We start from the raw sequence: 55715 nt of genomic DNA, 5'->3' as shown, positions 1-55715 counted from the left end.
CATCCGACGCTCATCAGCGCGGGCAGATCGCCGCGCGGCCTCGACTTTCAGTCGCGGTTCGCCGACGGCTCGTTCTTGACCGCCGACGACCTGCCCGGGCTTCGAGACAACAGCCAGCAGGTCAAAGAGCTCGCCGCGGCACAGGGCCGCTCAATCAAGACCTACTCGATGCTCACCGTCGTGATGGATGAGACGGATGCCCTGGCCGAAGCCAAGTTCGCTGAGTACGGCCGCGGGGTCGACACCGAAGCCATCGTCAACATGAAGCTCTCGTGGGGTCTGCCCCTCGACAAAGCACTGTCGATGACGGCCGACAGCTCGGGCTACGAGGCGTTTCAGACGGCGGTCGTGAAGGGCTCTCCCGACACGGTGCACGAACGTATCGACGAGCTGATGCAGACGACGGGCATCGACGGGCTCATGCTGATCTTCCCCGACTACCACGCCGATCTGCCGCCCTTCGGTGAGCAGGTGATGCCGAAGCTGCGCGAGCAGCCGCAGCCGCAGCCGCTGAGCCAGCAGTCACACCACAGCGCGTCGGCCAGTATGTCGGGGGTGACCGCGTGAGCGCCCTCGAGCGGCAACTCGACGCCCTCACCGCGGGCGGTCAGACGAGTGCGTTGCTGGTGGTGGATGTTCAGCGATCGTTCGCCGACCCCGCCTACCTGCCCTGGGTGGAGCCCGCCGCGCTCGACGTGGTGGCGAACACCGTGACCACCATTGCCACCCTCGTCGACGAGGCGAGAGTGGCGGGTGTGCCGGTGGTCTGGATCCAGCTCGGCCAGACGAAAGACAAGCCGTGGTCGTCGTCGCTGTGGCTGCGCGGAATCGACCCCGAGACACCCTGGCCCTCGCCCGACGAGCCGTGTGTGCTCGGAACCGCGGGTGCCGAGTGGTACGGCATGGCGCCGCACTACGGCGAACTGGTGATCACCAAACGCGGCTACAGCGGCTTCTTCGGCACTGACCTCGAACAGCAGCTGCATGAGCGCGGCATCGACTGGGTGACGGTCGTGGGCTTGACGGTCGACTGCTGTGTCGACGCGACCGCCCGCGACGCTTTTCAGGCTGGGCTGCCGGTTATCGTCGCTTCGGATGCGACCGCAGCGTACGAGGCCGACCTGCAGGTCAATTCCCTGGCCAACATCGCGCTCAACTCGGCCGTCATCCTCACCGCCGCAGAGGTTTCGGCACTCTGGAACAGACAGCAGGCGACCCTCTGATGACCGAACCGAAGCAGATGAACCTTGCGTTCGACCTCTCGTTCACCCACACCGAAGGAAAGTGGGCCAACCCCGGTTCGTGGGTGGGGCGTGACTACCCTGACGTGCGCATGTTCCAGGAGATCGCGGTGCTTGCCGAGCGCGGCGGTATCGACATGCTGTTCTTCGGTGACGGCACGAGTATCCCCGACACGTGGCAGGGCTCGATGGACGCGGCGGTGAAGTGGGGCATCCAGTGGCCGAGGCAAGACATGAGCCCGTACATCGCCGCGATGGCGCAGGTGACGACGCACATCGGGTTCGGGCTGACGTACTCGTCGACCTTCATGCACCCCTACTACGTGGCGCGCCTGCTCAACTCCCTCGATCATGTGACCGCCGGGCGCATCGCGTTCAACGTCGTGGCGTCGACGCGGGTTTCGGATGCCGCGAACTACGGTTTCGACGCTCTGCCGAGCCACGAGGCACGGTACGAGCGCATGGAGGAGTTCATGGCTGTCTGCCAGGCGCTCTGGGACTCGGTCGATGCATCGGCCATCGTCGCCGACCGCGAGACGGGGGTATTCGGCAACCCCGCTGGTGTTCACCGGGTCGATCACCGGGGCGTGAACTTCGCGGTGCGCGGCCCGCTGAATTCGATGCCGAGCCCTCAGGGCCGACCGGTCGTGGTACAGGCGGGTTCGTCGCCGCGGGGTGTCGCGGCATCGGCCCGTTTCGCCGACATCATCTTCGGCCTCGGCGGCCACCTCACGTCTCAACAGCGGCACCGCGCTTCGCTCGATGCGGCCCTCACCGAGGTCGGTCGTGACCCTGCCGGGGTGGGAATCCTCTGGGCGGTGCAGGTCATTCTGGGGCGCACGGCAGACGAAGCAGACGCCCGCAAGCAGGCCATGCTCGAGGTGTGGAGCCACGAGGCGGTCGGGGCATATCTTTCGTACAACTCAGGGTTCGACTTCTCGACTCTGCCAGCCTCGTTCGTTCTGAGCGAGGTGGCCGAGCGCATCAGAGAAGCCGAAGGTACCCAGGCTGGTTTCGTTCAGCTGGTGATCGACGAGTGCGGTGCCGACGCTCGACTGTCGCGCAACGAGTTCTTCGAGCGCGGCTGGCGTTACGCGACAGGCTACGACCAGACCTACTCTGGCACGGCCGAGACGGTTGCGGATGCCCTGCAGGAGAACTTCGAAGCGACCGGTTCGCGCGGGGGATTCATGATCGCCAACCCGTTGTCGACACCCTCGTCGCTGGCCGATGTCGTTGAGCTGTTGACGCCGGAGCTGCGCCGCCGCCACGCCGTGGCGCCGGCGTACCCCGGCACGACGCTGCGTGAGAATCTGCGACTCGGCGGGTGAGCAACGGCACCGATTCGGAGCCGATGACCTCGGCGGTGCGCTCAGACAGACTTCGGTGGGAGCAGATCATCATGGTCTGTGCGCTCGTCGGCACCTCGCAGATGACCTGGGGCGCGCTCATTCCCGCGCTGCCGCAGTACGCTCTGAAGTTCGGGGCGTCGGCTCTCCTCCTGGGGTTGATCGTCTCGTCGTTCGGAGTCGGCCGGTTGCTGGTGAACATTCCCGCCGGAATGCTGCTGCAGCGGGTACCCGCACGGGCGCTGCTGCTGACGGTGACCGGGCTTCTCGCCGCAGTGACCCTGGTCACCGGTTTTCTCGACAGCGTCGTGCTGCTGGTGGTGGCGCGCTTCGTGGCAGGTGTGCTCGGGGGCGCGGCGGTGACCATCGGGCTCGCCGTGCTGACGCAGCGAACCACCGCGGCCACGAGAGGGTCGATTCTCTCGACCGTGCAGGCGGTGCAACTCGCCGGTGCCGCGCTCGGCCCGGTACTGGGTGGTGTTGTGCTGACGGTCAGTACGCTTCCGTTCGTCTTCGTGGTCGCAGCCGTTCCACTGCTGCTCGTCATTGCCTGGGCACTCGTGCGCCCCGACGCACACTTCTGGTCAGACCAATACGGTCGCGACGTGCCGCCCGGCATCGGAGTTGCCACTGGTGCGGCTGACCAGAGCGCCGAATCCGATGAGCGCCAGAGGCTGTCGGCGCGACGTCTCGCGGCCGTCTGTGTACTCGCGTTCGGCATCTTCTTCGTGCGTTTCGGGGGTGACCAGTCGCTTATTCCACTTCTGGCATATGACCAGGGCAAGCTCACTCCGTTGACTCTGGGGCTGGCGTACGGGCTCACCACCGTCGTCTCTCTGCTGCTCTTGCCCTGGATCGGTCGCCGGTTGAACTCGGGTCACCGAGTGGGGTTGCTGGTCATCCCCACTGCGCTCGCGGCCGGCCTGATCTGCCTGTACCCGCTCGCCGACATGCCCTGGTTCTTCGGCGGTCTCATCGTGTCGACCGGCGTTCTCTCCGGCATCGGCAGCCTTGTTCCAGGTGTTCTGCTTGCCGACCAGACGCCCCGCTCTCGGGTGGGCACCGCGATGGGAGTCTTTCGCAGCGTCGGTGACGTCGGTGCCGTCGTGGGCCCGCTCGTGCTCGGCGCCGTTCTCGACGGTGGGGGCGCTGGGCCGGCCACCCTGTTGCTCGCCGCCGTGAGTCTCGCGGCTCTGGCCGGGTACTTCCTCCTCTCGCGGCAATCCGTCTGAGCGCCGCGACGCACTTCTCGGCGTCGACTCGATGGTGCATGTCTGTGAGCTGGCCGATGGAGGCGAGCGCGAAAGCGCGGCACGCGTCGACGATCAAGCGCGTGACCCCGCCATCGCAGCGGAGAGAAGACATGACCACTTCGTGCGTTGCCAACAGTACGTTTGACGCCGTATCGGTGAACAGCGCAGTAGATGAGCGAATCAGGCCGACGGGCCGCTCTCGGTCGGCAGCCCCGCCTGAACCCACCCGTTGGTTCCGCCGGCCACATTGGTTGCATCGAGGTCACGGCTGGCCAGGTAGTCGGTGGCCCGGGCGCTTCTGCCACCGGATGCACAAATCACGTACAGCGGCTCATCAGGCAGCTCGGCCTCCGTCAGCTGGCCGAGGGGAATATTGATGACCCCGGGCACGCGCACCGCTGCGTACTCGTCGGGCTCCCGCACATCGATGACGGTTGCGCCTGTGAGCGCCGCGAGTTCGGTGACAGTGATTTCTTTCATGCGGGGACTCCTCGAGGTTCGACGTTCACTACCTCTGAGTAACGATACGTCAGCACAAGGCCGTCGAGAGCCTTGCTTCTTTCGGGGGAGAAGACCCGCGCGAGCGTGCCCCGTTGCATAGAGTCGAAACTGCACAACTTGCGTCGCTGTGCAATTTGTCGACCCCCCTGTTCGGGTACCATTGCCGCAAGAGTCAGTGCCCATCGTCGGGCCGTCTGCGATTCGGCGACAGTGGGGAAACACGATGTTAGTACGTGATGTATTCGGGATCGCTCCCGTCATCCATGCCGATTCGTACGTTGACCGAGGCGGGCTCGACGGCCACGTTCGCAGACTTCTCGAACGACACATTCACCTCGCCATCACCGGTGAGTCCCGCTCGGGCAAGTCGTGGCTGCGCCAGAACACCATCATCGACGCGCTTGTCGTGCAGTGCCGCAGCGGCCACACGGTGCTCGATCTCTACACCCTGGCGCTGAACACTCTGGGGCTTCGGCTGAGCTTCGAGTCGGCTTCAGCTGGCTCGATGGAGGGGCGCCTGTACTCGGCAGGGTCGCGCGGCGAGAAACTGCTGCGCGAAGTACTGATGGCCGACCTCTGTGGTTTCGCAGAAGAGGTCTCGTCGACCGGAATCATGTTTCACGGCGCAGACCACCTCGCTCTCATCGCAGCCGTTTTTCAGGCCTCACACCGTCGACTCGTCATCGAAGACTTCCACTATCTCGCGTATGCCGAGCAGCGCCTCTTCGCCTCCGACCTCAAAGCATTCTGGGATCTCTCGACGTACGTCGTTGTGATCGGCGTGTGGAATGGCCCGAACCTGCTCGCCGAGCTGAACCCTGAGCTTCACGATCGTCAGAACGAGCTTGTCATCTCGTGGACAGACTTCGAGCTGCGCCGGGTCATCAGCCAGGGCTCGGCCATGCTGATGCTGCCGGTCGCCGAGGCCATCGTCGAGCGCATTCTGATGCTGAGCCTCGGCAACGTGGCCCGCCTTCAGCTGCTCACCCTGCAGACCCTCGAAGAGGCCGAAGACGCCACGGCCAGCTTGCCGCACCTGCTGTAGCCGGCTACAACCGCTGGGTGCGCGAGAGTACGGTCTGAATGATCACGACGATAGCCAGGAACGCACCCGACACGACCGCCTGCACCGACGAGTTCAGCGATCCCACCTGATTGATCAGGTTCTGAATCACACTCAGCAGCAGCACGCCGGCCACGGTGCCGACCAGGTTGCCGCGCCCGCCCACCAGTAGTGTTCCGCCGATGACCACGGCCGAGATGGCGTTCAGCTCGAGCCCGACCCCCACCGTGGGTACTCCCGATGACGAGTACGCCGCGTTCAGCGCACCGGCCAGCCCCGCGCAGAGCCCACTCACCACATACACGCTGAACTTCACCCGGGCGACGGGCAGCCCCATCAGGGTCGATGCGCTCTCTGACCCGCCCACAGCCAATACCGACTGACCGCCGCGGGTTCGTGCCAGCAGCACACTGCCGACGACCACCACAACGATCGCGATGAAGACGGGCCAGTGAATGCCGAACACCGCCCCTTGGCCGAGGTTCACCACCGCGGGGTCACTGATCAGCGGGGTTGTCGAACCCCCGTCTGTCGCAGCGAGCACCAGCCCGCGTACCCCCAGCAGACCGGCGAGCGTCACAATGAACGGTGCCATTCCGGCGTACGCGACCAGCAGGCCCTGCACTGCACCGATGGCGCCGCAGACGATCAGCGGAAACAGCAGCGCCCCCACGATGCCGTACGTCGAACCGAACGCCGCCAGCACGCCGCCGAGGGCGAAGACCGAACCCACCGAGAGGTCGATGCCGCCGGTGAGGATGACGAACGTCATTCCCGCACCAACAATGAGAAGGAATGACGACTGCGTCAGAACGTTGGCGAAGTTGCTGCCGGTGGCGAAGGTGGGAAATGCGATGCTGCCGAGCACGAGCAGAATGACGAGCACGATAGCGGCGCCATAGCTCTGCAGAAGGCTGGCGATGCGCTCGCGGGTGGCCTGGGCATCCGTTGTGGGCCCTGCCGCCGGTTCGAGGGTGGTGGTCATTTGACTCTGGCCTTTCCGCGCTGAATGTAGACCGCGAGCAGAATGATGATGGCCTGTGCTATCTGCGAGTACGCGTCGGGAACGTTGTGTTTGATGAGGGTGGCGCTGATGAACTGCAGCAGCAGGGCGCCGGCGAGGGTGCCGAGCACCTTCACCTGCCCGCCGCTCAGCGGGGTGCCGCCCACCACCACCGCGGTGATGGCTGAAAGTTCGATGAGGTTGCCGAGGGTGGAGGGCACGGATGCTCCCAATCGGGCCGTACCGATGACACCGGCCACCGCGGCCAGCGCCGCACAGAGTACGTAGACGAGAAGCAGTATGCGCTTGACCGGCAGCCCCGAGAGTTCCGCTGCCCGGCGGCTGCCGCCGATGGCGATCAGCTGCTTGCCGAACGTGGTGCGGTTCACCAGTATCGCCACACCACCCACAAGCACCGCAGCAATGATCACGCTGATCGGTACCCCGAGAACGGAGTCGCGCCCGAGCGAGAGCACGCCCGGGTCGGTGACCGACTTGAGTTGCTCGTTCGCAACGAGCAGCGCCAGCCCGCGGCCGGCGACCATCACCGAAAGTGTGGCCACGATCGGCTGCACCCCGATGAAGGCCACCATCGAGCCGTTCACGGCGCCGATCACGGCACCCACCAGAATGGCGATCAGCAGGGTGGGAACCAGCCCGTACCCCACATAGAGAGGAATGACGGCGGCGGCCAGGGCCATCACGGCACCCACCGAGAGGTCGATTCCCTCGGTGCCGATAACCAGGGCCATGCCGAGTGCCACGATGAGCACTGGCACCACCTGCACGAACTGGGTGCGGAAGTTGTCGACCGCGAAGAAGTTCGGCGTGAAGAAGAGGTTGTAGGCCAGCAGCAGAACAATGGCAATGTAGACGCCGTACTTCTGAAAGAGGCCGAGCACCGAGCCGCGGGTGGGCACGGAGACCGACACGGTTGCCTGGGTCATGCGTCTGCTTTCGTCGGGAATTCGTCAGGGTTCGCGGTAGTGGCGGCTCCGGGGTTGACCGCGCCGGCGGAAGAATCGCCCGCGAGAGCGGCGAGAAGCGACTGCTCGTCGACATCGTCGCCACGCAGCTCGGTCTCGATCGAGCCGTCGCGCAGCACGATGACCCGTGCCGAGCCTTCGACCACCTCTTCGACCTCGCTCGACACCAGAACGATGGCAAGACCTTCGTGCGCGAGCTCGTCGATGAGCGACTGCACCTCGGCCTTCGCCCCCACATCGATGCCCCGGGTGGGTTCGTCGAGCAGCAGCACCTTGGGGGTCATCGCCAGCCAGCGGGCGATCATCACCTTCTGCTGGTTGCCGCCCGAGAGCTCGGAGACGATCTGGTCGGGGCTCGACACCTTGATGTGCAGGCGCTTGATGAACACGTCGACCACGGCGTCTTGTTTGCGTTTCGAGGTGAACCCGGCGCGCGAGAGCTTCGGCAGCGCAGCGAGCACGATATTGTCGCGCACCGAGAGGTTCGGCACGATGCCCTCGCTCTTGCGGTCTTCTGGCAGCATCACGATTCCGGCGCGGATGGCCGCCGGCACCGATCCGCTGCGAACGGTCTTCCCGTCGATCGACACGCTGCCGCGATCGAGTTGCATCACTCCCGAGAGCCCCTTGAGGGTCTCTGAGCGGCCGGAGCCGAGCAGCCCGCCGAGCCCCACCACCTCGCCCGGGCGAATGACGAGGCTGATGCCGTCGATCTGGTGTTTGCGGCTGAGGTCGTCGGCGACGAGCACCGGGGGAGCGTCGCTCTCGTTCGCGGCGGTGAACTCGGTGACGCCGCCGCGGCGCACCTTCTCCACCGACCGGCCGAGCATCATCGAGACGAGCTCCACGCGTGGCAGGTCGTGCAGCGAACCGACGTGAACGACGTGGCCGTCGCGCAGCACGGTCACCGTCTCGCAGACGCGGTAGATCTCATCCATGCGGTGCGAGACGTAGATGATGGCGATGCCGCGTGCGCGCAGCAGACCGATCACCCGAAACAGCGTCTCCACCTCGCGGGCCTCGAGAGAGGAGGTGGGTTCGTCCATGATGACGACGCTGGCGTTGATGCTCACGGCGCGGGCGAGTGCCACCATCTGCTGAACACCGAGGGCAAGAGTTCGAAGTGGGCGGCGAACATCCACCTCGATGCCGTATTCGTTCAGCAGGGCGCGCGCATCGCTGTACATGCGCCGAAAGTCGATGAGGCCGAGGCGCGAACGCGGCTCACGGCCGAGGTAGATGTTCTGGGCCACCGACATCAGCGGCACCAGGTTCACCTCCTGGTAGATGGTGCTGACGCCCGACTTCTGGGCGTCGAGCGGCCGGGCGAACGAGGTGACCTCGCCGTGCAGAAAGAGTTCGCCGTCGTCGGGCTGGTAGACGCCGGTGAGCACCTTGATCAGGGTCGACTTGCCGGCGCCGTTCTCGCCCATCAGAGCGAGACTCTCGCCGGGCCGCACGCTGAAGGTCACGTCGCTCAGCGCAGTGACGCCGGCGAAACGTTTGGTCACACCGCGGGCTTCGAGCACGGGAACGTCAGTGTTCGCGGGGGAGGCGGCGGGAGCATCCATCGTCGCGGCCGTACCTTTCTTGTCGATGAAAAGAGAGTGTGCCGGCGACGCTGTTCGCATCGCCGGCACAGGGTTCGGCTAGAAGGCCGAGTCGACCTTCGCCGCAGCGTTCGACGAGTCGTACTGCGAGTCTTGAATCACGATGTCTTGCCCGACGGCGTCACCGGCGAGAAAGCTTTTGAGCGTGGCGAAGGCGAGCGGCCCGAAGCGCGGGTTCGACTCGATCACGCCGTTGTAGGCACCGGTCACGATCTGCGAGACGGCGTTCTTCGTACCGTCGATCGAGTAGATCTGAATGTCTTTGCCGGGGGTCTTGCCTGCCGCGATGATGGCGGCCTGAGCGCCGAGGCCCATTTCGTCGTTCTCGGCGTAGATGGCGGTGATGTCGGGGTTCGACTGCAGCAACTGCTCGGTCACCGACTGGCCCTTGTCGCGGGCGAAGTCACCCGTCTGCTGGGCGACGATCGTGATGCCGGGGCCCTTGGCTTTGATCTCGTCGACAAAACCCGAAGTGCGGTCGGTGGTCACGCCGTTGCCCGACGAGCCGAGCAGCACGGCGACCTTGGCGGTGCCCTTGGTGCCGGCGATGAGCTGGTCGGCCGCGCGCTGGCCCTGCTGCACGAAGTTGGAGCCGAGAAACGAGACATAGTCGCTGCACGCGGTGGCGTTCAGCTTGCGGTCGATGGTGATGACCGGAATGTTCTTGTCACGTGCGGCCTTCAGTGCCGGCTCGAGACCGTCGGAGTTCAGGGGAGCCACGATGAGCACCTGCGCGCCCTGAGAGATGAGGTCGTTGATGTCGGAGATCTGCTTCGAGAGGGTCGATTGCGCGTTGGTCTTGATGAACTTCTTCACGCCGATCTTCGCGGCCTCGTCGGTGATCGACTGGGTCTCGGCGATGCGGAACGGGTTGTCTTCCTTCTCCGACTGCGAGAAGCCGACAATGGCCTGGGTGAGGTCGATCTTGTCACCCTTGTAGTCGGCGAGTGAGCAGGTGGGCCCGCTCACGGCGGCGGCGGTCTGGGCCGCGTCGGTGGCTGAGCCGGTGCTGGCGCTGGAGGTGGTGCCGGTATTCGTGCAACCGGTCAGAACGAGTCCGACGGCTGCGACACACGCCGCTGCACTGAGCAGAGCGCGACCCTTTCGGTACGTTTTCATTGCTGTCAACTTCCTTGTTGGTGTGGGTGCAGAGCGTCTGGGTTTCCCGAGACGATCAAAACGTAGCAATTTCTCTCAGAAGAGAAAGTGCTAATGATGCATTGTTGCTAAATCGTGTCCAAAAGTCCAGTACCGGGTTTTGCGACATGCAGCGTGGTGCCGCTTCTGGCAAAAAGCCCGAGCTGGTCGACCGGGGCCTCGGCGTCGGTGACGAGGTGGGTGATCTGCTCTGTCGAGATGGTCTGGATCGCCGTGCGTACTCCGAACTTGGTGTGGTCGACGAGCGCAACGATCTCGTGGCCAGCCGCTGCCATGGCGCGGTCAGAGTCGGCAACCGTCATGTTCGGCGTCGACAGCCCGAAGTCGGCCACCAGCCCGTTGCCCGAGACGAACGTCTTGTCGGCGTGTATTCCGCGCAGAGTGCGGTTGGTCGCCTCGCCCACGAATGCCCGAATGGATGCCCGCAGTGTGCCGCCCGTCATGATCACCTCGTTCGCTGTCGCCTGCACAAAGGCCTCGGCGACCGGCAACGAATTGGTGATGACCGTCAGCCCGGTCTTCTGCAGCAGTGATTCGGCGAACGCTTCTGTCGTCGTGCCGGGCCCGATGATGATCACGTCGCCGTCGTGCACGAGGGTGGCGGCGAGTCGGCCAATCGCGTACTTCTCGTCGATGGCCTGCACGATCTTCTCGGCGTACGACGACTCACGAGACGGTGGCCCGGCCACGGCGCCGCCATGGGTGCGGGTGAGCATGCCGACCGAATCGAGGTACACGAGGTCACGGCGAATGGTGACCGCGGAGGTCTCCAGGCGCTCGGCAAGTGAGCTGATGGAGACGGCCCCATTGGCCCTCAGGGCCTCGAGAATCATATTGCGTCGCTGCGCTGCAATCACCCGGCCATACTACGAACAAAGTTCGGAGAATGACCAATTCTGATCGTTTTGCCCACGGTTGGTGTGCGCGGTGCGGGGTAAACGTCAGGCGTCGGCGATGTGCTTCGAGCCGAGATCGGGCAGGCTCGGCGTGCTGAACCGCAGAGTGATCGATGCGCGCGACTCGGCCCCGACCTCCTCGTCGTCGGGCTCGGCGTTCTGCTCCTCGAGCGCGCGGTAGACCGTCGCACGCGAGGTGCCGAGCTGCTGGGCGATCTCCCGCACAGAGGCGCCTTGGTCGCGCAGCATCGCCACGCGTTCGATGTTGGTCTGCGACAGCGCCCGCGGCCTGCCGCCAACACGCCCACGAGCCCGGGCGGCATACACGCCCACCATCGTGCGCTCACGAATCAGTGTCTTCTCGAGGTCGGTGAACGCGTGGATGAACCGCAGCAGCGCCACCGATTCGGGCCCGCCCGTGTCGAGCCCCTCCGTGATCGAACGCACTCCCACCCCGCGCCCGGCGAGCAGTTCGAGCAGCGACAGCACCTGCGCTGAGGTGCTCGCGAGCCGGTCGAGCCGCCACACTACGAGCGTGTCGTTCGGGGTGATCTCATCGAGCGCCGCCGTGAGCTGGGCTCGGGTGGGTGTGGCCGAATTGGCGCTGATGTCTTCGTAGAACTCGGTCACCCCGCGCTGCCGCAAGATGTCGCGCTGGTAGTCGGAGTTGTGCTCGAGCGGCCCAACCCAGATGTATCCGACATCTGTCATGCAGGGAGCGTATCACCGCAATCCCGGCGTTCTGGGGTGCGAATCGGGGCTCTCTGAAAAAGAGTCTGTACTTTCGTACAGGTTTTAGAGACACTGTCACAGCTGCTTATCAAAGACGAAAGGCAAATTTCATGACCCAACACCCCCCTCGGCGTGGTCGAGCCTCGGCCGGGCTCGCCCTGCTGGTGACGAGCGCTCTGGCCCTGGGCGGAGTGCTTGCACTCGCCTCGCCGGCTGCAGCGTCACCCGCTGGGCAACTGCTCGCCGCGCCCGCCCTGCCAAGTGTTCACGGCCTCAAAGGAGAATACTTCCTCTCGTCGGCTGCCGGAGCCGACGACCTCGCCGAGCTGAAGGCCACCCGCCTCGATTCGTCGATCAATTTTCCCGATCTGGTGAGCGCCTACCAAGACCTGACCGGCCGAAACACCGACACGGCGGCCCGCTGGACGGGCGAGATCGCACCGAAATTCAGCGAAGATTACACATTCTCGGCCATCGGCGACAACGGCTTTCGCGTCTGGATCAACGGCACGCTCGTCATCGACCACTGGCAGAAAGACTGGGACAACGAGCAGACCGCCCAGCCCATCACGCTCGTCGCCGGCACCCACTACGACGTGAAGGTCGAGCAGTTCCAGGAGACGGGAGGTGCGAACATGTTCCTCCGCTGGCAGAGTGCCAGCCAGGCCCGCGAGATCGTTCCCGCCGACGCGTTCTACGCACCCGCCGGCTACCCGGCCTTTGCTGCCGACGCGGCTGTTCCTACCGACGGCCAATCTGTCGCACTCACGTTCCCGAACCACGTCGAGGGGCTCGACAGCGCCATCACGAGCCACCTCGCGGTGACCGTCAGCGGCCAGACCTACCCTCTCGACAGCGTGACGGTGGCGGATGCCCGGCACCTCACCCTCGCCCTCGGAGCCCAGATCGACCGCAACGTCATTGTGCGCATTTCGTACGACGGACTCGGTACGGCCACCTCGAACGGCGCCCCCGTTCCGGCCTTCGATCTGCCGGTGATCAACGGCTCGACCTATGCGATGCAGACCGAGTTCTCGGCCACGATCGACAAGAGCGCTCCGCTGCCCGAGTATCCTCGCCCGCAACTGGTGCGAGATGCGTGGCAGAACCTCAACGGGCCGTGGCAGTTCAGTGGGGCATCCGAAACCGACGCCCCACCCGTGGGCCAGACCCTCGCCGAGACGGTCACCGTGCCGTACCCGATCGAGTCGTATCTGTCGGGCATCGAGCGCCACGAAGACCACATGTTCTACAAGCGCAGCATTTCGGTGCCGGCCGACTGGAAGGTGGCCGCTTCGGGTGGCAACCGCCTGCAGCTGAACTTCGGTGCGGTCGACTACCGGGCCACTGTGTGGTTGAACGGCGTCAAGGTGGGCGAGCACACCGGCGGCTACCTGCCGTTCACCGTCGACCTCACCGACGCACTGAAGTCGGGTGCTGACCAAGAGCTGATCGTCGGCGTCACCGACACCACCAGCACCGACCAGCCGGTTGGCAAGCAGCGCGCCAACCCGAGCGGTATCTTCTACACGCCGAGCTCTGGCATCTGGCAGACGGTGTGGATGGAGCCCGTGGCACCCGTGTCGATCGACTCGGTTGTGGCGACGCCCAACATTCACGCGAACACCGCAAGCGTGACCGTGGCCTCGGCTTCGGCCAACGCCGGAGACACCGTGACGGTCATCGCGCGCGATGCGAACGGCGCAGAGGTCGGCCGCACGTCTGGCTCGGCCAACAGTGCCCTCACGCTGCCGGTGCCGAACGCCCACCTGTGGAGCCCCGACGACCCGTACCTGTACGGGCTCGATGTGTCGATCACCGGCGGCGATTCGGCGACAAGCTACTTCGGCATGCGCTCCATCGCCATCAGCACGGTGAACGGTGTGCAGAAGATCACGCTGAATGACAAGCCGACCTTCTTGCTCTCGACGCTCGACCAGGGTTACTGGCCAGAGAGCCAGTACACGCAGCCGACGGATGCCGCACTCAAGTTCGACTTGCAGCAGACGAAGAACATGGCCTTCAACACCATTCGCAAGCACATCAAGGTCGAATCGGCACGGTTCTACTACTACGCCGACACGCTCGGGCTGATGGTGTGGCAAGACGCCGTTCCCGGTGGCACCGATGCACTCAACTCGACGGCAACGCAGAACAACCTGGTCGACGAGATGCACCAGACGGTCGATGCTCTGAAAGGGTTCACGTCGATCATCGGCTGGACCATCTTCAACGAGGGCTGGAGCGAGTGGAACACTACGGTGACCGGCCAGATCGCCGATTCGGTGAAGGCACAAGACCCGTCGCGGCTCGTGAACGCGCGAAGCGGCCTGAACTGCTGCAACCTGCCCGGCGACTCGGGCAAGGGTGACGTCATCGACTGGCACAGCTACCCGGGCCCCGGGCTCGCCAGCCCCGACCCCACTCGGGCCGCGGTCGACGGCGAGCACGGCGGATTCTCCTACAGCGTGGTCGGGCACACCTGGCCGGGTGCGTTCGCGCCCTACCAGGCCGTGAAGAACTCGGCCGAGCTCACAGCAGCCTATGTCGCCAACACGAAGACGCTCATCGAGCCGGCCCGCACGTTCTTGTCGGGCTCGGTCTACACGCAGATCAGCGACGTCGAAGGCGAAGTGAACGGCTTCTTCACCTACGACCGGCGCGTGGCCAAGATGGATCTGGCGCAGGTTCGGGCCGTCAACCTGCAGGTCGTCGCGGCCGGCGCCTCCGCGGGCAATGCCATTCCCACCGCCCCCGGGCTGGTGGGCGACGCCAGCTGGCCGTTCGACGAAGGCAGCGGCACCGCTGCAGCCGACGTGACGGGTAACGGTCACGACCTCACTCTGCAGGGCGGGGCTGGATGGTCGGAAGGGCACAGTGGCTCGGCCGTACAGCTCTCGGGCGCGGGGCAGTTCGCAAGTGCATCCGCACCCACCGTCGACACCGCGGCAAGCTACACGGTGTCGGCACGCGTCAAGCTCGACACAATGCCGGCGAACTGGGTGACCGCGCTGAGCCAGGAAGGAACAAGTGGGCAGAGCTCGTTCTTCTTGCAGTACGGGCACGGCGGGTTCGCGTTCAGCCTGCCGGGCGAGAAGCGGGCGGTGAGCACCACTGAGGTGGAGCTCGGTCGTTGGTACCAGCTCACCGGTGTGTGGGATTCGGCGAAGCAGGAGGCCCGGCTCTACGTCGACGGCGTTCTCGCCGGGTCGGTCGCAACCGGTGGTGTGGGATCAGCGGGCCGCACGCTCGTCGGTGCCGGGGAGTTCAACGGCGCGCTGGTCGACTTCTGGCCGGGCGCCATCGACGAGGTGCACGCGTATTCGCGGGTGCTGACCGAGGCCGAGATCGTTCGGGTTGTGAACAACGACCTCGTCGATGCGGCTGATCCGGGTACGCCGGTCGACCCCGGTACGGGTGGCGACCCCGGCACGGGCGCGGGTGGCCCGTCGACCGGCGGTACTGGCTCGGGGGCAACACCGCTGCCGGGTGCTGCCGGAAACGGATCGAACGGATCGAACGGATCGGGCAGTTCGGGCAGTGGTGGCCTCGCCAACACCGGGCTCGAGATCGGGGGCGGAGTGCTCGCTGCACTGCTGCTTCTCGCCCTCGGCGCCGGCGCCATCCTGGTGCGCCGCCGACACCGCGCTGGCTGAGCGCACGCACAGAGCAGGGCCGGTATTCGCTTCGGGCGGGTACCGGCCCTCTGTCTTTCGGCGCCCAAGCGCGACAATCGGGTTCTGGTCGCGCTGCGATCAGCTACCGTTGAAGTCGCGAACCTTGAATGGGAGACAGATCAAATGGCTAGTACGGCAACCAAATGCCCGGTATGTGGGCGGTCGATTGCTGTGGGGCTCGTCTCGAACTCCATGATTCAGCACGAGAACAAAAACGGTGAACGCTGCAAGGGTTCGGGGCAGATGCCCACTGTGTCGCAAGCGGCCGCTGCACGGGCATCCGGCACCCGCCCTTCGGCAGGCAGCGCGGTTCGCTCGAGCACCGCGAAGGCGGCAACACCGGCTCGCTCGACCGCGGCGCCCCGCAGCGGCGTGACCGTGCGTCGCGTGGAGGTCGACCAAGACCGCCTGCGCCAGCGCGAAGAGAAGATGGAGCAGCTGCGCCTCGAGCGCGAAGAACGGGCTCGCGCCCGCAACGAGTTCTACACCGTTCAGTTCGACGAGCCGTCTGCTGATGCCGCGGAGTCGTCGGCCGAGCCGGCCGAGTCTGCAGACGCCACCGACGCCACCGACACCACTGACGCCAGCGCCGTGACGCCAAAGTCGACGCCCGGCACCGAGGCGTAAACAGGCGCGGTCACCCCGCAGTGCGTGCTTCGCGGCCGGGCGCAACGTCACTGTTGCGTTCCGGGCGCGAATTCTGAGCAGTTATTCAGCTTTGACCCGTATGGTGATGGCTTCGCCCAAGCGGCCCACTGTGGCCCGGGGTGAAACGCGAGACGCCTTCGCTCTCGTTTTACGACACCGACAGTCAAATCCTCGTCGTGGGCCCGCCGCTTACCCCGGTCTCGCCCGCGTCTCAGCCCTTCGGCGTTCGCGTTCGCGCGTGCTGCCCCGGGCCGTGTGGATGCACGTGCCAGCGTTCGACGGCCCCGTGCGCGTCGGCCGACCATTGGAACACATGCGCCTGCCCAACTTCGTCACCCGACTCACCCGACTCACCCGCTCGGCCAGCCCCACCCGCTCGGCCAGCCCAGCCAGCCCGGCCAGCCCGGCCACCGTCGCTGCCCCCATCAGCTCCGCCGCTGCATCCCGAGCCACGCGCCGGGCCGCCTTTGCCGCGAGGCGCCACTCGTACCGCTCGAAGCTCGTCATCGCCACCGCCGTTGTGGCCGTCGGCCTCGTGGCCGGCACCGGTTTCGTGGTTCAGTCGGCCGTCGCCGACAGCCAGGCCACCGCCGCAGCCCACGCCGTTGCTCTCGCCCGCACGCAGGCCTCGCTCGACTCCACCACCGAGAAGTCACTCGCCGTCGCCAATGCGCAGACCGCCATCGCCGCCGCCGACCTGGTCGTGGCCGAAGCCCAGGCGAAGACCGACACCAGCGGGCTCACCTCGACCATTTCGACGCTCAGCAACTACACGTTGCTCGACCCGAAGACCGTCACCGGGCTCACCGCGCAGACCGCCGAGAAGACCACGGTGGTCGTCGCGGCCGCAGCCGAGGCCGACCGGGTCGCCGCCGTGGCCGCAGCCCAGGCCGCCGCAGACGCCGCTGCCGCCGCAGCTGCAGCCGAGGCGCTCGCCGAAGCCAACACTCCGTCGGGCGCGAAGGCTACCGCCGAGAACCTGGCCTCCAGTGAGTACGGCTGGGGCTCCGACCAGTTCTCGTGCCTCGTCTCGCTCTGGCAGAAGGAGTCCGGATGGTCGTACACGGCCTCGAACGGTTCAAGTGGTGCCGCGGGCATCCCACAGGCCCTGCCGGGCAGCAAAATGGCGTCGATCGCCAGCGACTGGCAGACCAACGCCGCCACGCAGGTCGCCTGGGGGCTGAAGTACATCGCCTCGTCGTACGGCAGCCCCTGCTCTGCGTGGTCGCATTCGCAGTCGGTGAACTGGTACTGATCGATCCGCTGGCAGCCTGACTAGTACTGACACCCCGGGGAGGGCCAGACGTAGAGTGAACTCATGGAACTCGGAATTCACTTCTCCAACTTCACCCTCCCCGGCGGTGCCGCAGCTCTCGCGCCCGCCCTCAGCAACACGGCCCGTGCGGCCGAAGACGGCGGTGTCTCACTCTTCACCCTGATGGACCACTGGTTTCAGATGGAGAGCCTCGCCACCTCGTACGACCCCATGCTCGAGGGTTACACCTCGCTCGGCTTTCTCGCCGGCCAGACCTCGCGCATGCGCCTCGGTCTGCTCGTCACCGGTGTGACCTACCGCCACCCGGGCCTGCTCGCCAAGATCGTGACCACGCTCGATGTGCTCTCCGAAGGCCGGGCCCTTCTCGGTATCGGCGCCGCCTGGTACGAGCGGGAGCACCTCGGCCTCGGGGTGCCCTACCCCGGCATCAGCGAGCGGTTCGAGCGCCTGGAGGAGACCATCCAGATCTGCCGGCAGATGTGGAGCACGAACGACGGCCCCTTCGAGGGCACGCACTACCAGCTCGCCGAGACCATCTGCCAGCCGCAGCCCATTCAGAACCCGGTGCCCATTCTCATCGGTGGCAGCGGCGAGAAGAAGACCCTGCGCCTGGTCGCCCAGTACGGCAGCGCCTGCAACCTCTTCGACTTCGGGCTCGAGGGCGTGCAGCACAAGCTCGAGGTGCTGAAGGGCCACTGCGACGACCTCGGCCGCGACTTCGATGCCATCGAGAAGACGCTCATCGTCAGCAACGAGAAGTTCGACAACCCCGATCAGCTGCTGGCCGACATGCAGCAGTACTCCGCGATGGGTATCTCACTCGTCACCACCAGCCCCGCCGCGCCCGACCCGGCCGGCTGGGTGTCGCGGGTCACCGAGACCGTGCTGCCGCGGTTGAAGCAGCTGTGATGGCGGCGAGCGTCATCTGTGCGTCTTCTGCGGGGGTGACCGCATGACCCGCGCCGCCGACATCCTCGTCGACGGTTTCACGCGCGTCAGCGAGTCGGTTCACCGGGTGCTGAACGGCCTCACCGACGACGAACTCACCGCCCGCGTCGACCCCGGCGCGAACACCATTGCGTGGCTGATCTGGCACCTCACCCGGGTTCAGGATGATCACCTCGCCGGTGTCGCCGGCACCGAGCAGCTCTACACGGCGTCGGGCTGGTATGAGCGCCTCGGCCTCGCGTCGAGCCCCCGCGCCACGGGGTACGGCATGTCGGCGGAGGAGGTCGGGGCCGTCTCGGGGTTCACCGCGGGGCAGATCGGAGCCTACTTCGACGCCGTGCACGAGCAGACCGTGGGGTGGGTGCGGTTATTGGAGGACGAGCAGCTCGACCGCGTGGTAGATGACGCGTACGACCCTCCGGTCACGCTGGCGGCGCGGTTGGTGAGCGTGATCAACGACGCCACGCAGCATGTGGGTCAGGCCGCGTTTGTGCGGGGGAGCATCCGGAGACAGAACGGCTGACGTACGGGCGGCATACAGCTCGCGATCGGGCTGCATTCGGCTTCGGGCCGACCGGTAAACCTCTGGAGGCGGGAATACCCCGCCGTCGACGTGGTTCACACCAAGGTGGCCCGCTTCATTCGGTCACAACATTCCTGAAAGGAACACGCTCATGAAGGTTTGGTTCATCACCGGAACATCGCGCGGATTCGGGCGCGAATGGGCCATCGCGGCCCTCGACCGTGGCGACAAGGTCGCTGCCACGGCTCGCAACATCGACAGCCTCAGCGATCTGGTCGAGAAGTACGGCGACAACATTCTTCCGATCGCGCTCGACGTGACCGACCACGACGCCGACTTCGCTGCCGTCGCCCAGGCGTTCGAGAAGTTCGGCCGCCTCGACGTTGTCGTCAACAACGCCGGCTACGGTCACTTCGGTTTCATCGAAGAGCTCACCGAAGACGAGGCTCGTGCCCAACTCGAGACCAACCTGTTCGGCGCGCTCTGGGTCACCCAGGCAGCACTTCCGTTTCTGCGCAGGCAGGGCAGCGGGCACATCATTCAGGTGTCGTCGATCGGCGGCATCTCGGCTTTTCCGCTCGTCGGCATCTACCACGCGTCGAAGTGGGCGCTCGAGGGCTTCAGCCAGTCGCTCGCTCAGGAGGTCGCCTCGTTCAACATCAAGGTGACGCTGATCGAGCCCGGCGGATTCTCCACCGACTGGAGCGGTTCGTCAGCCGCGACCTCTGAGCCGCTTGCCGACTACGCCGACCTGCACGACGCCGTCGAGAAGTCACGCCAGAGCCGCAACTCGACGCCCGGCGACCCGAACGCCTCGGCCGCTGCCGTGCTCAAGATCGTCGACTCAGACGAGCCGCCGCTGCGCATCTTCTTCGGCTCGGGCCCCCTCGGCATCGCAAAGGCCGACTACGCCAGCCGCATCGAGACGTGGGAGAAGTGGAACGACGTCTCGGTCGAGGCGCAAGGCTAACCCCTCGCATTCGATAGCCTGAGGGCATGGCGACCCCCGATTTTGTTCTGGCCCTGCGAGAGAAGATCGGGCATGACCCCCTCTGGCTGAGCGGTGTCACAGCCGTCGTTGTGCGCGGAGACGAACTGCTCATGGTTCGTCGAAGCGACAACGGCGCCTGGACCCCGGTCACCGGCATCATCGACCCCGGCGAAGAACCCGCGGTCGCCGCCGAGCGTGAAGTGCTCGAAGAGGCCGGCATCGTCGCGGTCTGCGAGCGGCTCGCGTGGGTGCACACCATTCCGCGCGTCACCTACGACAACGGCGACATGAGCGACTACCTCGATCTCGTGTTCGTGCTGCGCTACGTCTCGGGCGAGCCGCACCCGGCCGACGGCGAGAACACCGATGCCGGGTGGTTCACGCGCGACACCCTGCCGCCGCACTCGGCGAACATGGCGGCGCGGCTGGCGGCGGCTCTGGATGCCCCGACCGGCGTCACCCGCTTCGAGCGCGGCCCGCGCGGCTGACGCTCCGCGGCCACGTCGCTGGCGCACATCGCGCGGGGGCGCTCAGGAGGTGCGGGTGAGCTCCTCGAACAACCGCTCGACGCGCTCCCGAATGTCGTCACGAATCGCGCGCACCTCGTCGAGCTGCTTGCCGGCCGGGTCGGTCAGCTCCCAATCTTCGTAGCGTTTGCCAGGGAAGATAGGGCAGGCATCCCCGCAGCCCATCGTGATGACGACGTCTGAGACCCGAACATCCTCGGTCTCGAGGATGCCCGGCACCTCACCCGCGATATCAATGCCCTCCTCAGCCATCGCCGCCACCGCGACAGCGTTGATCGACGCCCCCGGCTCCGACCCGCCCGACAGCACCCGCACTCGATCGCCGCCGAGGTGCCGCAGATACCCGGCCGCCATCTGCGACCGCCCCGCATTGTGCACGCAGACGAACAGAACGGTCGGTATTTCGGTCATCGGGTTCCTTCAGTCGAGCGGTTCGGCGGGTCTCGTCGGCGTGCAATGCAGGCCGCGGGTGGCCGCGAAGTGGGCCACCGAGCAACCGGCTTCCACCGCAACGCGGGGGCGCTCCTCCGAGGGTACGCCAGCCCGGTGTCTCGCGGGTTCCGAGGCTACGCCAGCCCGAGCTCCCGCAGGCTCTCGGCCGTCTCGACGATGGTCTGCTCGGCCGGGCGCGGACGAAACCCGAGCTCCCGCTTCGCGCGCTCATTGTGGATGACCAGGGGAGTGGGCTCATCACCCGCAACCTCCTCGGTGGGCACCCGCTCGGCGAACGCCCCGAGGCGCTCGCGCAGCACCTGCGCCACCTCGAGAAACGTCATCGTCGGTCCGTCGGCCAATGCCAGGTACCGCTTTCCCGCAGCCTCCGGCGTATTCATCGCCGCAACATGCAGCGCCGCCACGTCGCGCACATCCGCGATGCCGAACCGCTGCCGAGGCACCTGCGTCATGGCCCCGCTCAGCATCGCCGTGAAGAACTGCAGCGACGACCGGGCGTCGACCGTGAGGGTGGGCCCTGCGATCCACGTCGGGTTCACGACCACGAGTTCGGTGTCGCCGCCCTCCCGCTCGACGAAGTCCCACGCCGCCCGCTCGGCGACGGCCTTCGACAGGGGGTAGGCTGGCAGCCCGGGGGTGTTCGGGTCGGTCCAGTCGTTTTCGTCGTAGTCGCGAACCGGCTTCGGCGAGTACCCGATGGCCGCGAACGACGACGTCAGAACGACGCGGGGCAGCCCAGCATCCCGAGCCGCCCCCAGCACCCGCAGAGCACCGTCGCGGGCAGGCACGACGATTTCGTCAACGTTCGCCGACTGAATCATCGGCGATGCCACGTGGTAGACCCCGTCGACCCCGGCGGCAGCGGATGCCCAGCCCTCATCTTCGGTCAGGCTCGCGTGCACGATCTCGAGCCCGCTGTCGTCGGCTTGGGCCCGGCGGAGCGCCGCGCGAAGGCCCGGCTCGCTCGCCGCACTGCGCACGGTCGTTCGCACCTCGGTTCCGCCCAGCAGCAGGTCGGCGATGAGCCGCGTTGCGAGGTATCCGTTGCCGCCCGTCACCAGCACCCGGCTCATGACAGCACCGCCTCGAGGTCGCCGAGCATCGCATTCACACGTTCACTCGCCACCGCCTCGGCGTTCGGATCGTCGCGGTCGCGGGCATCCCACAGCCCCGCCTTCGCCTCGAGATAGTTGAGGTGCACGTGCAGCGTGGCGATCTCACGTTCGATGCGCTTGGCGTGCCGCGTCAGCAGGTCCCGCTGTTCGGCCGCAGTCTCACGCCCGATCATCCGGTTCGCCTGGTAGGTGCGCATGTCTTCGATGCCGACACCCATCGCCCGCAGGCAGGCCAGCGCCTGCAGGTTGTCGACATCTTCTTCGCGGTAGCGCCGGTGCCCGCTGCGCTCGTCGCGCGCGATCGGGCCGATGAGCCCGACCTCTTCGTAGTAGCGAAGCGTCGGCTCGCTGAGTCGGCTGCGGTGCGACGCGTCTTGGATGGTCATCAAGGTCAGTGTGGTCATGAATGAATCGAAACACACCTCAAGCGCTTGAGGTCAAGCGCTCGGCAATCTCTTCACACTTCAGCGTCGTGTCGTTCGCGTCATAGGCCTCGGTCGGCTCGCCGCCAGCCCGCCCGCCCTCACCCGATCCGCTGCTTCGCCAGGGCAGCCAGCTCGGCCCGCGTCGACGCCCCCGCCTTTCGCAGCAGGTTCGACACATGAAACTTCACCGTATTCTCGCTGATCTGCAGCTGCTGAGCGATGGCCCGGTTGCGGGCGCCCGACGCGACGAGCCGCAGAACATCCCGTTCCCGCGCGCTCAACTGCACCGTATCTTCGAGCGCGTCGGGCTCGGGCGGTGGGTCGAGCGGGAGCGTTATCGACAGCGACGACCCCCACCCCGGCGTCGAAGTGACCTCCAGCTCACCCTCCAGCGCCGACACCTTCTCGGCGATGGGCCGCAGCACATCGTCGTGCCGGCTCAGCTCGCCGGGCCCGTCGTCGCGGATGCCGATCAACAGGTTCTGCCCGTCGCAGTCCCATTGGATGCGCACCCGTCGCGTGTCGGCCGCGTCGGCCAGAGCGAGCACAGAGTTTCGCACAATGGCCCGGGCCGCTTGCGCAACCTCGCCCGGCAGCGCGCGCCCGGTGCTCGGCGGCTCGATGAACTGCACATCGAGGTCGCCGAATCGAACCAGCGGCCGAAGGTCGTTCTTCAGCCTGGCGAATGCCGTCACCACCGGCTCGATCATGGTGCTCTGCTCGTTGTCTGACGCCGTTCGAAGGCTGACCAGCGAGGCCGCCGCAATGTCGATCGCCGTGGCACGCGCCGCCCGATCGTCGAGCCGACTCGACCGCAGAACCGCGAGCAGCGACTCGAGCTCCACCGCATGACGGTCGGCCTGCTCAGAGATCGCCCGCGCGTGGTCGCCCACGAGCGCGCGCATCTTCGGCGAAGGAATGTCTGCTGAACTCTGCATGCCGCCAACCTACCCCACGCGGCATCCCTACCCGTTCGGGTAGGTGTTCCTGCCCTCTCGGCGAGTGCGACGCCGCCCGCCGAAGCGCAGGCTGGAGTCATGTCGTCAGCCGAGCATCCCGTAGCCGAGCATCCCGTAGCCGAGTCTCTCGCCCTCGTCGGCCGCGAAGTCGCCGGCGTGCTCGAGCAGCTCGTTCAGGGCAATCAGCAGGCTCTGGATGCCCTGGCCGCCCTCCTGGCCGATGCCCCCCGCGTCTTCGTGCTCGGCGCCGGCCGCTCGGGCCTCGCCCTCAGCATGACCGCCATGCGCCTCATGCACTTAGGCCTCACCGTGCACGTCGTCGGCGAGGTCACAGCCCCGGCCATCGGCACAGGCGACCTGCTGCTCACGGCCAGCGGATCGGGAACAACCCACACCATCGTGCGCGCAGCCCAGCTCGCCACCGATGCGGGCGCCACGGTCGCGGCCATCAGCACCACTGCGTCATCGCCACTGGCCGACCTCGCCGAGTGCGTCGTGGTCGTCGCGGCCGCGGGCAAAACCGATCGCTCGCGCGAAGCATCCGAGCAGTACGCCGGCGGCCTCTTCGAGCAGGCTGTCGTGCTTCTCGGCGACGCACTCTTCCATGCGCTCTGGATGCGCTCAGGTGCCAGCGCAGACGACCTCTGGCCGCGACACGCGAACCTCGAGTAAACGTCTTTCCGATCATCCGAAACCCCACCACAGAAGGAACCCCATGAAACTGCAATTCGCAATGGACACCGTCACCACCGAAGCCGCCCTCGAACTCGCCGCCGCAGCCGCACCGCACGTCGACATTCTCGAGCTCGGTACCCCCCTCATCAAGGCCGCCGGCCTCTCAGCCGTCACCGCCATCAAGAAGGCGCACCCCGACAAGATCGTCTTCGCCGACCTCAAGACCATGGATGCCGGCGAGCTCGAGGCCGACATCGCCTTCTCGGCCGGCGCCGACCTCGTGACCGTGCTCGGCCTCGCCGGTGACAGCACCATCATCGGGGCCGTCAAGGCTGCCAAGAAGCACGGCAAGGGCATCGTCGCCGACCTCATCGGTGTGCCCGACAAGGTCAAGCGCGCCAAAGAGGTCGTCGCCCTCGGCGTGGACTTCGTCGAGATGCACGCCGGCCTCGACGAGCAGGCTGAAGACGGCTTCACCTTCAGCACCCTGCTCGACGACGGTGCGGCCTCGGGCGTCGCGTTCTCGGTAGCGGGCGGCATCAATATCTCGACCATCGCCTCGGTACAGAAGTCGGGCGCCGAAGTGGCTGTCGCCGGTAGCGCGATCTACAGCGCTCCTGACGTGGGCGCTGCGGCTGCTGAGCTGCGCGCTGCGATCGTCTGACCTGCGCGCTCTGCTGTGAGGGCTGCCCCCGCCGACTGGTCGGGGGCAGCCCTGTTTGATCTGGCGTGATCCAGCATCGCAACTTTTGAGTCGTATCAGCGTCACGGAGGCTTGTGGAGGCCCTGGCCTAACTGCACCCGCGACATCGCCCGGCTAGGCCAAAGCGCCACTCGGCAGTTGAGGCATACAGCGGGGTCACATTCGAGTCGGATCGGCGACAACAAAGCTCCGCATCTCCGAGGCCGTCCCAGGCAGCCCGCTCCGCTCGAGACTCTCGAGAACTTCCCTAGCCGTTCGTATGCCCTTCCACCCAGCCGCCACCTGACCTATGACCCGCGTCATTTCGTTTCGGTCATGTCTGCACATCTGAAAAAGAAAGTCATCGGGGCGCACGGCCTCGAGCTTCCACGCGACCAGACTCTCGGCCGGGAAATCGCGAAGGTTGAACGTCACAATCTGTCGGGCGCCAGCTCTAATAGCAGCAGCAACCACATGCCGATCATCGCGGTCGCACTCAAGCTGCACCAACGGTATGTATTTCTCATAACCCGTCACCATGGCATCTCGAACAACCCTGGTCATGAGCTCGCGGGTACGGTCAAGCTTCGCCGATTCAAGGTCAGGGAGGTTGGCTTTCAGATTGCGAAAGACCTCGTCGAGTATCTGGTCAGTCCATCTCGCTTGAACGAGGCCAGCGAGCGCCGCGCGTATAAGGACGTCTCGAAGCGTCGATGGATACAGCACGTTCGCGTCGTAAACGACAACGAAGGTCATCAATCAGCTGCCCATCTCCTGCCCCAGTCGAATGAGCTCGTCAGCATCGGCTTTCGCTCTCTCATCGTCTGCCGACTTGTAACGCATCAGCGAATCAGAGCGAACGCGTCGATGCGAACCCACCTTGCGATAGGCGATCTTACCCTCGTCGAGCAGTTTAATGAGAAATGGTCGAGACACATTCAGGATGCGCGCCGCTTCTTGAGTCGTCAGCTCGTCGTCAATCGAGATGACCCGCACGCCGTGCCCCGCAGCAATACTCCCGAGGGCGATCATCAGCGCATCGACCGCTTGGCGAGGAAGCGCGACCGCCTTTCGAGCGTGCTCGATCGTTAAGCTGATCGATGCGACGTCATTGGGTAGACCATCTATCTCGTGACGCAGCGAAGCCAAAGCGCGCTCGGCGAGCTCTGCGTCACTCGCTGACTCGCTCGTTGTCATAGGAATCATGCACTGAGTCTAAACGAAACAAACGCATTAAACGCAACGAACGCATCCGTTATCTGGCCGTCGTTGGAAGAGGGGAGGGTTGTTCGTAGTAGGGGCGGTGATCACGTACGCAGAGAAAGTCTTGTGCTGCCGCAGAGCCCCAGGCAAAGCCTCAGCGGGCCTGTGGGAATTCCCTGGTGGCAAAGTCGAGGCCGACGAAACACCTGAGCAAGCTCTTGCCCGCGAGATCCAAGAAAAACTGAGCGTCCCGATCCAGGTCGGCGACCTGATCCTCCGCGCTCCCTCACAACATTGAGGCGAATGGATGCCCAAATCCGGGTCGCACGCAGAACGCTGTCTGGTCGTGTCAAACTCTGCGGGTTGGTCTCGAGACCGGTTCGGATTAAGCGAGCATTGGTCAATTATGGCTAAACTCTGATCATGCGAAATTCGTCAGCACAACCAAGCCCTCAACGGCGTACAATTTCACGTACAAGGAGGTTTGCCATGCGAACCATGTCGTACTCGGAGTCACGAGCGCACTACGCCGAAACGCTCTCTGCCGTTGTCGACGACCGTGAAGAGGTCGTAATCACCCGCGCAGGGCACGAGCCTGTGGTGATCGTCTCGCTCGCCGAGTACGAATCTCTCAAAGAGACCGCGTACCTCCTTCGCAATCCCGCGAACGCGCGTCGCCTTCTCGGCGCAATCGATCGACTTGAGAGTGGCCGGGGTACTGAACGGAATCTCATCGAGTGAAGTTCGTCTGGGACGAAGATGCGTGGGCGGACTACGAGTGGTGGCAGGTTCAAGATCGCAGACTCGTCAAACGGATCAATACCCTCCTCCACGACATTTCCCGCAACGGAAACGAAGGCATCGGGAAGCCTGAGCCTCTGAAGCACGGTTTTCAGGGCTATTGGTCACGTCGAATAACGGATGAACATCGACTTGTATACCGCGTCGAAGGCGACGAGCTCCGAATTGCTGGATGCCGATACCACTACGGCTCCTGAATTAGCCGGATGGGTGCCCAAAGCCGCGCTGCAGGCAATTTCGGCTTTGATCCCCGGCTTACGCGAACCGGCAGTCCTTCCACCTGGCTCGTTATGAGCCCAGCGTTTCCCGAAGATTCAATTGACTGGTCTCGAACCTGTTGCGACGAGCTTGGGTCTTTGCCCCCATGGCCCGTGTAGATCAAGAAGTCGCCGTGATCTTCATCTGGTCGGGGGCAGCACTGTTTAATCTGGCCTAACCTCACACGCGGCATCCACTATTCGCCGCCGCCGATCATCGCTAGATTCGACCCATGGGGAGACCGACGAAACGCAACGGAATGGCCCGGCTCGAAGCGTTCAGCGACGCGGTGCTGGCCATCGTTCTCACGCTGCTGGTGCTCGACCTTCTTCCGAACGGAGCGCAATCGCCCGAGCAGCTGCTCGGCAACTGGCCCACCTACGTCGCCTACCTTGCGGCCTTTCTCACCATCGGCATCATCTGGCTGAACCACAACGAAGAACTCTCACGGGTCGCCAAGACCACACCGATTGTGCTTGTGCTGAACCTCGGCCTGCTGCTCGGCGCCTCCCTCGTGCCGTGGCCCACTGCTCTCATCTCCGCCGCGCTCAGGGAAGGCGACCACGACGACCAGTTCGCGGCGATGGTCGTCTTCGCCGTCGTGGCGGCCGTCATCAGCGTGCCGTGGGTCGCTCTCGACCTCTACCTAGCGCGGCATCCCGAACTTCTGAACACCCCCGATGGCGTCAGCTGGATGCGCCGGCACGCGCTCTACTCGGCCGGCACCCTGGTCGTCGCTGTGGTCAGCGTCGTCGTGGCTATCTTCTCGCCGCTCGCTGCGCTCGTGCTCTACCTCGTGGTCGCCGCGGCCTTCCTGCTGGCGCGCCTCTTCGAGCGCGAGTCACGTGAACTTACGGAAGACGACTGAACCCCGCGCCGTACCCTCGAGCGTTCGTTCGCAACGAGGGACCGACCTGACGTGCATGGTCGGTCGGTACCCTTACATACCTATGGCCCGCCGTAGCGAGCCATAGGGTTCTTCTTAATCCGAATGGTGCCTAGCCCGAAGGCCAGAGGACTGAGATCCACCGGTAACACCACATTCTCACGGGCTGAGTGGTTTGTAATTCCCGGGCGCCATATTCTTGAGAAATGATCATCGAACTTTCTGAGGCTGCAGCGCACGAGTGGCTCTCTACCAATCGGCTGTCTGTCTACCTCCGGGCGGCACGGTCCGATCTGTCACGGGCATTGCGTCTGTACGAATGGAACGCGCGCATGACGGCGGCGTGCATGCAAGATATCGGGCACCTCGAACTTCTTCTGCGAAACCGCTACGACGCCGCTCTACGACAGATCAGCGGTCAGGTGGTGGCAAATCTGACCTTCGGCTTCTGGTCGGCGTTGACCAAGTCCGAGCGCGAAGCGACCCTGTGGACTCCTGCGCTCGCCCACTGGAAACCAGTCTTCAGCCAAACAACCGGTCTGGTTCGGCAGCTGCAGCATGTCGATCATGTTCTGTTCTGTCTCGACCCAGACATTGCAGCATGGGTCGGGGAACGATCTGAGGTGCTGGCGACACTCGAAGACCTGCCCGAGCCCCTCATTGCTGGCTGGCCAGCCACGTACTTGCAGATATCGAAAGCTGACGGAGAGCGACGACTTCTGCGAGCTATCGATCGCCTCGAGGGCCGGTCTCCGGTGTCCCGGCCCTGCTAGATTGACGAAATGGTTGACCAGCCGCTCCGCGACGAACTCGCGGCCGTCGTTGCCGAACGCGACTGGGCCCAGTTCCACACCCCCGAGAACCTCGCCAAGAGCATCTCCATCGAAGCCGCCGAGCTGCTCGAGTGTTTTCAGTGGGGCCCGGATGCTCCCCCCGACCGAGTGCGCGAAGAACTCGCCGACGTGCTGACCTACTGCCTGCTGCTCGCCGAACGCATCGGCGCAGACCCGACACAGCTCGTCCGCGACAAGCTTGCGATCACCCGCCAGAAGTACCCGGTCGAGAAGAGCCGGGGGAGTAGCGCAAAGTATGACGCCCTTTGATGTCACCAGCTTCGACTTCACGCGAGGCGGAGTGTCATCCTGGGCGCCGTTGAGCGAGCGCAACAGCAACTGGCCGGTGGTCTACGTGCTAGACGACGCGACGCAGAACGCGCCGACCGCGGCAAACGCGGCCAAAAGCAACCGCCGCCCGAGCAACGTCTACGTCGGCGAATCGCTCAACGCAGCATCCAGAATCAACCAGCACCTCAGCTCAACAGACAAGGCGCACCTCACAACCGTCAGGGTCATCGTCGACGAGACCTTCAACAAGTCGGTCTGCCTCGACCTCGAGTCCTTCCTGATACGGATGCTCGCCGGCGACGGCGCCTACAGCGTACTCAACCGCAACGACGGCATCACCGAGTCGGCCTACTACGACCGCGACCGCTACCAGGAGACGTTCGAGCAGGTCTTCGACCGCCTCAAAGACGACGGCGTCTTCACCCGCACCATCCCCGAGATCGAGAATAGTGACCTGTTCAAGCTCTCCCCGTTCAAGGCGCTCACCCACGATCAGGCCATAGCTGTCGAGGGGATCCTCGAGGGCCTCTTCGACGACCTCGAAACCCACGCCACCAGCACCACGGTCGTTCAGGGCGAGCCGGGCACCGGCAAGACGGTCGTCGCGATCTATCTCATGAAGATGCTGGTCGACATCCAGGCCGCGCCTCCCGCCGAGGACTTCGACCGCGACACGATGTTCGCCGAATTCTTCGCCGGCGGCTACCCGCAGCTGCTCGAAGGGCTCAGGATCGGCCTCGTCGTTCCCCAGCAGTCGCTGCGCAAATCCATCCAGAAGGTCTTTCGCAAGACGCCCGGACTCCACACCGACATGGTGATGACCGCCTTCGAGGCGGGGGAGAGCGACAAGCACTTCGACCTCCTGCTCGTCGACGAATCGCACCGTCTCAACCAGCGCGCCAACCAAGCGTCTGCCAGCCAGAACACGAAGTTCCGCACCATCACCGAGAAGCTCTTCGGCCACGACGACACCTCGAAGACCCAGCTCGACTGGATCCGCGCCAAGAGCACCCACCAGATCCTGTTTCTGGATGCGGCCCAGAGCGTGCGCCCCGCCGACCTCCCGACCCACGTTCTCGACGACCTCGTCACAGGCGCCCGCCAGCACGACCGGCTCTACCCCCTCGTCTCCCAGCTGCGCGTGAACGCCGGCGCGGACTACGTCGGCTACGTGCGACAGATTCTCGGAGCATCCACTGACCGCCCTCTCGCGGCGCCGAGGCTACCCCAGACGTTCAAACGCTACGACTTCCGCCTGTTCGACAGCCTCGCCGAGATGCAGCAGCAGATCAGGGCTCGGGATGCCGAGGCCGGCCTTTCGCGCCTCGTCGCCGGTTACGCGTGGCCGTGGAAGACCAAGAAAGACAAGGCCGCCTTCGACATCGAGATCGACGGTATCCGCCTGCGCTGGAACAGCACCCAGACCGACTGGATCGCCTCACCCAACGCCCTCGAAGAAGTCGGCTCCATCCACACCGTGCAGGGCTACGACCTCAACTACGCCGGAGTCATCATCGGCCCCGACCTCGGCTACGACCCCGCCCGCGGCACCCTCGTCGTCAACCGCGACTCCTACTTCGACACCAAGGGCAAGGAGAACAACCCCCGCCTCGGCAAGACCTACGCCGACGACAACCTGCTCCGCTTCGTCAGCAACATCTACGCCGTGCTGCTCACCCGCGGCATCATGGGCACCTACGTCTACGTCGCCGACCCGGCGTTGCGCGCGTACCTGGCGCAGTACATCCCTGCCGCCGCGTAGGTGCCGGTGAGCCGGCTGACTAAACCAGCGTCAGGCAGATTTTCGGGTCTGTCGCGGCTCGCGACCGCCGTGGCCGTATTTCTTCTCGTAGAAGGCCCTGATCTCGGCGACAATAGCTCGCTCTTCAGCGGTAATGGGGTCCGCTCTGCCCTCGGCTATCAACCCGGCCAGCACACTGGGACGCTTGAGTTCGCTCACTGTAGTACCTCCATGGTCAATTGTGAGTGATGCTTATTATAGAGATGCGAAAGAACGTTCGCCTCGGCGGGGCTGATTCTGAAGCGTCGCTCACGACCGCCGGCTGATCGTCTCCGGGCTGATGGTCTCGGGCCGAAACCCGTAGCCGACCACTCGCGCGGCGATCAGGCGGATGATCGGGATGATCGCCCTCAGCACCGTTCGTTCGACGGGCGTCGGCGGGTTGTGAAGCAGACGCACTCCCGCGCCCGTGCCCAGCACCCGGTGCACCGAGCGCTGTATCCGCTGCATCATCGCGGTGGGCCGTTCACGTCGCTTTTGCACTGCGCGGGCGGCGGCGTCGATCGAGGCGGGCGATGGGTCGCCACGAAACACGGGTACCAGCAGATTTGCGGTGGCAACGGCATCCTGAACCGCGTAGTTGATACCCACACCGAACACGGGCGACATGGCGTGAGCTGCATCACCGATGCAGAGGGCGCCGGGCACCGACCAGGTGTCGAGCCGGTCGATCTGCACCGAGAGCAGCTTGATCTGATCCCACTCGCGAAGGCCCTGCGCCACCTCTTTCAGCCGAGGCGCGGCTCGTGCGATGCGCTCGCGGAACGCCTCCAGACCTCCGTTCTGCATCGATGCGAACGACCCTTTCGCGATGAGGAAACCGCATTGCAGATAGTCGGGCCGCGGAATAGTGATGACAAGCCCCGACGAACTCAGGTACCCAAGTGTGTCGGGCAGCGCTTCGGCGGGGCGGTCGAGGCGAAACCAGGTGACATCCACGGGCACACCGAACGCGCGTGCAGACAGATTCAGCGCTTTGCTGACCGTCGAAGCTCTGCCGTCGGCAGCGACGGTCAGCGCGGCGTCGACCTGCAGCAGACCGTCAGCAGTGCGCGCCAGCACCCCCGTGACGCGCCCGTCGGACCGCACGACGTCGATGACTTCAGCATTCATGCGCAGGTCGAAATGCGGCGACCGCGCTGCTTCGTCGGCGAGTAATTTGAGCAGATCCCACTGTGGCATGAGCGCGATCGCACGGTTGGGCTCGGGCAGGGTGGCGAAGTCGATGGCATGGATGCGCACGCCGTTGACCACCGCATCGAGGCGGGGGAGCAGGGTCTGTTCGATACGATCGAACGCTTCTCTGATCCCGAGCTGATCGATCAGATTCAGGGTCGACGGATGCACGGTGTCGCCCCTGAAGTCGCGAAAGAAGTCCGCGTGCTTCTCGAGTACCACCACGTCGATACCCGCTCGAGAAAGCAGCAGGCCGAGCATGATGCCCGCCGGGCCGCCGCCGGCGATGCAGACGGTAGTTTTGAGCGTGGTGTCGGGTGTCGGGTCGGCGCTCGGGTGGTTCATCTTGCCCACGTCGACCTTTCGTATCGTGACTTGTGAGACGTATCTTCGCGGATATACCTCTCGGCGTCTAGATCACGCTCGCCGAAGGCGAAGACGCGAAGGCCGTGTCGTTCGTCGGCTGCCGTCTGCCGAGATGCGCCCCGCGCATAGTTAGTTAGATCCGGATGCCGACGAATCCGTTTCGCCGAATTCTGCCACTGACGGCCAACTGGTCGATCCCGTCCTCATCGTCAGCTGGCGAACCACCCCGAGGCCCTCCCTGCCCTTCCAATCAGATCGAGAGGTTTACCCCCTAAATCTCGCGAAGTATCTCGCGCCGTTTGACCTCAAACTCGTCATCGCTTACCAGGTGCTGGTCGTGGAGGTGAACGAGCTGTGCCATTCGAGCAGCTGGGCCACCCTCCAGCTCGATACTCCTCCGCCCTGCCCCTTTGCGCCTAACCGAGATGACGACAACAACGATGACCACAACGACAACAACCACAATCGCGAGCAGAATCAACACGTGATAGCCCTGAACATTGCCTAACATCGTCTCTCCTTACGAAAGTCGTGACCCCCTACTTGAGGAGATCCCGACACTCACTTCGTTCGTTCACCAGGTTGACTCGCGCGTCATGGTGCGGTGTCCGGATGGTCGACGTGACATGTGTCGTCAGGCTCAGTGTCTGGGAATATCCGCCTCCGTACATCTGGCGATTGTCTCACGGCCGATCCTTGTATTTTGTTTGACGATATTAGTTTTGTCAAACTAAAATCGAAGAATGAAATACCAGTTCACCCGTTCCGCACGCAAGCACCGAATAGGCCGCGGCGCCGCGTGGGAAGCATTGAAAGATGCGGGAGAACCAACCGAGCAAGAAGACGGCACACTTCGTTGGGTCGGAGCAGACGAACGCGGTCGCGAACTTGAAATAGTCGGGTCCCCACGCCCCGACGAAGATCTCGTGCTGATCATCCACGTAATGCCGACAGATTTCACCAAGGGGAACCGAAATGACTGACACCAGTAAGTACCGTGTGACCGACGACAGTCAACTCGTCGAAGAAGAAGCTGACCTCGACAAGGGTCAGCACACCTGGCCCGACGGCCGGCCGATGACCGAACAGAACACTGCCGAGTACACCGAGCAGCGCAAGGGTGCTGGCCGCCCGTCTCTTAGTGGTGCGGGATCGTCACCCAGCGTCGCCTTCAGACTCACGGCGCAGTTGCGCTCTGACGCAGACGCGCTTGCTGCGGAGGAGGGCCGCCCGGTTTCAGCTATTGCTCGCGAGGCCCTCGAGGACTATATCCGGCGCCACAAAGCAAGTTGAAGAACCGCCACAGTCGAGCTGCGGATCAATTAGGTACGGTTGGCGAGACCGGTTTAGCTCGGGATCGACTTTGGATGTGGTGCAAGTGTTGGTTGTAGGCGCGGTCATCGCACACGCGGGAAAAGTCTTGTGCTGCCGCAGAGCCCCAGGCAAAGCTTCAGCTGGCCTTTGGGAGTTCCCTGGCGGCAAAATCGAAGCCGACGAAACGCCTGAGCAAGCTCTCGCCCGTGAGATCCAAGAAGAACTGGGCGTCCCGATCCTCGTCGGCGACCTGGTCCTCCGCGCAATCACCTCGGTAGACGGGCGCGAGATTGATCTCGCCTGCTACTGGGCGACTCCCCAACAAGACGCGCCAGCCGTGAGCACCGACCACGATGAGATGGTCTGGCTACCGATCGCCGACCTGATGTCGCTCGATTGGGCCAAACCAGACCTCCCCGCAGTCTCGCGTCTCATCGCTCAAGAGCCGGCGGAGACGTCGGGCTGACGGACGTAAATCCATCTCCGTCCCTGACCCAAACGGTGATGCCCAGACTCACACAGAGCTCGCAGTCTGCCCGTTTTCAGCCACAGTACCGAGGCGAATGGATGCTCAGATCCGGGTCCCACGAAGAACGCTGTCTGGTCGTGTCAAGCTCAGGGGTTCGGCCGCGAGGCCGTTCCACATAAGCGAGCATTGATCAATAACGACTAAACTCTGATCATGCGAAATTTGTCAGCACAACCAAGCCCTCAACGGCGTACAATTTTACGTACAAGGAGGTTTGCCATGCGAACCATGTCGTACTCGGAGTCACGAGCGCACTACGCCGAGACGCTCTCGGCGGTTGTCGACGACCGTGAAGAGGTTGTGATTACCCGCGCGGGGCACGAGCCTGTGGTGATCGTCTCGCTCGCAGAGTACGAATCTCTCAAAGAGACTGCGTACCTCCTTCGCAATCCTGCGAACGCGCGTCGCCTTCTTGGCGCAATTGATCGACTTGAGAGTGGCCGGGGTACTGAACGGGATCTCATCGAGTGAAGTTCGTCTGGGACGAAGATGCGTGGGCAGACTACGAGTGGTGGCAGGTCCAAGATCGCAGACTCGTCAAACGGATCAATACCCTTCTCCACGACATTGCTCGTAACGGAAACGAAGGCATCGGGAAGCCTGAGCCTCTGAAGCACGGCTTTCAGGGCTACTGGTCACGTCGGATAACGGATGAACACCGACTTGTGTACCGAGTCGAAGGCGACGAACTCCGAATTGCTGGATGCCGATACCACTACGGTTCCTGATCGAAGATTCAGAACCAGGAAGCTGCGAGCGCCAACCCTACGGTCACAAACCCGAAATTCGACCGTCTATCGTCAGCGGCTCGGGTCGAGGCTGGTTGACGTAGGGTTGCCGCGGTGTCCACGAAATGCGCAGTCTCCGAACTCCTTGATGGGATGGGCCGAGTGCAAACGAATCGACTGTAGCTGCCGATGCGGCGCCTAGGAGGTGCTCGGTGATCAGGAGACGGGCGACTGGTCGCAATACTGAGTCGTCTAGGCCCATTGTGCGTATTGGCTCTAACGGATCCGTCGGGCGCGTGCCCCAGGAGGCGTCTCCAAGAGTGGAGGTTCCAAACAACCCATCCTCGAGTGCGCGTCGCGCAACCTCGTCGGCAGAGATGCCGTTCATCGACGCACGCATCGTTGACGAGCTAGATCGATCGCCTCGAAGCTGGAGCTGTTCCTCATGGATGACTGTTGTCGTCGTGCGCGTCGACAAGCCTTCGAATCGCACCGCACGCGCGTCCGTCAGGGACGCGAAAGCAATGCTGCCAGCTCGCCCGTCGCGCATCCCCACTAGCTCGCTATGAACGGCGTTGCTGCGCACAGCGGCGGTGATTCCGATTGCGTTCCCATCGTTTGTGATTTCCTGTGCCCGAAGGATGGTTGGGCCCACGCGTACCCAGGGGGAGAGCTCGTCAGCAGCAAGCTCGGTGAGGCGGCGACGAACTCGTCGCCCAAGATCATCTGAATCACTCCAGCTGCTCGTCGTATAGAGATTTTGAGCACCTTGGATCAGGTCACGTTGGGATCCGTCCATCTGGCTCGAATCCTGGCTCGAAACGAACAGGCATAGTCGAAGCCCTTGTCGTTCAGCTTCGAGGAATTCTGCGTGCGTCGCCGAGTAGCCGTCGGGCATGCGGACGCCATATCGAGAGCCGAACAATCCCACGTAAATTTCAGAACTTCGGACGCCCGAAAGGTAAGCCTCCTCGGCTGTTATGTCCTGGGCTCCGATGTCTTCAAACAATATTGGAATCGCTCCAACTGATTCGATTGCGTCGCGCACGGCCGCCCGTTCGTTGGGCATATCGCGAATGAGGCTAGATACGAACACGCGACGGCCAGACGCCCAAGTGTGGAGTTGGGCGTCATTGACAGCAGGCGACGCGGAGAGTTGGTCGATCAACAAGGAGGTGGGCATGCCTCAAGTTGACCACAGCCCTCTTGCGCAAAGCCATAACATTTTGGGCGCGTTTCGATGGGGCGGTTTAGCCGTGCTCCTTGAGCGAGATTCCTCCCGTCGGATCAAGGCTCCCGTCTCACCGCTTCACCCGCAGAAACTTCGCCACCCCGCGCCGCAGGTCCAGCCCCACGCTCTCCGCCCGCACCGACACCATCGCCGACTCGCGCCCATCGTCAACCGGATACAACCGATGCACGCGCAGTTCCCCCTCAACAACCACATAGTCACCTTCAACCAGACTGTCGAGAACGTTGGACGCCAGCTCCCCGTCACAAACAACATCGCACCACGGCACAACCCGAGCCTTCCGCTGCCCCTCCTCACCCGGTACGGTCTGCTCGTTCTCAACCACAAAAGCTGCGACCGGGATGCCCGCCCCATCCATCTCCACGGGATCCGACTGCACCCTGCCGCGAACCCATATCCGGCTGTCCATGATTTCCTTTCGTTGATCTAAACACTTTATAAGTGTTTAGAGTAAACCTCAACTAGGAAAACCGCCAGAATGTACCTATGTCTCGTCGGTCGTCGGTGCCCAGCATGAACTCGGCGTTCTCCGAAGTTGCCCTTGTATTTCAGGCAACTCCTGCGCGGCTTGCTGTTCTGGCAAGTCTCAGCGTGGACGGCCCTCAGACAAGAGGCCAGCTGATCGAGAGACTCGGCCTCACCGTTGGCTCTTTGCAGCATCACCTAGTTGCACTGCGTGAGCTCGGATTAATTGCGGCGGTGCCACTCGAGGAGCCCGATCACTACCATCGCACCGAGTATCGAATCGACTCGACCAAACTTGCCGAGATTTACCAGACGCTCGGCTTGAGCCTCGGCCTGGATGCCCGGTGATGCGTCATAGAAATTTGAGCAAGTGGCGCCCGATCGCCGCTCCGAGTGGAATGGGAACGGCGTTGCCGATCTGGCGAGCGATTTCGGTCTTGCTACCCATGAACTTGAAATCTTCGGGGAAGCCCTGCAAAGTAGCCGCCTCATAATGCGTGATGGCTCGGTGCTCAGTGGGGTGCAAGTAGCGACCCTTTTCGGGCTTGAAGAATTCTGTGCGAATGGTGACCGATGGCTTGTTTTTGTGAAGGCGACCCATGACATCCGCGGTGCCGCTTCTATGCTTCTTCCAACATGGAGGTAGAAGTTCCTCGTCGATCTGGAATCGGTTGCCACCTTCGGAGATGCAGGCGAAGCGATCGAGCGAGAGCTTCGAATAATTGCGTGTGACATGTAGTTCTCGCGGGAAGTACGGCCCGGCGAGGGTTCGGCCGCCAAGGATCGACTGTCTACGCTCGGGGAGTTCGATCTGGGTGACTCGATCACTGATCCCACGTTCAAGAAAAGCGGTGGACACGGCAACGTGTGATAGCGGCCGATCTGGGCCATGAGTCGGTTCAGGGAACCCTGGGAAAACTTGGTCGTCACGCCATCCGATGATCACTGTTCGTTTTCGAGCTTGCGGGGCACCGAAATCTGCTGAATTCAGAACCCGGTGATCAAACGAGTAATTGTGAAGGAGTCCATCTTCGCTGGTTTCGCGTTGAAAGTCGGCAAACTGAGATGACTTCGCGAAGGCGGCCACATTTTCGACAACAAAGAACTTCGGCTGCGCTCGCCGGACCGTTTCTGCGTATTCATGCCAGAGGAAGTTACGCACATCTTCAACGTCTTGTTTGCCGAGTGTAGAGAACCCTTGGCACGGCGGTCCGCCGATTACGAGGTCAACGACAGGAACGTCTTCGTCGCGAAGCCATTCCTGTATTGAACCGGCGTATACCGTGTCCACACCGTGGTTTGCGGCGTAGGTGGATGCTGCCGCCAAGTCCATCTCGACTGCGCGGACGGTCATGTAGCGCTTTGAAGCCTCGTTGAAGCCAGCACTCAATCCGCCCGCCCCGGAAAACAGATCGAGCACACTGATAGTACCGATCTCCGCATGTGAGCCTGCAGTTAGCCCGGGCGAAATAGTCATCATTGAGTACTGTACCTGGGTAGCTGGTGCGAAGGCCCGTCTTCGTCGCGCGTCGAACAGAACGCGCTTCGGAGTGTTCGCACCTTGAGGAAGTATCCGTCCTCCTCAAATCATCAGCATGCCGGGGCGAGCATCGGCGTCGCTCCCCGGGTTGGCTGTCGTTGGCCGCATTCTGATTCGAAAAAGCAGTGAAACGATGTGCGGTAACTCCGCTGTCCGGTCCCACCTGAATTATCTAGATTTGCCCATGCGCGACAGCTAGATGCGCCAATTGCCGAGCGGCTGTAAGGCGTAGTTGAGGGCTAAGCTGTGTTTCGTCAGAGGAGACGGGGATTTGGTGTCTGATTTCTATCCGATGTTCGCGGGGTGGGCAAAGAAGTTCGGTGTTGATCAAGCGGTTGAGAAAGTCGGCTCGCTGGTGCGCACTATCGGCGGAGACATGGCCGTCGTTGATGAGATGGCGCTTCAGTACGAAGCGGACGTTGCGAAGATCCAGTCGGGAGGTCCGGCAATCATCGCAGCGGGCCAGCCGAAGTGGTACAGCGGGCCATCCGAGGGTTCCGTCTACTGGCCACCGGTGCGGGACTACTTCATAAACGAAGAAGTTTGGCCCGTCGAACGCATGGGCCAGCTAGACAATTCGAGCAATGTCGTCGTCGCACACACCCCGCGGACCGATTCAAGCACTTTCAGCTCACAAGGTCTTGTTGTCGGATACGTGCAGAGCGGTAAAACTACCAATTTCATCTCAGTAATCGCGAAGATGGCCGACGAAGATTACCGACTGATCATCGTCTTATCTGGAGTGCACAACGGGCTTCGGAAACAGACACAGCAACGCTTATCCCGCCAGCTCAGTGAGACACTGCCCGAAAAATGGAAGCTGTTGACGGATGAAACCCGTGACTTTCATGCGCCACCGGGGAACCCGCTCGCAACTCTGACGTCAGATCAGACAGCGGTCGCTGTGGTCAAGAAGAATGCTGCAGTTCTAAAGCGCCTGGTTACTTGGCTGGAGCTCCAGCCTTCCCAGCAGGCTTTGAGGCAATTGCCCGTCCTCATAATCGACGACGAGGCCGACCAAGCTTCGGTCGCGACGAAGTCGATAAATCCACTAATACGCCGGCTACTCAAGGTCGCAAAAAAGCGAACCTACATTGGTTACACGGCCACGCCTTTCGCAAATGTATTCATCGACCCGGCGTCAGAGGACCTGTACCCGAACGACTTTATTCTGAACCTTCCGCGCCCAGAGGGCTACTTCGGACCGGAGAAGATCTTCGGTCGCGACATTGTCGAGGGCGAGGACGATCTTCCGGACGCTGAGGGTCGCAACATGATAAGGATCGTTCCCCCCGAGACCCTGAACCTGCTTAGGCCGGTATCCCCGGCCGATGTCCCCGGCTTCGCTCCCTCTTTGACCAATGAACTGAAAGATGCGATCCTCTGGTTCTGGTTTGCGACGGCAATCCGCAGGTATCGCAACGATGCTGGACACAGCACGATGTTGGTGCACGTTTCCGAAAGAATTGCTGTTCAAGAGTCGTATCGGTTGCCAATTGGCGAGTACCGCGATCGCGTTTTGCGGCAGCTTCTGGACGAGGACACGAATACACTCGACGAATTGAGGCGGGTTTGGGATCGCGAAACGGAGGCTGTACCCGTTCCGAGCGGCGTGGGCAGCGTACCTTCATTCGACGCAGCGGTTGAGCTCCTACCCTCGATTATCGAATCGTCGAAAGTCATCGTCGATAATTTTCGAAGCAAGGACCGGCTGCAGTATGGGGAAGAGCCCCAGATCGCTATCGCGGTGGGTGGAAATACCCTTTCTCGGGGACTGACACTCGAAGGTCTGGTTGTGAGCTTTTTCATCAGGACCGCACGAGCCTACGACACGCTACTGCAGATGGGTCGTTGGTTCGGCTTCCGGCCTGGATACGAAGACTTACCTCGAATTTGGATGACAGAGGAGCTCAGGTTAAATTTTCGTCATCTTGCTTCGGTCGAGGCCGAAATGAGGCTCGACATCGACGGGTACCAAAAAGTGGGACTCACCCCGCTTGATGTGGCGGTGAAGATCCGCACTCATCCCGCACTCCAAATCACCGCAAAGATGGGCGCAGCTCAGCCCCAATACATCTCTTTCGCGGGGCGGCGCCTACAGACAAGGTTCTTTCGTTCAGAGGATCGGGATTGGCTGCGCAGCAATAGGACTGCCGCAGATCGCTTGATCAGGGCCGCGACCCAGTTCGGAGTGGTGGATCGAGGGAACGGACGTGTACTCGTCCGTGACGTGCCGGCGAGGCTCGTCCTTGATTTCTTTGACTCCTACCAAGTTCATGAGGACTCTCCGGACCTCGAATCGGCACTCGTCGCAAAGTACATTCGCAGCCAGACTTCCTCGGGCGGCGGGCTCGACTATTGGACGATAGCGATCGTTGAGAGCGATGCGGGCGAGATCCTGCTCGGCGACGTTCAAGTGAGCGGCGTCACGCGATCGAAGTTGAACGACGGGCGTCCCGAGAGGGCCGACATCAAGACTTTGATGAGCAAGCAGGATCGGGTTCTCGACCTCGACGTGTCTACCGCGGATGCGAAGGCGCTTGCGGAGCCGCAGTTGATGCAGCTTAGAAATGACGACCCGGTGCACAGAGGGCGGGGCTTGCTGGTCATCTATCCCATCGAACCTACAAGTCCGCCGCTCGCAAGTGGAGGCGATCGGGTCGAGCTAAATGCTGCGGATTGGGTGATCGGAATTGGTGTGGTGTTCCCCGGCCAAGCATCACCTAAGACTCGACTCGCCGCTACCCACGTCGCGGTTTCCCTAGAGAACGTGTCGCTCATCGAGGAGTCCGAAGCGTACGAGACCGATACCGAGGAACCGCTCGATGCCTGAGCTGGGCTTGACGACGATACGAGCAGCCTGGGAGCTACTCAATCGGCCCACGGAATCCGAGCTGAATTCGTTTCCGCTTGAAGTAGACGATTTAGAGGTGCGAGTGGCGGTCGATTCGAACGACGGACGCCACCTGCTCGTCGAACTGTTAACAGACGTATTTCAGCCCGGGACAGGCCAACACCTCAGTGAGTCGATTAGAAGCCTGAAATTTGGCGACGACGTAAGGACGTATCTTGACATATCCGTGGCGGACCCGAGGTTAACGCCAGAATTCGACATGCTCATCGTGGATGTCTTGAGCGAAGAGGAGATCTCGGCTATTCGGGTCCACGAGGCTTTGGATCGGTGGCGAACGTTGTTTCGTCTTCTGGCACTCCGAATTATGCCGAGGGAGCGGATCCTTGGTCTTGCTGGCGAGCTTTTTCTTTTGCGAGCCATGCTTTTGAAGCGGCCTGACTTGGTTGCTGCGTGGAAGGGTCCGGCTGGTGGGATACATGATTTCGAGATTGATCGAGCCTGCATCGAAGTGAAGTCTGTAACACCGCGCTCCGCCAGCGTTACGATTCACGGTTTGAAGCAGCTGGAAATCGATCGAGCCGTTCCTCTACTTCTCGTGACATGCGTGTTTGAAGAGGTAGTCGGCGGCCCAACAATCGCTGATCGGATCGAGGAAATCCGTGGCTTGGCCGTCAATCAGCTGGCCTTCGAAGAGGCCCTGCGCCGATCTGGTTGGACAGACGCGTCGGCACCAGGGCCGCGTTTTGAACTGATCGATGCCTTCGTAGTGCGAGTTGGGCTGGATACTCCCCGTCTTCTTCCTGCCGAGTCGGACGGGGTTCCAGTGGGTATCATCGGTGCAGAGTATGAGATCGACCTCGAGCGGTTGCGTTTGTTAGCTGACGAAATGTCACCGGAGTCGATGATCGCCGAGCTTCTCTCGTGACTGGAAAGTGGTGGTCTCAGCCATTCGCTGAGGAGGGGTCCGCGACCGCGGACGGAATTTTGCGCCAACTCGGTCGTCCAGGGCTAGACGAGTTGACCGTGCTCGTTCGTGAAGCCGCTCAAAACAGCTGGGACGCTCGTGCTAACAGTCGCGTCGATTTCTCGGTGGGTTTGCGGCGGTTGGGCGAACAGTCGACAGCGTGGTCCGAAGCATTTGGTACTGGAATTCCAGCCCTGTCAGTTAACGGCTTCGAGAACGCGCTCGGCCCGCAAAGTCACGTTATCCGAATATCGGATCGCGGCACCGTGGGATTGCGCGGGCCAATCCGTGCGAGCGTACCTCCGAAGGCGGGGGAAGGAAACGATTTCGTACAATTCCTCCGAAACGTCGGGGAGCCCCGCGACTCGGCGTTGGGAGGGGGAACGTACGGCTTCGGCAAAGGAATTCTTTACCGGGTGAGCCGAATGAGCTCAATCCTTGTTGACACGCGCACGATCGTCGAAGGGCGACTCCAACGTCGTCTGATGGCGGCTTCGCTAGGGCGGCGCTTCGATCGAGACGACGTACGGTTCACCGGGCGACACTGGTGGGGGGCGATCGCCGATGATGGAATTCCTGACCCGCTTATAGACGAAGAGGCGCAAGTGCTTGGGTCTCTACTCGGACTGGCGGGATTCAGCGGAGATGATACGGGGACCGACGTGTATATACTCGACGCAGACTTCGGCGTAGCGCTAGACGACAGCGACGATGACCCGGTCGAACCCACGCCGGAAGAGGCGGCAAAATTCATAGCCTCCGCCATATCTTGGAATCTGTGGCCCAAGATGATCGGGAATCCGGCAGGAATGTCCTTCCACGTTGATCTCGACGGTACAGCCATTCCCATCCCCGATCCGACAACGGATGCTCAGTTGCGACCCTTTACTAAGGCGCTCGAGATGGTCCGGTCCGGCGGCGGTCATCAATACAGGAGAGCCGCGTATGGGGAGATTGGACGTCTAGCCGTCGAGACAGAATTGATTATTCCTGGTGTGCTCGGGTCAACTGATTCGAAGGCCAGAGCGTTCGAGGGTCCGAGTCACCATGTTGCCAGGATGCGTGATGCAGAGCTAATCGTCGACTACATTGAGGGCCCCGCTCCGGTGGATGTCGCGATCAAGTACGGAGGCGTTTTCCGCGCGTCACAGCAAGCGGACGACGAGTTCGCAGCTGCTGAGCCTCCCACACATGACAACTGGGTCGAGCAAGGTCTTTCGCCATCCGCCCTTTCGATTGTCCGAGGAGCTCGGCAGTGGATTCGTGGACGCTTACGCACCATGTACGAGCAAACTGCTCCTTCTGGCACTGCGATCGGCGGCTTGGGGGCTCTTTCTAGCCGGCTTGCCATACTCGCGCCTGCACTTACTGCTGGAGGCGCGGGCCCTGAGACGGAACGAGGACCGCGAGAGGGTGGTGGGGGTAGGGGCTCGAGTGGCCGAACGCCCACAATCCGCATAGGCCCACCTCACCTGGAGGATCGCGGTGGCACTCGGGTAATTGTGACGGAGGTGTCACTCGCAGGTGTCGACCGCCAACGCCGTCTCACCTGCAGCCCTGCCGTCGTAGTGGATGGAGGACGGGAGAGTAATCTCCCCGTAGGTCTGAGCATGCCGCGCGTTCTCAGTTGGGAAACCGGCGATGGTCAGGTTCTGGTCCTCGGAGAGACCTTCGACGTTGTCAGCGGCACTCCCGACAATGTGGTTGTCGTTGTGGAGTTACTACCGGACGTCGTTACCCGCATCGATGTAAAGGAATCCGGACTGCATGCGTGAGGTCATGCCCTTCTACGTGCCTGCGGACGAGCTCGTTGCAATGTCAACCTGGGAACTTGATGGATTACCCGTGCCTGATTTCTTGGAGGGTTGGGATCCCCAAACCGACCTTGTAATATCCAGCCGCATTACCATTCAACTTGAAAGTTTCCTTGCTGAGGCGCGTGTTCCTGCCGATACGAAGTTGAAGCTCACGGTTTCCTGGTCAAGCTCGACTTCTGGCATGGGCGCTTCCGCATTCACCTCGATCTTGTCGTCGGCGCAGTCTGTGACGGTCACACTGCCTGGCGAGCGCCTCGGGGGCACCTTGGCGATCCGCAGCACCATAACGCTGGCGGAGAATCGTCAGCCATCCCAGCTGGGCGAGGTTTTCCGCGCTGGATCAGTCTTATGGAATAGCGTCACTTCCGTCCGGCTGGATGGGCACGGTTCGATGTTTCCCATCGGAGTCGCCGACTTCGCTGGCACGCCATACGGGCCCTACGCCAGTTGGCACCTTCAGGTGTCCGATGAGCTTGATGCTCCTTTTCTCGGAACCTTCCTCCTTCTGATAAATTCGCGGGATATTTCATTGGTCGACGCGATCAATCAGAAGAAGCCATCTACGACGAGCACGCAGCTCGTGAACGAACTCGAGGCGGGAGTAGCGTCGCTAATGATCGAGCTCGCATTACGACTTGAAGACGCTAACCTCGAGCCCCTTTCTGAGGATTCCGTCGGAAGCGTTTTGGGGCGCTACCTTCGAATGGCACATGCGGAGGGGCTGACTGCAGGACTTCGTACAGACGACCCCAGCCGATTTCGCTCAATCGTTGAAAGTGTCGTACGTGCCCAGGGACACGGGCGGACTTTCGAGTGACAATCTTGCTCCCGCGGCTTCCATCTGGCATAGCATCGGTTCTTTTCGAAGAGGGGCTGGGCAAGCTCGCTCCGGCCACGTTCCATCCTGCTCAGGTATATTCACCCATCGGAGGCAGCCGGGCCACGCAGGACGAATTGCGAAACGCACGGCATCAAGTCGTCGATCTCGCGGTGGGGTTCGGCTTCCCGGAAACCGCGTCGGAAACGCGTCGGATCGCGTTTGACCGCGGCGCAGCGGCGGTCGTGGTGGGTGCTTTCGACCTGACCTGGGCCGAAGCTGGAGCAAGGGATGTCTGGTCGTTCTTGTCTTTAGTGCTTCTCCCCGACGTCACCCATTGGCGGTTCCCCCAGAGCACCAACCGCGAGAGATGGATCGCGACAGACCTGACAAGACACACGTGGAGCCGGCTGTGGTGGCAGGCTACCGTCTTCGGTGGAGCAGAAGATATACTTCTTGACCTCACAGAGAGCGATCTAAATCAACTGCTCGAGCGTAGATCCATTGGAGGCGATCCCCGTTTGGTGCAAGCTTTAGGGCGAGCGGTGGTCCAGGATACAAACCTCGTTGCTCGTCGGGAGCTGATTCGCGACTCCAGTGCGCGTATTCGTCGCCGTCTTGCCTTCCTTGATATGAGATCGCTCGAGGATGCGCAGGTGACCGAGATGTGCAAAGAGATAGTCGCCGAGAGCGCGCGGGCCATCCTCGACTCTAAAAAACAATAAATTGTCGCCTCAGCGTGGAGGGTGGGTCTGCGAGCGGTCTCAGACTTTTTCCCTCAAGGGCTAGCGCCTCGCGTGCGTTACCTGGGACCTCATTTGTATCAGCGTGTGGTGCTCCCTTCACAGAGCAGCTGGCTGAGATTAGTGTGGGAGCGTGTCTTGGGCAAGTAGTTCTGGCGTTCGACGTTCGATGCGAAGTAACCGGGCACGAGACACTGGCCCTGAGCTACGAATCAGACGAACGCTGCATGCCCAAGGTTTGCGCTACCGAGTCGACTGGCGACCCGAGGCGGTGCTCCGCACGAGGGCCGATATTGCCTTTCCGAGGCAACGGCTACTGATATTCGTCGATGGTTGCTTTTGGCATGGGTGCCCAACTCACGCTTCCTATCCACAAACTCACTTTGAGTACTGGATCCCCAAACTCTCCCGAAACAAGGAGCGGGATCGTGATTCGACGGTTTTGCTGGAACAGTTGGGTTGGCGTGTTCTCCGATTCTGGGAGCATGAATCCCCCGAATCAGTAGTCGAGACGATCGCGATTGCATTGACTGGCACCAACTGACCGAATTGGTGAGATCTTGGGCCGAAAAGTAGGTTGCATGAGTATTTGATGCTTTGAGCCCCACCTGATCGTGTGGTTAGGCACCATCGATCGTGCAGGTCAGCACCAGTGCTGGCGTGGTTTCGGCACCACTGGTGCTGACCCGCGGGGGTTACGTGGTGGCGAGGGCGGTGTGTTCGCGCATGTTGTAGTTGCCGGTCTCGACCGTGATGGTGTTGTGAATGATGCGGTCCATGATCGCGTCGGCGTGTACTCCTGAGCCGAGGCGTTGGTGCCAGTCTTTCTGCTGGTATTGGGTGCAGAACACTGTTGATGTTTCGCCGTAGCGTCGTTCCATCAGCTCGAGCAGCATGCCGCGCATTGACTCTGTGGGGCGGTCCAGTAGCCATTCGTCGATGACGAGCAGTGTGAAGGAGGCGTATTTCCGGAGGAATTTGCCGCTGCCGCCGGTGGTGTCTTGCGCGGCGACCCAGGCTTCCTCGAGGTCGGGCATGCGGACGTAGTGGGCCCGGATCCGGTGTTCGCAGGCGCGTTTGGCGATCGCGCAGCCCAGGTACGACTTCCCCGATCCTGTGAATCCTTGGAAAACGACGTTCTGCTGCCTGGTCACGAACGAGCAGCTGCCGAGCTGAGTCAAGACCTCCCGGCTGAGGCCGCGTTCGTCGAGCAGGTCGACGCGGCGCAAATCCGCGTTCGGGTACCTCAGCCCTGCCCGCCGGATCAGGCCCGCGACCTTCGAATGGGTGAAGGTCGAGTAGGCGTCATCGACGACCAATCGGACGCGCTCTTCGAACGACAAACTGATGCTGAGAGTCTCGTCTTGGGTGTTGATCGCTTCGAGCAGCTCGCCGGCGTTCATCTCGCGGAGCTTGCGCTTAGTCTCTGCATCCAGGGCGCTCATCGGGTCCCTCCGGCGTAGTAGGCGCTGCCGCGGACGTACCCGCCACCTTCGCCCTCGGGTTCGTCGGGGGCGTGGCCGGTTTTGTCTTGCCCAGTGTCGAGGATCGGCCGTAGGTGCGCGTAGCGGGGTGAACGGACCGGCCCGCGCAAAGCCAGTGCGCAGGCCGCTTCGACCCGGGTCGGGGAAAATCGGCGCGACAGCCGCAGCACGGCCAGCGCGGGGTCGTAGCCTGCTTCCTCGATGGGCGCGGCTTCGAAGATCTTGCTGGTGACCGTCACCGTAGCCGGCCCAATCCGGGCTGCCCATTCCTCGATCCTGGCCCGGTCCCATGCCTGGAAACTGCGCCCCTCGGGAAGGTCGGCGTCGTTCGTCTGATACTGGTTCGCCATGCTGGCCGGCAGCAGGAGGTGGCAGGTCAGCCGTTCATCGCCCCGGTACACTTCCAGCATCGTCTCGGTCACGCGAAGATCAACACTGGCGCCGATGTGGCTGAACGGAACGGAGTAGAAGTTCCTCGCCCACACCACGTGGGCGTTCTTGTTCACCTTGCGTTTATAGGCCCAGGTGCTGATCTCGAACGGGGCCGCGGGCAATGAGTGCATCAGCGGCTTCTCCTCGGTCATGAACACGCTCAGCCGGGAGCCGTCTCGTTTCTGGAACGGCTCCCGGTTATACGCGCCGATCTGCTCTCGGATCCGGGTCCGTAACTGCGGCAACGACGTGAACTGCTCCTGACGCAAACCCGCGATCACCCACGTCGCGACATGAGAGACCGCGTTCTCAACACTGGCCTTATCCTTCGGCGCTCGGACCCTACCCGGCAATACCGCGGCCGAGTAGTGCGCCGCCAACTCCCGATACGCGTCGTTCAGCACGACCTCACCCTCACGAGGGTGGGAAATCACCCCTGTCTTCAGATTGTCGGGCACCAGACGCGGGACAGTGCCGCCGAAGAAGGCAAACATCGCCGTGTGGGCCCGCAACCACGAATCCTGCCGCATATCCAACGTGGCCTGCACGAACGCATACCGGCTGAACGGCAGACACGCGACGAACAGGAACACCTTCGACATCTCGCCCGTTGTCGGATCCAACAGCTGCATCGTGGGCCCGGACCAATCGACCTCGACACTGCGGCCGGCCTTATGACCGACCCGCGACGTCGCACCCGACACAGCCGCATACTCGCCGTACAGGCGACAGAACCGGTCATAACTCATGACCGCCTGACCCGCCCGGGAACACGTGTCCACATACTCCTGATGCAGCAGCTTCAACGTCACCCCGACCCGGGCCAGCTCGACGTGGACCCGCGGCCAGTCCGGTTGCGCGAAGACACTCTCCCGAACTCCACGACCAGGAAACAGAATCGAATATGTCTCGGCCTCCGACAACTCCGCGACGTCATCCCAGCCCATGCCCAGCCGCTCCGCTGCGTCGAGCACCGCCTGGATACTATGCCGCGATATCCCCTGAGCCGACTCGATCGCTCGCCGCGACAAGCCCTGATTACGCAGCTGCAACACGAGCTTCGCTTTGATCTTCCGTACCATTACCGGTACTCCTCCCACCACGCGGCCATCACATGGTGGAAGGAGCCTTTCAGGTGGTGCTCGACCACACCGATACTGGGGCTGAACGACGCAAACCAGACACCTGAACAAGGGTGCTCACCCGCATCGAAAGCGGTGCCCACACAAGCGGATACTCATGCAGGCTGGCGCTGCTAGATTGACGGCATGGACGATGGGTCGCTTCAGGACGAGCTTGCCGGGTTTGTTGCAGAGCGGGATTGGGCCCAGTTTCACAGCCCAGAGAACCTCGCGAAGAGCATCGCCATCGAGGCGGGGGAGCTGCTGGAGTGCTTCCAGTGGAGCGCCGAGGCTGACCCCGAGCGAGTGAAGGAAGAGCTGGCCGACGTTCTGACGTATTGCATGCTTCTTGCGCAGCGGATCGGGGCGGATCCGGAACAGATCGTGCGCGACAAGCTGGCCATCACTCGCGAGAAGTATCCGGTCGAGAAGTCACGAGGGCGAAGCGCGAAGTATGACGCCCTTTGACATCACGTCGTTCAGGCTGACGAGCGATGAGATCAGCGCCTGGGTGCCCCTTGATCGTCGTTATAAGAACTGGCCGGTGGTTTATGTGCTCGACAATGCGGATGCGGTGCGAGGGCGGCCGAGCATCCGGAATCAAAGCGTCAGTGACGTGTATGTCGGCGAATCGCTGAACGCTGCTGCGCGGATGCGTCAGCATCTCGATTCTGACGCGAAGAAGCACCTCACGACGGTGAGGGTGATCATCGATGAGACGTTCAACAAGTCGGTGTGTCTTGATTTGGAGTCGTACCTGATCCGGATGCTCGCCGGCGACGGTGTGTACCAGGTGCTCAATCGCAACGATGGCATCACGGAGTCGGCGTATTACGAGCGGGAGCGGTACGAGGAAAGTTTCGAGCAGGTTTTCGAGCAGCTCAAGAACGATGGTGTGTTCATCCGGAGCATCCCTGAGATCGAGAACAGCGACCTGTTCAAGCTGTCGCCGTTCAAGGCTTTGTCGCAGGATCAGGCGGTTGCGGTCGAGGGGATTCTTGAGGGGCTGTTCATCGATCTGGAGTCGACGGCGTTGAGTACGTCGGTGATTCAGGGGGAGCCGGGCACGGGTATGACGGTGGGGCACTAGTTCGACTTGCTGGTGCCGCGTGCTGGTGATGACGGCGTTCTATGTTGGTCGAGCCCCTCTGTCATCCAGCGCTCGCGGCGTGGCCATAGACAAACGGCCACGTTGCTCCGATCGAGACCGAATAGGAGACGAGAATCCCGGCAGCGACGAACAGTAAAGCTAGCAGGAGGATGATCAGGCCCAGCAATACCAGACCGGTTATCTTTACCGCCCTCATTCGCAGTGGCTTGTCAGTCGACTTTGCCGAGAAGTCCGCGCAGAACGGCGGCGAGCCCGTCGGAGTCGTCGACGGTGACAGCGAATCCCCGCCCGCTTTTGAGGTATACGACGATGCCTTCACCGTTCCTCAGAACGATGGCTGACCGTCCGGGTGTGATGCGGTATCCCCAGCCGCCCCAGTCGAGAGGGTGGATCTCCGTCGACTGAACGTCCGCCATTTTGTCGAGGCTGATCGTTCGGGATAAAAACGGAATGACGCGTGACGAAATGCGGAGCCCGCGGTGATCGCCGGTCACGCGCAGCCAGGCGAGTGCGGCGAAGACGAGGGTAAGCACGCCGATCGCTGCGGCAGAACTGGTGACGGCGGCGTCCCAATCGTGGTTCGAGACCGGGCCGAGCACAATGATGCCGATCGCAATGATCAGCGCCGCCAGAGCGGCCCACGCGAAGGCCGGAGTCGTCATGGTTTGGTTCCACGAGGCGCTTTCGGTCGGCGAGAGGTCGATGGGAGCGGTTCGGGTCGGCCTGCGAGCGGGCACAGGTTTTCTCGCCACGACTAACACGAGCAATCCATACAGCGGCGACGCGATGATGACCAATCCAAGTGAGCCGATAGCGGGGTGGATGTTCGGGGACACGGTGACCGCAAGACCGGCGCTGATCATCCAAATCACCGCGGCGAGCGCAGCAAAAAGCCCGCTGACGAGAAACCCGAAGCGCGACGTGTAGCTCGCAATAGGAATGGCGGCGCGAGAGACGGCGAACACGGCCGCGACCAGTGCCGTCACACCGCTGACGATGAGAACAATGATTGTGGGCTGCGTTGAGACCACTTCGTCGCCTGACCACTGCGTGGGGAGTGTTTGTGGCAAGTCGCCGCGCCAGATCAGCCACGTGATGAGGATGACGATCAGGGGAAGTGCGACCAAGCCTGCGGCCGTGATGTTTCGGAGCGAGTGTTGGGTGTTGGGCAATTTAGGTCCTATCCAGAAGGCGGATAACGTCACTTCGTGTTAAGCCGAGTGCGTGTGCTTCGTTCAGAAATTGGATGGCAAGCTGAGTTAGATGAGCGGTCTCCGGCGCGAACCGGAAGCGCACCCATGCACCCCGGCCCTGTCGCATCTCGACCACACCGTCGTCTCGGAGCCTGCTGTATGCGCGAAGAACGGTGTGCATGTTCACGTCGAGCGCCTTGGCGAGATCGCGAGCAGGCGGCAACCTTTCACCAACCCGAATGCTGTTGTCCTCGATCTGACGTCGAATCTGAATGGCAATCTGCTTGGCCAGTGGCTGACCCGAGGAGTGATCAATCCTCACTAAAACTGACACGGTGTCACTATAGCAATGAGTGAATCAGTTGGGGCCATGCATGGGCGGGACTACTTCGAGCTCAGTATTCTGTTGCGTACCATTCGACCGTTTTGAATCGATCAGCTCGGGCCGACGCATTCGAGTCATGATGGTCGTCGCCCAGGTGACAGCCCCACCCCCTGGCCAGAGGGCCAACAATAATGCGGCCCACATAGCGAACGCGAAACTCCACAATCCCATCGTGACGGCGATACCGAGATGAAAAAGTAAGCCGAAAGGCAAGAGTGCGAGCTTCACCCGTCGAGGTAAGAAGATGGAAATGCCAAGAAAGAACTCAAGCCCGAGTGGTCCCCAGGTGAAGATCGCCGCAGGAATGGGCAAGACCATCAACGCGTTGGTGATGTCGCTCAGACCGCCGGCGGGCCCGAACATGGGGTCTCTGAGCCAGTAGTAGATCGCTGTTCCGTTCAGCCACTCGGGAACGCCCAGTTTCGCTAAGCATGAGTTGAGATAAACGAAGCTCACCTGAACTTGAACGACGACGATGCTCACGTGAGCGATGAGGGCTGCGACCGGATGCTCGGAATTGCCTTCCGGCCCCGAGGTTTGCCAATGCCACCGTCGCCCGTCGGTGAGCGAGATGGGGATGAGTAGGAGCGCAAGCACGGCCGCGATCTGATCGCCGCCATCGACGACAGTAAGCGAGGACTGATTTCCGAACAGAATCCACCACATTGGAAGAGCGGTCAAACGAGGCCGCCAGCCTGAGGCGGCTACGCCGAGGATGAGAATGCTCGCCCATTTCGCGAGGTCGTGAGTATTCGCGGGTGTGAGGCACCACAGACTCATTTCGGCTGGCCCGGCGCAAAACATTCCATCGGTTCCGGCGGCCGGCCGAATCAACGTGTTCACAGAAGAGAACACGAGCGTGCTGAGACCGCAAATGGCCAGCAGGCTTCGTGCGATTCCAGCGTGCTGAGTCCAAACGGTAGCGAGGATCCACCGGTAGGCCCGATCGTTCAGCTTGTCGAACATGTCACCTCTACCAACACAACCGAGATACTTTGATCCGCCTGTCCGATGTTCGCGTAGGCCCACGGAATCGGTTCTGCCTTTGAGAGGGCCGCTTTGCCACAAATGGTCGGGTCGGGAGAGGGATTCGCAACGGTCACCCAGGCCGGGCCCGGTTTGGCCGCCAGCGTTGTAAGGCAATCGAGCGCGGATGTGCCTTCGTCGCAGTCTGTCCAGGTTCCGTTTTCGTCCAGTACGGCCTTGTAGATGATGCCCACCTCAACCCCCTGTGCTCGCGAGACACGATTCAGGCCGAACGCGAATTCGGCTCTGCTGTGCGGGTACAGGCCAGCGGCCGACCACTGCAGCCCATTCGAATAGGAATAGGGAAGTATGACGTCGTCGCGCGGCGACTTTGTGAAAAAGCCCCATTGCTCTGGAAGGATTGTTTGGACGACAGGTTTAATCGAGGTTTGCCAGGTTGAGGTGAGCACGTTGTCTGGCTGATTTGTGTCAAACACGAATGCGCTCACCCCCACCCAGAAAACAACGAGAGCCAGCGCGAGGAGTCCAAGATGGGGTGGACGATTTCCTCCGATTTCAGTCGCCCCTCCCGTCCGGGTTCGCTCACTTAGGCTTTCGCTATCAGTCACAGGGATCAGGCGAGTGCGGTGGTTACGGCTGCGATCCACTTTTCCCGCGTGAGCGTGCTCGTATCGCCAGCAGCCTTGGGCCCGGCGTACCAGAACGAAACTGCGACTGCTGCCACCTGAAGGATCGCCGCGCCAGCGTAGACGAGTGCCGCGACGGCGAACAGAACGAACTGGATGCACTGCGGAGTCGTCGCTGCGGTATTCACTTTGTCGGCGTACCCAAGTTCGAGAAGCGCGCTGTCTAGTGTCTTGCTCGTCTGCCGGAATGCGTCATCGACCTTGAGCGCGTTCCCGCTCTGGGCGAGTGCTGCAAAACGGTTGAAGAAAGTCGGGTCATCAGCGTTGATCCTCGCAACAATTCGTCCGATTTCTTGATCGACCTCGGGTGTGATGGCGACAGGGGTAGTCAGGCCGGCTAGTTTGATTGCAGCTTCGCCTTCGCCGAAGACTGCGGCGCGGAACAACTCTTCGCCACCGTACCTCGGAGAAGTGACGCTGGATGCTGTGGAGCTGGCTGACGGCGAAGCGGTCGCCGACTCGGTAGTGACGACGATGCCCCCTATAACGATCGACGCTGTGGCCGCGAGGCCAACTATGAAGTTGAGCTTTTTTCTCATTCTGAACGGTTCCTTACGACGCTCATAGCGTCGGTGGCGCGACCGAGACGCGGGGTTGATCGCGAATCGAACGCGGATTGATATCCAGACACCGTTGTCGGTACCAGGCCCCCCTAGTCGTTACAGTATTCATCTGCTGCGCCGGAACGATAAGTCCTCATTAGTGCCTACTGTTCTAGACGCACGGTTCCAATTGGGCGGTGCCATCGGTGGGATGAACGGCGTTTTGCGGCGGGGCGGCTTCGGATCGTCCCTCGCTGCCACGGAGGAGATGCCTCAGGCGTCGCCACTTGTAAGATATGAGGAATAATCGTAAATGAAGGAACTCATGCAAACAGAGGCGGTCATCACCGTTGCGGGTCTCGTGAAACGTTACGGCGAGTTCGAGGCCGTTCGCGGCGTCGATTTCGAGGTGGGCCGAGGAGAGGTTTTCGGTTTTGTTGGCCCGAACGGAGCGGGCAAGACGACTGTGATCGAGTGCATTGTCGGCCTCCGAAAGCCGACCGAAGGAACCGTCAGGGTGCTAGGAATAGATCCTTCAGCGAACCGCCCGCAGACGACCGCTCACGTTGCTGTGCAGACGCAGTCGGCAAGTCTCTTCGATACCTTGAGCGTCATTGAGACGCTGAGGCTCTTCGCATCGTTTCACCAGAACGCGCTCGATCCTGACGACGTTGTTCATCAAGTCGGACTCGATGAGGAGCGCGATCACCGATCCAAGAACCTGTCTGGGGGTCAGGCGAGACGGTTGCTCTTGGGTGTCGCTCTTGTCGGCGATCCCGAAATCGTCGTTTTAGACGAGCCCTCCGCCGGGCTGGATCCGGCGGCGCGTCAAAATCTCTGGGGGCTCATTGCTTCCCTACGGATACGAGGGGTCACCGTGCTGCTGTCCACGCATGACATGGAGGAGGCGACGTCGCTGTGCGACCGGGTTGCCATGCTTGTCGCTGGCCGGGTCGCGGCACTCGATTCGCCGGCCGAACTAATTCGTAAGAGGAGCGCCACGAGTACCGTTTCGTTCACCGTTCCGTTCAACATCGATATCGACACTCTTGCCACTCTTGCAGAGCCCGGCGGCTTGACGACATCGGTCGTTGGTGGTGCTCTTCGCGTGACGATCGTTACGTCCGACCCTGACAAGGTTCTCCGGCGAGTGACTTTCGAGCCGTCGGTCAAAGCAAGCGAATTCGATATCCGAAATGGGTCACTTCAAGACATGTTCATCGAACTGGCACGAGAGGAGTTCTCCGAGCCTGCTCAAAAGCCAGCGTCTCTCCCGTCCAGGGGGAAGCGATCCCGCTCATGAACACATCGTCAGTGCAGAGCCGTCGCTCGACTTCGCCTCTCAAGCAGCTCATCCTCACGAGCTCGCGTGAACTATTCAGAAACGTCAAGACCATCATTGCGATGCTCTTCATGTTCTTTTTCTTTCTGCTAATCATCGGTGGCATCAACATTGCAATCAACGAAAGTCGGGTCTCGCCGATTGTCAGTGTGACCGGTTCGTCGCAACTGAGCGAAGAGCTCGTTTCCGCGTTGGACGAGCAGGGCATCGTGGCAGCGAGCGGTGCACCGGACAGTTCAACGACGGCGCAAATCACGCTTTCCAACGATTCATCGACCGTGGTGCTATCCACTCCACACCCGCCTGCATGGATGCCTCTCGTCAAGGCAGTGCATTCGGTGACGGGAATCCAAACTTCGAACATCACGGTTATCGACGCTGATGGGTCTCCAGAGGTGGATCTCCTCCGCGCGAATCTTTCGACAGTATTTATTGCAGGCCTCATGGCAATTGCCTTTATGGGCACCTCGGTACCGCTTGTCGCATTACGCCAGCGGGGAACCCTCCGCCTTCTCGGTACGACTCCTGTCAGTCGTCTGGCATTCATCGTCTCCCAGACGCCCGTGCGTTTCGCGCTTGGAGTGGCGGAAGGCGTCATCATCCTCGGCATTGCAGTCAGCCAGGGGTACACCGAGTCCGTGAATTCGCTCCAGCTAGGGGTGACTTTCGTTCTCGGCCTCGCGATGCTTTTCGCTTTCGGTTACCTCTTGGGTTCTCGGGCGAAAAACACAGACTTGATCACCCAGATCACAGGCTTTCTGCCCGTCATTGTGCTTTTCACTTCAGGAACTGTGCTGCCTCCGGGCATCTACCCGCCGTTCATTTCGACTGCAATCGACTTCATACCCAGTACTTGGTTTATGCAGGCAATGAGCAGTGATCTCGCCGGCACTACGCCATTCACGAGCATCTATCTGCTGTGGGCGCTGATGGCGGGCGTCGGTGTCGCGGTCGCACTACTCGCCGCCAGACTCTTCAAATGGGACCAAGGCGACCTGTGAGTCAGGCGGCGGATCACTCCGAGACGGTGACGTCCCCTCGAGTGGTGTGCTTTCGCTTTGCCGATTGAGGTCAGTGGTTGAAGCTTAGGCGGCGATGAGTTC

64 protein-coding genes (1 of these 64 running past the window's edge) are annotated in these 55715 nt (G+C 62.5%); 37 read left to right on the top strand and 27 right to left on the bottom strand.

Annotated elements, in window-relative coordinates:
- The 4 genes in view from QN358_RS05165 to QN358_RS05150 are tightly spaced (each overlapping or abutting the next) and all read left to right on the top strand, a layout consistent with a single transcriptional unit that may run on beyond the window.
- Positions 1-567 carry the 3' portion of an LLM class flavin-dependent oxidoreductase gene (locus QN358_RS05165; protein WP_136642403.1) on the top strand. It extends 549 nt beyond the left edge of the window, so only the last 567 of its 1116 coding nucleotides appear in the window; its start codon lies off the left edge, out of view; it ends in the stop codon at positions 565-567.
- Positions 564-1223 (top strand): cysteine hydrolase family protein, encoded by a 660-nt coding sequence (locus QN358_RS05160; RefSeq protein ID WP_136642404.1) that lies wholly within the window; start codon positions 564-566, stop codon positions 1221-1223. The genes QN358_RS05165 and QN358_RS05160 overlap by 4 nt, the downstream gene beginning before the upstream one ends.
- Complete coding sequence (locus QN358_RS05155; protein ID WP_237280393.1) at positions 1223-2572, top strand: NtaA/DmoA family FMN-dependent monooxygenase; 1350 nt, start codon at positions 1223-1225, stop codon at positions 2570-2572. The genes QN358_RS05160 and QN358_RS05155 overlap by 1 nt, the downstream gene beginning before the upstream one ends.
- Complete coding sequence (locus QN358_RS05150; protein WP_136642405.1) at positions 2569-3822, top strand: MFS transporter; 1254 nt, start codon at positions 2569-2571, stop codon at positions 3820-3822. The genes QN358_RS05155 and QN358_RS05150 overlap by 4 nt, the downstream gene beginning before the upstream one ends.
- A gap of 201 nt (positions 3823-4023) precedes the next feature.
- Here QN358_RS05150 and QN358_RS05145 read toward each other — a convergent pair whose 3' ends face one another.
- Positions 4024-4323, bottom strand: coding sequence for a rhodanese-like domain-containing protein (locus QN358_RS05145; RefSeq protein ID WP_323511787.1), 300 nt, complete (start codon positions 4321-4323; stop codon positions 4024-4026).
- Between the two features lie 244 nt (positions 4324-4567).
- Here QN358_RS05145 and QN358_RS05140 point away from each other — a divergent pair, with 244 nt between their 5' ends.
- Complete coding sequence (locus QN358_RS05140; RefSeq protein ID WP_136642407.1) at positions 4568-5389, top strand: hypothetical protein; 822 nt, start codon at positions 4568-4570, stop codon at positions 5387-5389.
- Positions 5390-5393: 4 nt separating this feature from the next.
- On the opposite strand, the gene QN358_RS05135 is transcribed toward QN358_RS05140, so the two are convergent.
- The 6 genes from QN358_RS05135 to QN358_RS05110 all read right to left on the bottom strand — a co-directional run bounded on the left by QN358_RS05135 (position 5394) and on the right by QN358_RS05110 (position 11771).
- Entirely contained in the window at positions 5394-6392 is a 999-nt protein-coding gene (locus QN358_RS05135; protein WP_136642408.1) for an ABC transporter permease, read from the bottom strand.
- Positions 6389-7357, bottom strand: a complete 969-nt coding sequence (locus QN358_RS05130) for an ABC transporter permease (protein ID WP_136642409.1) — start codon at positions 7355-7357, stop codon at positions 6389-6391. Before QN358_RS05130 ends, QN358_RS05135 begins: the two co-directional genes overlap by 4 nt.
- Positions 7354-8967, bottom strand: coding sequence for a sugar ABC transporter ATP-binding protein (locus tag QN358_RS05125; RefSeq protein WP_323511786.1), 1614 nt, complete (start codon positions 8965-8967; stop codon positions 7354-7356). The genes QN358_RS05130 and QN358_RS05125 overlap by 4 nt, the downstream gene beginning before the upstream one ends.
- A gap of 78 nt (positions 8968-9045) precedes the next feature.
- Positions 9046-10125: an ABC transporter substrate-binding protein gene (locus QN358_RS05120; RefSeq protein ID WP_136642410.1), complete on the bottom strand. Its 1080-nt coding sequence runs from the start codon at positions 10123-10125 to the stop codon at positions 9046-9048.
- 107 nt (positions 10126-10232) lie between these two features.
- Entirely contained in the window at positions 10233-11021 is a 789-nt protein-coding gene (locus QN358_RS05115; protein WP_323511785.1) for a DeoR/GlpR family DNA-binding transcription regulator, read from the bottom strand.
- Positions 11022-11105: 84 nt separating this feature from the next.
- Positions 11106-11771, bottom strand: a complete 666-nt coding sequence (locus tag QN358_RS05110) for a recombinase family protein (protein WP_136642412.1) — start codon at positions 11769-11771, stop codon at positions 11106-11108.
- A 131-nt stretch (positions 11772-11902) separates the two neighbouring features.
- Here QN358_RS05110 and QN358_RS05105 point away from each other — a divergent pair, with 131 nt between their 5' ends.
- The 7 genes from QN358_RS05105 to QN358_RS05075 all read left to right on the top strand — a co-directional run bounded on the left by QN358_RS05105 (position 11903) and on the right by QN358_RS05075 (position 20343).
- Positions 11903-15448, top strand: coding sequence for a LamG-like jellyroll fold domain-containing protein (locus tag QN358_RS05105; protein WP_323511784.1), 3546 nt, complete (start codon positions 11903-11905; stop codon positions 15446-15448).
- 264 nt (positions 15449-15712) lie between these two features.
- Positions 15713-16096 carry a hypothetical protein gene (locus QN358_RS05100; RefSeq protein WP_323511783.1) on the top strand — a complete coding sequence of 128 codons (384 nt, stop codon included), beginning with the start codon at positions 15713-15715 and terminating at the stop codon, positions 16094-16096.
- Between the two features lie 259 nt (positions 16097-16355).
- Positions 16356-17372: a phospholipase gene (locus QN358_RS05095; protein WP_323511782.1), complete on the top strand. Its 1017-nt coding sequence runs from the start codon at positions 16356-16358 to the stop codon at positions 17370-17372.
- Positions 17373-17435: 63 nt separating this feature from the next.
- Positions 17436-18302, top strand: a complete 867-nt coding sequence (locus QN358_RS05090) for an LLM class F420-dependent oxidoreductase (RefSeq protein ID WP_323511781.1) — start codon at positions 17436-17438, stop codon at positions 18300-18302.
- 43 nt (positions 18303-18345) lie between these two features.
- Positions 18346-18864, top strand: coding sequence for a mycothiol transferase (locus tag QN358_RS05085; RefSeq protein ID WP_323511780.1), 519 nt, complete (start codon positions 18346-18348; stop codon positions 18862-18864).
- A 151-nt stretch (positions 18865-19015) separates the two neighbouring features.
- Entirely contained in the window at positions 19016-19834 is an 819-nt protein-coding gene (locus QN358_RS05080; protein WP_323511779.1) for an SDR family oxidoreductase, read from the top strand.
- Between the two features lie 26 nt (positions 19835-19860).
- Entirely contained in the window at positions 19861-20343 is a 483-nt protein-coding gene (locus QN358_RS05075) for an NUDIX hydrolase (RefSeq protein WP_323511778.1), read from the top strand.
- Between the two features lie 42 nt (positions 20344-20385).
- On the opposite strand, the gene QN358_RS05070 is transcribed toward QN358_RS05075, so the two are convergent.
- From QN358_RS05070 to QN358_RS05055, 4 genes are all read right to left on the bottom strand, one after another.
- A complete protein-coding gene (locus tag QN358_RS05070; protein ID WP_323511777.1) occupies positions 20386-20793 on the bottom strand; it encodes an arsenate reductase ArsC in 408 nt (135 codons plus the stop codon).
- A gap of 155 nt (positions 20794-20948) precedes the next feature.
- Entirely contained in the window at positions 20949-21908 is a 960-nt protein-coding gene (locus QN358_RS05065) for an NAD-dependent epimerase/dehydratase family protein (RefSeq protein WP_323511776.1), read from the bottom strand.
- Entirely contained in the window at positions 21905-22354 is a 450-nt protein-coding gene (locus tag QN358_RS05060) for a MerR family transcriptional regulator (protein ID WP_323511775.1), read from the bottom strand. The genes QN358_RS05065 and QN358_RS05060 overlap by 4 nt, the downstream gene beginning before the upstream one ends.
- 119 nt (positions 22355-22473) lie before the next feature.
- A complete protein-coding gene (locus tag QN358_RS05055; protein WP_323511774.1) occupies positions 22474-23313 on the bottom strand; it encodes a helix-turn-helix transcriptional regulator in 840 nt (279 codons plus the stop codon).
- 99 nt (positions 23314-23412) lie between these two features.
- Here QN358_RS05055 and hxlB point away from each other — a divergent pair, with 99 nt between their 5' ends.
- Positions 23413-24006, top strand: a complete 594-nt coding sequence (gene hxlB, locus QN358_RS05050) for a 6-phospho-3-hexuloisomerase (RefSeq protein WP_323511773.1) — start codon at positions 23413-23415, stop codon at positions 24004-24006.
- A 43-nt stretch (positions 24007-24049) separates the two neighbouring features.
- The gene (hxlA, locus tag QN358_RS05045; RefSeq protein ID WP_323511772.1) at positions 24050-24673 is read left to right on the top strand and encodes a 3-hexulose-6-phosphate synthase; all 624 of its coding nucleotides are present in this window, start codon (positions 24050-24052) and stop codon (positions 24671-24673) included.
- A gap of 195 nt (positions 24674-24868) precedes the next feature.
- Here hxlA and QN358_RS05040 read toward each other — a convergent pair whose 3' ends face one another.
- Both QN358_RS05040 and QN358_RS05035 read right to left on the bottom strand, forming a co-directional pair.
- Positions 24869-25447, bottom strand: coding sequence for a PIN domain-containing protein (locus QN358_RS05040; RefSeq protein ID WP_323511771.1), 579 nt, complete (start codon positions 25445-25447; stop codon positions 24869-24871).
- Positions 25448-25450: 3 nt separating this feature from the next.
- On the bottom strand, positions 25451-25840 hold the full coding sequence (locus QN358_RS05035) for a helix-turn-helix domain-containing protein (protein ID WP_323511770.1): 390 nt from the start codon (positions 25838-25840) through the stop codon (positions 25451-25453).
- 154 nt (positions 25841-25994) lie between these two features.
- On the opposite strand from QN358_RS05035, the gene QN358_RS05030 reads away from it, so the two are divergent.
- From QN358_RS05030 to QN358_RS05020, 3 genes are all read left to right on the top strand, one after another.
- Entirely contained in the window at positions 25995-26192 is a 198-nt protein-coding gene (locus QN358_RS05030; RefSeq protein ID WP_323511769.1) for an NUDIX domain-containing protein, read from the top strand.
- A 191-nt stretch (positions 26193-26383) separates the two neighbouring features.
- Positions 26384-26635, top strand: coding sequence for a type II toxin-antitoxin system Phd/YefM family antitoxin (locus QN358_RS05025; protein WP_136643700.1), 252 nt, complete (start codon positions 26384-26386; stop codon positions 26633-26635).
- Positions 26632-26892, top strand: a complete 261-nt coding sequence (locus tag QN358_RS05020) for a Txe/YoeB family addiction module toxin (RefSeq protein WP_136643701.1) — start codon at positions 26632-26634, stop codon at positions 26890-26892. Before QN358_RS05025 ends, QN358_RS05020 begins: the two co-directional genes overlap by 4 nt.
- On the opposite strand, the gene QN358_RS18840 is transcribed toward QN358_RS05020, so the two are convergent.
- Positions 26880-27146, bottom strand: coding sequence for a YDG/SRA domain-containing protein (locus QN358_RS18840; protein WP_416351955.1), 267 nt, complete (start codon positions 27144-27146; stop codon positions 26880-26882). The two genes, QN358_RS05020 and QN358_RS18840, sit on opposite strands and share 13 nt — an antisense overlap.
- Before the next feature lie 39 nt (positions 27147-27185).
- Here QN358_RS18840 and QN358_RS05015 point away from each other — a divergent pair, with 39 nt between their 5' ends.
- The 4 genes from QN358_RS05015 (at position 27186) to QN358_RS05000 (ending at position 30725) form a co-directional block, all read left to right on the top strand.
- The gene (locus QN358_RS05015; protein ID WP_323511768.1) at positions 27186-27821 is read left to right on the top strand and encodes a TMEM175 family protein; all 636 of its coding nucleotides are present in this window, start codon (positions 27186-27188) and stop codon (positions 27819-27821) included.
- 224 nt (positions 27822-28045) lie between these two features.
- Positions 28046-28612: a hypothetical protein gene (locus QN358_RS05010; RefSeq protein ID WP_323511767.1), complete on the top strand. Its 567-nt coding sequence runs from the start codon at positions 28046-28048 to the stop codon at positions 28610-28612.
- Positions 28613-28621: 9 nt separating this feature from the next.
- The gene (locus tag QN358_RS05005) at positions 28622-28942 is read left to right on the top strand and encodes a nucleotide pyrophosphohydrolase (protein WP_323511766.1); all 321 of its coding nucleotides are present in this window, start codon (positions 28622-28624) and stop codon (positions 28940-28942) included.
- A complete protein-coding gene (locus tag QN358_RS05000) occupies positions 28929-30725 on the top strand; it encodes a DNA/RNA helicase domain-containing protein (RefSeq protein ID WP_323511765.1) in 1797 nt (598 codons plus the stop codon). Before QN358_RS05005 ends, QN358_RS05000 begins: the two co-directional genes overlap by 14 nt.
- A gap of 30 nt (positions 30726-30755) precedes the next feature.
- Here QN358_RS05000 and QN358_RS04995 read toward each other — a convergent pair whose 3' ends face one another.
- From QN358_RS04995 to QN358_RS04985, 3 genes are all read right to left on the bottom strand, one after another.
- Entirely contained in the window at positions 30756-30923 is a 168-nt protein-coding gene (locus QN358_RS04995; protein ID WP_323511764.1) for a hypothetical protein, read from the bottom strand.
- A 90-nt stretch (positions 30924-31013) separates the two neighbouring features.
- On the bottom strand, positions 31014-32285 hold the full coding sequence (locus QN358_RS04990) for an FAD-dependent oxidoreductase (RefSeq protein ID WP_323511763.1): 1272 nt from the start codon (positions 32283-32285) through the stop codon (positions 31014-31016).
- 292 nt (positions 32286-32577) lie between these two features.
- Complete coding sequence (locus QN358_RS04985) at positions 32578-32817, bottom strand: hypothetical protein (protein WP_323511762.1); 240 nt, start codon at positions 32815-32817, stop codon at positions 32578-32580.
- A 232-nt stretch (positions 32818-33049) separates the two neighbouring features.
- Here QN358_RS04985 and QN358_RS04980 point away from each other — a divergent pair, with 232 nt between their 5' ends.
- The 5 genes from QN358_RS04980 (at position 33050) to QN358_RS04960 (ending at position 34877) form a co-directional block, all read left to right on the top strand.
- Positions 33050-33289: a hypothetical protein gene (locus QN358_RS04980; protein WP_323511761.1), complete on the top strand. Its 240-nt coding sequence runs from the start codon at positions 33050-33052 to the stop codon at positions 33287-33289.
- Complete coding sequence (locus tag QN358_RS04975; protein WP_323511760.1) at positions 33282-33599, top strand: hypothetical protein; 318 nt, start codon at positions 33282-33284, stop codon at positions 33597-33599. The genes QN358_RS04980 and QN358_RS04975 overlap by 8 nt, the downstream gene beginning before the upstream one ends.
- A gap of 76 nt (positions 33600-33675) precedes the next feature.
- Positions 33676-34086, top strand: coding sequence for a (deoxy)nucleoside triphosphate pyrophosphohydrolase (locus QN358_RS04970; RefSeq protein WP_323511805.1), 411 nt, complete (start codon positions 33676-33678; stop codon positions 34084-34086).
- Positions 34087-34368: 282 nt separating this feature from the next.
- Positions 34369-34620 (top strand): type II toxin-antitoxin system Phd/YefM family antitoxin, encoded by a 252-nt coding sequence (locus QN358_RS04965; protein WP_188673452.1) that lies wholly within the window; start codon positions 34369-34371, stop codon positions 34618-34620.
- Positions 34617-34877, top strand: coding sequence for a Txe/YoeB family addiction module toxin (locus QN358_RS04960; protein ID WP_231024611.1), 261 nt, complete (start codon positions 34617-34619; stop codon positions 34875-34877). The genes QN358_RS04965 and QN358_RS04960 overlap by 4 nt, the downstream gene beginning before the upstream one ends.
- Positions 34878-34920: 43 nt before the next feature.
- Here the strand turns inward: QN358_RS04960 and QN358_RS18835 are convergent, their stop codons facing one another.
- Entirely contained in the window at positions 34921-36060 is a 1140-nt protein-coding gene (locus QN358_RS18835; RefSeq protein ID WP_416351954.1) for a DUF4062 domain-containing protein, read from the bottom strand.
- Positions 36061-36178: 118 nt separating this feature from the next.
- Positions 36179-36538, bottom strand: coding sequence for a single-stranded DNA-binding protein (locus QN358_RS04955; RefSeq protein ID WP_323511759.1), 360 nt, complete (start codon positions 36536-36538; stop codon positions 36179-36181).
- 104 nt (positions 36539-36642) lie between these two features.
- Between QN358_RS04955 and QN358_RS04950 the strand changes: the two genes are divergently transcribed.
- The gene (locus QN358_RS04950) at positions 36643-36942 is read left to right on the top strand and encodes a helix-turn-helix domain-containing protein (protein ID WP_323511758.1); all 300 of its coding nucleotides are present in this window, start codon (positions 36643-36645) and stop codon (positions 36940-36942) included.
- A gap of 4 nt (positions 36943-36946) precedes the next feature.
- Here QN358_RS04950 and QN358_RS04945 read toward each other — a convergent pair whose 3' ends face one another.
- Positions 36947-38074 (bottom strand): DNA cytosine methyltransferase, encoded by a 1128-nt coding sequence (locus QN358_RS04945; RefSeq protein WP_323511757.1) that lies wholly within the window; start codon positions 38072-38074, stop codon positions 36947-36949.
- 334 nt (positions 38075-38408) lie between these two features.
- Here QN358_RS04945 and QN358_RS04940 point away from each other — a divergent pair, with 334 nt between their 5' ends.
- The 6 genes from QN358_RS04940 to QN358_RS04915 all read left to right on the top strand — a co-directional run bounded on the left by QN358_RS04940 (position 38409) and on the right by QN358_RS04915 (position 45873).
- Positions 38409-40967, top strand: a complete 2559-nt coding sequence (locus tag QN358_RS04940) for a Z1 domain-containing protein (protein ID WP_323511756.1) — start codon at positions 38409-38411, stop codon at positions 40965-40967.
- The gene (locus QN358_RS04935) at positions 40960-41913 is read left to right on the top strand and encodes a PD-(D/E)XK motif protein (RefSeq protein ID WP_323511755.1); all 954 of its coding nucleotides are present in this window, start codon (positions 40960-40962) and stop codon (positions 41911-41913) included. Before QN358_RS04940 ends, QN358_RS04935 begins: the two co-directional genes overlap by 8 nt.
- 464 nt (positions 41914-42377) lie before the next feature.
- Positions 42378-43727 carry a hypothetical protein gene (locus tag QN358_RS04930; RefSeq protein WP_323511754.1) on the top strand — a complete coding sequence of 450 codons (1350 nt, stop codon included), beginning with the start codon at positions 42378-42380 and terminating at the stop codon, positions 43725-43727.
- Between the two features lie 4 nt (positions 43728-43731).
- Positions 43732-44586, top strand: a complete 855-nt coding sequence (locus QN358_RS04925; protein WP_323511753.1) for a hypothetical protein — start codon at positions 43732-43734, stop codon at positions 44584-44586.
- Positions 44583-45311, top strand: coding sequence for a hypothetical protein (locus QN358_RS04920; RefSeq protein ID WP_323511752.1), 729 nt, complete (start codon positions 44583-44585; stop codon positions 45309-45311). The genes QN358_RS04925 and QN358_RS04920 overlap by 4 nt, the downstream gene beginning before the upstream one ends.
- Positions 45312-45462: 151 nt before the next feature.
- Positions 45463-45873 carry a very short patch repair endonuclease gene (locus tag QN358_RS04915; RefSeq protein ID WP_323511751.1) on the top strand — a complete coding sequence of 137 codons (411 nt, stop codon included), beginning with the start codon at positions 45463-45465 and terminating at the stop codon, positions 45871-45873.
- A 151-nt stretch (positions 45874-46024) separates the two neighbouring features.
- On the opposite strand, the gene QN358_RS04910 is transcribed toward QN358_RS04915, so the two are convergent.
- Positions 46025-46774 carry an ATP-binding protein gene (locus QN358_RS04910; protein WP_323511750.1) on the bottom strand — a complete coding sequence of 250 codons (750 nt, stop codon included), beginning with the start codon at positions 46772-46774 and terminating at the stop codon, positions 46025-46027.
- Positions 46771-48327 (bottom strand): IS21 family transposase, encoded by a 1557-nt coding sequence (istA, locus tag QN358_RS04905; protein WP_323511749.1) that lies wholly within the window; start codon positions 48325-48327, stop codon positions 46771-46773. The genes QN358_RS04910 and istA overlap by 4 nt, the downstream gene beginning before the upstream one ends.
- Before the next feature lie 186 nt (positions 48328-48513).
- Between istA and QN358_RS04900 the strand changes: the two genes are divergently transcribed.
- The gene (locus tag QN358_RS04900; RefSeq protein ID WP_323511748.1) at positions 48514-48834 is read left to right on the top strand and encodes a nucleotide pyrophosphohydrolase; all 321 of its coding nucleotides are present in this window, start codon (positions 48514-48516) and stop codon (positions 48832-48834) included.
- Positions 48821-49456 carry a GIY-YIG nuclease family protein gene (locus tag QN358_RS04895; protein WP_323511747.1) on the top strand — a complete coding sequence of 212 codons (636 nt, stop codon included), beginning with the start codon at positions 48821-48823 and terminating at the stop codon, positions 49454-49456. Before QN358_RS04900 ends, QN358_RS04895 begins: the two co-directional genes overlap by 14 nt.
- Positions 49457-49686: 230 nt before the next feature.
- On the opposite strand, the gene QN358_RS04890 is transcribed toward QN358_RS04895, so the two are convergent.
- The 5 genes from QN358_RS04890 to QN358_RS04870 form a co-directional block, all read right to left on the bottom strand.
- Positions 49687-50649 (bottom strand): hypothetical protein, encoded by a 963-nt coding sequence (locus QN358_RS04890; RefSeq protein ID WP_323511746.1) that lies wholly within the window; start codon positions 50647-50649, stop codon positions 49687-49689.
- Between the two features lies 1 nt (position 50650).
- On the bottom strand, positions 50651-50992 hold the full coding sequence (locus tag QN358_RS04885) for a GntR family transcriptional regulator (RefSeq protein WP_323511804.1): 342 nt from the start codon (positions 50990-50992) through the stop codon (positions 50651-50653).
- A gap of 36 nt (positions 50993-51028) precedes the next feature.
- Entirely contained in the window at positions 51029-52021 is a 993-nt protein-coding gene (locus QN358_RS04880; RefSeq protein WP_323511745.1) for a sporulation-delaying protein SdpB family protein, read from the bottom strand.
- On the bottom strand, positions 52006-52530 hold the full coding sequence (locus QN358_RS04875) for an SdpA family antimicrobial peptide system protein (RefSeq protein WP_323511744.1): 525 nt from the start codon (positions 52528-52530) through the stop codon (positions 52006-52008). The genes QN358_RS04880 and QN358_RS04875 overlap by 16 nt, the downstream gene beginning before the upstream one ends.
- 125 nt (positions 52531-52655) lie before the next feature.
- Positions 52656-53267, bottom strand: a complete 612-nt coding sequence (locus QN358_RS04870) for a hypothetical protein (RefSeq protein ID WP_323511743.1) — start codon at positions 53265-53267, stop codon at positions 52656-52658.
- A gap of 316 nt (positions 53268-53583) precedes the next feature.
- On the opposite strand from QN358_RS04870, the gene QN358_RS04865 reads away from it, so the two are divergent.
- Both QN358_RS04865 and QN358_RS04860 read left to right on the top strand, forming a co-directional pair.
- A complete protein-coding gene (locus QN358_RS04865) occupies positions 53584-54573 on the top strand; it encodes an ABC transporter ATP-binding protein (protein WP_323511742.1) in 990 nt (329 codons plus the stop codon).
- A complete protein-coding gene (locus QN358_RS04860; protein WP_323511741.1) occupies positions 54570-55613 on the top strand; it encodes an ABC transporter permease in 1044 nt (347 codons plus the stop codon). Before QN358_RS04865 ends, QN358_RS04860 begins: the two co-directional genes overlap by 4 nt.
- Positions 55614-55715 lie beyond the last annotated feature (102 nt).

Origin of the sequence: Subtercola sp. RTI3 (assembly GCF_035018625.1) — a bacterium.
Classification (GTDB): Bacteria; Actinomycetota; Actinomycetes; order Actinomycetales; family Microbacteriaceae; genus Subtercola; species Subtercola vilae.
This window is presented reverse-complemented; position numbering and strand designations above follow the sequence as displayed.

Bases quoted from the DNA above. Each gene is read 5' to 3' on its own strand.
- QN358_RS05090 (WP_323511781.1), top strand. From the start codon at position 17,436: ATGGAACTCGGAATTCACTTCTCCAACTTCACCCTCCCCGGCGGTGCC.
- hxlB (WP_323511773.1), top strand. From the start codon at position 23,413: ATGTCGTCAGCCGAGCATCCCGTAGCCGAGCATCCCGTAGCCGAGTCT.
- QN358_RS05070 (WP_323511777.1), bottom strand. From the start codon at position 20,793: ATGACCGAAATACCGACCGTTCTGTTCGTCTGCGTGCACAATGCGGGG.
- QN358_RS05055 (WP_323511774.1), bottom strand. From the start codon at position 23,313: ATGCAGAGTTCAGCAGACATTCCTTCGCCGAAGATGCGCGCGCTCGTG.
- QN358_RS05155 (WP_237280393.1), top strand. From the start codon at position 1,223: ATGACCGAACCGAAGCAGATGAACCTTGCGTTCGACCTCTCGTTCACC.
- QN358_RS05125 (WP_323511786.1), bottom strand. From the start codon at position 8,967: ATGGATGCTCCCGCCGCCTCCCCCGCGAACACTGACGTTCCCGTGCTC.
- QN358_RS04980 (WP_323511761.1), top strand. From the start codon at position 33,050: ATGAAATACCAGTTCACCCGTTCCGCACGCAAGCACCGAATAGGCCGC.
- QN358_RS05085 (WP_323511780.1), top strand. From the start codon at position 18,346: ATGACCCGCGCCGCCGACATCCTCGTCGACGGTTTCACGCGCGTCAGC.
- QN358_RS05145 (WP_323511787.1), bottom strand. From the start codon at position 4,323: ATGAAAGAAATCACTGTCACCGAACTCGCGGCGCTCACAGGCGCAACC.
- QN358_RS04945 (WP_323511757.1), bottom strand. From the start codon at position 38,074: ATGATGACTATTTCGCCCGGGCTAACTGCAGGCTCACATGCGGAGATC.
- QN358_RS05040 (WP_323511771.1), bottom strand. From the start codon at position 25,447: ATGACCTTCGTTGTCGTTTACGACGCGAACGTGCTGTATCCATCGACG.
- QN358_RS04865 (WP_323511742.1), top strand. From the start codon at position 53,584: ATGAAGGAACTCATGCAAACAGAGGCGGTCATCACCGTTGCGGGTCTC.
- QN358_RS04895 (WP_323511747.1), top strand. From the start codon at position 48,821: ATGACGCCCTTTGACATCACGTCGTTCAGGCTGACGAGCGATGAGATC.
- QN358_RS05005 (WP_323511766.1), top strand. From the start codon at position 28,622: ATGGTTGACCAGCCGCTCCGCGACGAACTCGCGGCCGTCGTTGCCGAA.
- QN358_RS05120 (WP_136642410.1), bottom strand. From the start codon at position 10,125: ATGAAAACGTACCGAAAGGGTCGCGCTCTGCTCAGTGCAGCGGCGTGT.
- QN358_RS05080 (WP_323511779.1), top strand. From the start codon at position 19,016: ATGAAGGTTTGGTTCATCACCGGAACATCGCGCGGATTCGGGCGCGAA.
- QN358_RS04910 (WP_323511750.1), bottom strand. From the start codon at position 46,774: ATGAGCGCCCTGGATGCAGAGACTAAGCGCAAGCTCCGCGAGATGAAC.
- QN358_RS05105 (WP_323511784.1), top strand. From the start codon at position 11,903: ATGACCCAACACCCCCCTCGGCGTGGTCGAGCCTCGGCCGGGCTCGCC.
- QN358_RS05010 (WP_323511767.1), top strand. From the start codon at position 28,046: ATGATCATCGAACTTTCTGAGGCTGCAGCGCACGAGTGGCTCTCTACC.
- QN358_RS04950 (WP_323511758.1), top strand. From the start codon at position 36,643: ATGAACTCGGCGTTCTCCGAAGTTGCCCTTGTATTTCAGGCAACTCCT.
- QN358_RS05065 (WP_323511776.1), bottom strand. From the start codon at position 21,908: ATGAGCCGGGTGCTGGTGACGGGCGGCAACGGATACCTCGCAACGCGG.
- QN358_RS05060 (WP_323511775.1), bottom strand. From the start codon at position 22,354: ATGACCACACTGACCTTGATGACCATCCAAGACGCGTCGCACCGCAGC.
- QN358_RS18835 (WP_416351954.1), bottom strand. From the start codon at position 36,060: ATGCCCACCTCCTTGTTGATCGACCAACTCTCCGCGTCGCCTGCTGTC.
- QN358_RS04880 (WP_323511745.1), bottom strand. From the start codon at position 52,021: ATGTTCGACAAGCTGAACGATCGGGCCTACCGGTGGATCCTCGCTACC.
- QN358_RS04965 (WP_188673452.1), top strand. From the start codon at position 34,369: ATGCGAACCATGTCGTACTCGGAGTCACGAGCGCACTACGCCGAGACG.
- QN358_RS04860 (WP_323511741.1), top strand. From the start codon at position 54,570: ATGAACACATCGTCAGTGCAGAGCCGTCGCTCGACTTCGCCTCTCAAG.
- QN358_RS05100 (WP_323511783.1), top strand. From the start codon at position 15,713: ATGCCCACTGTGTCGCAAGCGGCCGCTGCACGGGCATCCGGCACCCGC.
- hxlA (WP_323511772.1), top strand. From the start codon at position 24,050: ATGAAACTGCAATTCGCAATGGACACCGTCACCACCGAAGCCGCCCTC.
- QN358_RS04975 (WP_323511760.1), top strand. From the start codon at position 33,282: ATGACTGACACCAGTAAGTACCGTGTGACCGACGACAGTCAACTCGTC.
- QN358_RS05140 (WP_136642407.1), top strand. From the start codon at position 4,568: ATGTTAGTACGTGATGTATTCGGGATCGCTCCCGTCATCCATGCCGAT.
- QN358_RS05130 (WP_136642409.1), bottom strand. From the start codon at position 7,357: ATGACCCAGGCAACCGTGTCGGTCTCCGTGCCCACCCGCGGCTCGGTG.
- istA (WP_323511749.1), bottom strand. From the start codon at position 48,327: ATGGTACGGAAGATCAAAGCGAAGCTCGTGTTGCAGCTGCGTAATCAG.
- QN358_RS18840 (WP_416351955.1), bottom strand. From the start codon at position 27,146: ATGCCGCGTGTGAGGTTAGGCCAGATTAAACAGTGCTGCCCCCGACCA.
- QN358_RS04955 (WP_323511759.1), bottom strand. From the start codon at position 36,538: ATGGACAGCCGGATATGGGTTCGCGGCAGGGTGCAGTCGGATCCCGTG.
- QN358_RS05110 (WP_136642412.1), bottom strand. From the start codon at position 11,771: ATGACAGATGTCGGATACATCTGGGTTGGGCCGCTCGAGCACAACTCC.
- QN358_RS05135 (WP_136642408.1), bottom strand. From the start codon at position 6,392: ATGACCACCACCCTCGAACCGGCGGCAGGGCCCACAACGGATGCCCAG.
- QN358_RS05000 (WP_323511765.1), top strand. From the start codon at position 28,929: ATGACGCCCTTTGATGTCACCAGCTTCGACTTCACGCGAGGCGGAGTG.
- QN358_RS04925 (WP_323511753.1), top strand. From the start codon at position 43,732: ATGCCCTTCTACGTGCCTGCGGACGAGCTCGTTGCAATGTCAACCTGG.
- QN358_RS04930 (WP_323511754.1), top strand. From the start codon at position 42,378: ATGAGCTCAATCCTTGTTGACACGCGCACGATCGTCGAAGGGCGACTC.
- QN358_RS04900 (WP_323511748.1), top strand. From the start codon at position 48,514: ATGGACGATGGGTCGCTTCAGGACGAGCTTGCCGGGTTTGTTGCAGAG.
- QN358_RS05015 (WP_323511768.1), top strand. From the start codon at position 27,186: ATGGGGAGACCGACGAAACGCAACGGAATGGCCCGGCTCGAAGCGTTC.
- QN358_RS05025 (WP_136643700.1), top strand. From the start codon at position 26,384: ATGCGAACCATGTCGTACTCGGAGTCACGAGCGCACTACGCCGAAACG.
- QN358_RS04985 (WP_323511762.1), bottom strand. From the start codon at position 32,817: ATGTTAGGCAATGTTCAGGGCTATCACGTGTTGATTCTGCTCGCGATT.
- QN358_RS05075 (WP_323511778.1), top strand. From the start codon at position 19,861: ATGGCGACCCCCGATTTTGTTCTGGCCCTGCGAGAGAAGATCGGGCAT.
- QN358_RS04990 (WP_323511763.1), bottom strand. From the start codon at position 32,285: ATGAACCACCCGAGCGCCGACCCGACACCCGACACCACGCTCAAAACT.
- QN358_RS04935 (WP_323511755.1), top strand. From the start codon at position 40,960: ATGCCTGAGCTGGGCTTGACGACGATACGAGCAGCCTGGGAGCTACTC.
- QN358_RS04870 (WP_323511743.1), bottom strand. From the start codon at position 53,267: ATGAGAAAAAAGCTCAACTTCATAGTTGGCCTCGCGGCCACAGCGTCG.